At 66.6% G+C, this 55,187-nt stretch carries 56 protein-coding genes and 1 pseudogene (1 of these 57 only partly in view); 26 read left to right on the forward strand and 31 right to left on the reverse strand.

Going from position 1 to position 55,187, the window contains the following annotated elements; all coding sequences use genetic code 11:
- On the forward strand, positions 1 to 781 hold a 781-nt coding region (locus EK403_RS23140; protein ID WP_245479659.1), incomplete at its 5' end, for a chromosomal replication initiator protein DnaA.
- A 117-nt stretch (positions 782 to 898) separates the two neighbouring features.
- Here EK403_RS23140 and EK403_RS11790 read toward each other — a convergent pair.
- Positions 899 to 1,690 carry a mechanosensitive ion channel family protein gene (locus EK403_RS11790; RefSeq protein ID WP_128777688.1) on the reverse strand — a complete coding sequence of 264 codons (792 nt, stop codon included), beginning with the start codon at positions 1,688 to 1,690 and terminating at the stop codon, positions 899 to 901.
- A 323-nt stretch (positions 1,691 to 2,013) separates the two neighbouring features.
- Between EK403_RS11790 and dnaN the strand changes: the two genes are divergently transcribed.
- The 3 genes from dnaN to gyrB all read left to right on the forward strand — a co-directional run bounded on the left by dnaN (position 2,014) and on the right by gyrB (position 7,148).
- The gene (gene dnaN / locus EK403_RS11795) at positions 2,014 to 3,132 is read left to right on the forward strand and encodes a DNA polymerase III subunit beta (RefSeq protein ID WP_128777689.1); all 1,119 of its coding nucleotides are present in this window, start codon (positions 2,014 to 2,016) and stop codon (positions 3,130 to 3,132) included.
- A gap of 196 nt (positions 3,133 to 3,328) precedes the next feature.
- Entirely contained in the window at positions 3,329 to 4,468 is a 1,140-nt protein-coding gene (gene recF / locus EK403_RS11800; RefSeq protein WP_128777690.1) for a DNA replication/repair protein RecF, read from the forward strand.
- 247 nt (positions 4,469 to 4,715) lie between these two features.
- Positions 4,716 to 7,148, forward strand: a complete 2,433-nt coding sequence (gene gyrB / locus EK403_RS11805; RefSeq protein WP_128777691.1) for a DNA topoisomerase (ATP-hydrolyzing) subunit B — start codon at positions 4,716 to 4,718, stop codon at positions 7,146 to 7,148.
- Positions 7,149 to 7,246: 98 nt separating this feature from the next.
- Here gyrB and EK403_RS11810 read toward each other — a convergent pair whose 3' ends face one another.
- The 7 genes and pseudogenes from EK403_RS11810 to pqqC all read right to left on the reverse strand — a co-directional run.
- Entirely contained in the window at positions 7,247 to 8,089 is an 843-nt protein-coding gene (locus EK403_RS11810) for a universal stress protein (RefSeq protein ID WP_128777692.1), read from the reverse strand.
- A gap of 91 nt (positions 8,090 to 8,180) precedes the next feature.
- On the reverse strand, positions 8,181 to 8,543 hold the full coding sequence (locus tag EK403_RS11815; protein ID WP_128777693.1) for a c-type cytochrome: 363 nt from the start codon (positions 8,541 to 8,543) through the stop codon (positions 8,181 to 8,183).
- Positions 8,524 to 8,844 (reverse strand): ATPase inhibitor subunit zeta, encoded by a 321-nt coding sequence (locus EK403_RS11820; RefSeq protein ID WP_164919582.1) that lies wholly within the window; start codon positions 8,842 to 8,844, stop codon positions 8,524 to 8,526. Before EK403_RS11820 ends, EK403_RS11815 begins: the two co-directional genes overlap by 20 nt.
- A gap of 1 nt (position 8,845) precedes the next feature.
- The gene (locus EK403_RS11825; RefSeq protein ID WP_128777695.1) at positions 8,846 to 9,409 is read right to left on the reverse strand and encodes a universal stress protein; all 564 of its coding nucleotides are present in this window, start codon (positions 9,407 to 9,409) and stop codon (positions 8,846 to 8,848) included.
- Positions 9,410 to 9,593: 184 nt separating this feature from the next.
- Entirely contained in the window at positions 9,594 to 10,061 is a 468-nt protein-coding gene (locus tag EK403_RS11830; RefSeq protein ID WP_128777696.1) for a hypothetical protein, read from the reverse strand.
- Between the two features lie 198 nt (positions 10,062 to 10,259).
- Complete coding sequence (gene hemA / locus EK403_RS11835) at positions 10,260 to 11,471, reverse strand: 5-aminolevulinate synthase (protein ID WP_128777697.1); 1,212 nt, start codon at positions 11,469 to 11,471, stop codon at positions 10,260 to 10,262.
- Positions 11,472 to 11,627: 156 nt separating this feature from the next.
- Positions 11,628 to 12,335: pseudogene (gene pqqC, locus EK403_RS11840) on the reverse strand (pyrroloquinoline-quinone synthase PqqC); the annotation flags it as partial.
- Positions 12,336 to 12,704: 369 nt separating this feature from the next.
- On the opposite strand from pqqC, the gene ccoG reads away from it, so the two are divergent.
- From ccoG to ccoS, 4 genes are read left to right on the forward strand one after another with little or no spacing between them, the layout of a single operon-like run.
- Entirely contained in the window at positions 12,705 to 14,171 is a 1,467-nt protein-coding gene (gene ccoG / locus EK403_RS11845) for a cytochrome c oxidase accessory protein CcoG (RefSeq protein ID WP_128777699.1), read from the forward strand.
- A 1-nt stretch (position 14,172) separates the two neighbouring features.
- On the forward strand, positions 14,173 to 14,691 hold the full coding sequence (locus EK403_RS11850; RefSeq protein ID WP_128777700.1) for a FixH family protein: 519 nt from the start codon (positions 14,173 to 14,175) through the stop codon (positions 14,689 to 14,691).
- Positions 14,688 to 16,976: a heavy metal translocating P-type ATPase gene (locus tag EK403_RS11855; RefSeq protein ID WP_128777701.1), complete on the forward strand. Its 2,289-nt coding sequence runs from the start codon at positions 14,688 to 14,690 to the stop codon at positions 16,974 to 16,976. The genes EK403_RS11850 and EK403_RS11855 overlap by 4 nt, the downstream gene beginning before the upstream one ends.
- A complete protein-coding gene (ccoS, locus tag EK403_RS11860) occupies positions 16,973 to 17,110 on the forward strand; it encodes a cbb3-type cytochrome oxidase assembly protein CcoS (RefSeq protein ID WP_128777702.1) in 138 nt (45 codons plus the stop codon). The genes EK403_RS11855 and ccoS overlap by 4 nt, the downstream gene beginning before the upstream one ends.
- A gap of 105 nt (positions 17,111 to 17,215) precedes the next feature.
- Here the strand turns inward: ccoS and EK403_RS11865 are convergent, their stop codons facing one another.
- The 7 genes from EK403_RS11865 to EK403_RS11895 form a co-directional block, all read right to left on the reverse strand.
- The gene (locus tag EK403_RS11865) at positions 17,216 to 17,500 is read right to left on the reverse strand and encodes a copper-binding protein (protein WP_128777703.1); all 285 of its coding nucleotides are present in this window, start codon (positions 17,498 to 17,500) and stop codon (positions 17,216 to 17,218) included.
- 23 nt (positions 17,501 to 17,523) lie between these two features.
- The gene (locus tag EK403_RS11870) at positions 17,524 to 17,997 is read right to left on the reverse strand and encodes a cupredoxin domain-containing protein (protein WP_128777704.1); all 474 of its coding nucleotides are present in this window, start codon (positions 17,995 to 17,997) and stop codon (positions 17,524 to 17,526) included.
- 23 nt (positions 17,998 to 18,020) lie between these two features.
- Positions 18,021 to 19,421 carry a multicopper oxidase family protein gene (locus EK403_RS11875; RefSeq protein WP_128777705.1) on the reverse strand — a complete coding sequence of 467 codons (1,401 nt, stop codon included), beginning with the start codon at positions 19,419 to 19,421 and terminating at the stop codon, positions 18,021 to 18,023.
- Between the two features lie 14 nt (positions 19,422 to 19,435).
- A complete protein-coding gene (locus EK403_RS11880) occupies positions 19,436 to 20,875 on the reverse strand; it encodes a TolC family protein (protein WP_128777706.1) in 1,440 nt (479 codons plus the stop codon).
- Complete coding sequence (locus EK403_RS11885; RefSeq protein ID WP_128777707.1) at positions 20,875 to 21,099, reverse strand: hypothetical protein; 225 nt, start codon at positions 21,097 to 21,099, stop codon at positions 20,875 to 20,877. Before EK403_RS11885 ends, EK403_RS11880 begins: the two co-directional genes overlap by 1 nt.
- Before the next feature lie 123 nt (positions 21,100 to 21,222).
- A complete protein-coding gene (locus tag EK403_RS11890; RefSeq protein ID WP_128777708.1) occupies positions 21,223 to 21,648 on the reverse strand; it encodes a hypothetical protein in 426 nt (141 codons plus the stop codon).
- A complete protein-coding gene (locus EK403_RS11895) occupies positions 21,645 to 21,920 on the reverse strand; it encodes a metal-sensitive transcriptional regulator (RefSeq protein ID WP_128777709.1) in 276 nt (91 codons plus the stop codon). The genes EK403_RS11890 and EK403_RS11895 overlap by 4 nt, the downstream gene beginning before the upstream one ends.
- 336 nt (positions 21,921 to 22,256) lie before the next feature.
- Here EK403_RS11895 and EK403_RS11900 point away from each other — a divergent pair, with 336 nt between their 5' ends.
- On the forward strand, positions 22,257 to 23,180 hold the full coding sequence (locus EK403_RS11900) for a sulfotransferase domain-containing protein (RefSeq protein WP_128777710.1): 924 nt from the start codon (positions 22,257 to 22,259) through the stop codon (positions 23,178 to 23,180).
- 124 nt (positions 23,181 to 23,304) lie between these two features.
- On the opposite strand, the gene EK403_RS22370 is transcribed toward EK403_RS11900, so the two are convergent.
- Positions 23,305 to 23,457, reverse strand: coding sequence for a hypothetical protein (locus tag EK403_RS22370; RefSeq protein ID WP_164919583.1), 153 nt, complete (start codon positions 23,455 to 23,457; stop codon positions 23,305 to 23,307).
- Between the two features lie 43 nt (positions 23,458 to 23,500).
- Positions 23,501 to 24,850, reverse strand: coding sequence for an oxygen-independent coproporphyrinogen III oxidase (gene hemN, locus EK403_RS11905; RefSeq protein WP_128777711.1), 1,350 nt, complete (start codon positions 24,848 to 24,850; stop codon positions 23,501 to 23,503).
- A 134-nt stretch (positions 24,851 to 24,984) separates the two neighbouring features.
- On the opposite strand from hemN, the gene ccoN reads away from it, so the two are divergent.
- From ccoN to EK403_RS11935, 6 genes are all read left to right on the forward strand, one after another.
- Complete coding sequence (ccoN, locus tag EK403_RS11910; RefSeq protein WP_128777712.1) at positions 24,985 to 26,634, forward strand: cytochrome-c oxidase, cbb3-type subunit I; 1,650 nt, start codon at positions 24,985 to 24,987, stop codon at positions 26,632 to 26,634.
- A 12-nt stretch (positions 26,635 to 26,646) separates the two neighbouring features.
- A complete protein-coding gene (ccoO, locus tag EK403_RS11915) occupies positions 26,647 to 27,387 on the forward strand; it encodes a cytochrome-c oxidase, cbb3-type subunit II (protein WP_128777713.1) in 741 nt (246 codons plus the stop codon).
- An 11-nt stretch (positions 27,388 to 27,398) separates the two neighbouring features.
- On the forward strand, positions 27,399 to 27,548 hold the full coding sequence (locus tag EK403_RS11920; protein ID WP_128777714.1) for a cbb3-type cytochrome c oxidase subunit 3: 150 nt from the start codon (positions 27,399 to 27,401) through the stop codon (positions 27,546 to 27,548).
- 3 nt (positions 27,549 to 27,551) lie between these two features.
- Positions 27,552 to 28,427: a cytochrome-c oxidase, cbb3-type subunit III gene (gene ccoP, locus EK403_RS11925; RefSeq protein WP_128777715.1), complete on the forward strand. Its 876-nt coding sequence runs from the start codon at positions 27,552 to 27,554 to the stop codon at positions 28,425 to 28,427.
- 8 nt (positions 28,428 to 28,435) lie between these two features.
- Positions 28,436 to 29,149 (forward strand): sulfite exporter TauE/SafE family protein, encoded by a 714-nt coding sequence (locus tag EK403_RS11930; RefSeq protein ID WP_128777716.1) that lies wholly within the window; start codon positions 28,436 to 28,438, stop codon positions 29,147 to 29,149.
- A 131-nt stretch (positions 29,150 to 29,280) separates the two neighbouring features.
- Complete coding sequence (locus EK403_RS11935; RefSeq protein ID WP_128777717.1) at positions 29,281 to 30,051, forward strand: Crp/Fnr family transcriptional regulator; 771 nt, start codon at positions 29,281 to 29,283, stop codon at positions 30,049 to 30,051.
- A 347-nt stretch (positions 30,052 to 30,398) separates the two neighbouring features.
- On the opposite strand, the gene EK403_RS11940 is transcribed toward EK403_RS11935, so the two are convergent.
- Positions 30,399 to 31,067 carry an OmpW/AlkL family protein gene (locus tag EK403_RS11940; protein ID WP_428979597.1) on the reverse strand — a complete coding sequence of 223 codons (669 nt, stop codon included), beginning with the start codon at positions 31,065 to 31,067 and terminating at the stop codon, positions 30,399 to 30,401.
- Positions 31,068 to 31,379: 312 nt separating this feature from the next.
- Between EK403_RS11940 and EK403_RS11945 the strand changes: the two genes are divergently transcribed.
- Both EK403_RS11945 and EK403_RS11950 read left to right on the forward strand, forming a co-directional pair.
- Positions 31,380 to 32,219 (forward strand): universal stress protein, encoded by an 840-nt coding sequence (locus tag EK403_RS11945; RefSeq protein ID WP_128777718.1) that lies wholly within the window; start codon positions 31,380 to 31,382, stop codon positions 32,217 to 32,219.
- 1 nt (position 32,220) lies between these two features.
- Positions 32,221 to 34,923, forward strand: a complete 2,703-nt coding sequence (locus tag EK403_RS11950) for a bifunctional acetate--CoA ligase family protein/GNAT family N-acetyltransferase (RefSeq protein WP_128777719.1) — start codon at positions 32,221 to 32,223, stop codon at positions 34,921 to 34,923.
- Between the two features lie 20 nt (positions 34,924 to 34,943).
- Here the strand turns inward: EK403_RS11950 and EK403_RS11955 are convergent, their stop codons facing one another.
- The 4 genes from EK403_RS11955 to EK403_RS11970 form a co-directional block, all read right to left on the reverse strand.
- Positions 34,944 to 35,552, reverse strand: a complete 609-nt coding sequence (locus EK403_RS11955; protein WP_128777720.1) for a DUF1003 domain-containing protein — start codon at positions 35,550 to 35,552, stop codon at positions 34,944 to 34,946.
- 70 nt (positions 35,553 to 35,622) lie between these two features.
- The gene (cydX, locus tag EK403_RS11960; RefSeq protein ID WP_128777721.1) at positions 35,623 to 35,715 is read right to left on the reverse strand and encodes a cytochrome bd-I oxidase subunit CydX; all 93 of its coding nucleotides are present in this window, start codon (positions 35,713 to 35,715) and stop codon (positions 35,623 to 35,625) included.
- Positions 35,716 to 35,726: 11 nt separating this feature from the next.
- Entirely contained in the window at positions 35,727 to 36,866 is a 1,140-nt protein-coding gene (gene cydB, locus EK403_RS11965; RefSeq protein ID WP_128777722.1) for a cytochrome d ubiquinol oxidase subunit II, read from the reverse strand.
- A gap of 18 nt (positions 36,867 to 36,884) precedes the next feature.
- Positions 36,885 to 38,477, reverse strand: a complete 1,593-nt coding sequence (locus EK403_RS11970; RefSeq protein WP_128777723.1) for a cytochrome ubiquinol oxidase subunit I — start codon at positions 38,475 to 38,477, stop codon at positions 36,885 to 36,887.
- A gap of 485 nt (positions 38,478 to 38,962) precedes the next feature.
- On the opposite strand from EK403_RS11970, the gene EK403_RS11975 reads away from it, so the two are divergent.
- Genes EK403_RS11975 through EK403_RS11985 form a run of 3 tightly spaced genes read left to right on the forward strand, consistent with a single transcriptional unit; the run spans position 38,963 to position 41,564 of the window.
- Positions 38,963 to 40,498: a PAS domain-containing sensor histidine kinase gene (locus EK403_RS11975; RefSeq protein WP_128777749.1), complete on the forward strand. Its 1,536-nt coding sequence runs from the start codon at positions 38,963 to 38,965 to the stop codon at positions 40,496 to 40,498.
- Entirely contained in the window at positions 40,488 to 41,114 is a 627-nt protein-coding gene (gene fixJ, locus EK403_RS11980) for a response regulator FixJ (protein ID WP_428979598.1), read from the forward strand. The genes EK403_RS11975 and fixJ overlap by 11 nt, the downstream gene beginning before the upstream one ends.
- Positions 41,115 to 41,564 (forward strand): response regulator transcription factor, encoded by a 450-nt coding sequence (locus EK403_RS11985; protein WP_245479660.1) that lies wholly within the window; start codon positions 41,115 to 41,117, stop codon positions 41,562 to 41,564.
- Positions 41,565 to 41,593: 29 nt separating this feature from the next.
- Here EK403_RS11985 and EK403_RS11990 read toward each other — a convergent pair whose 3' ends face one another.
- Positions 41,594 to 42,163 carry a hypothetical protein gene (locus EK403_RS11990; RefSeq protein WP_128777725.1) on the reverse strand — a complete coding sequence of 190 codons (570 nt, stop codon included), beginning with the start codon at positions 42,161 to 42,163 and terminating at the stop codon, positions 41,594 to 41,596.
- 181 nt (positions 42,164 to 42,344) lie between these two features.
- Positions 42,345 to 42,863 (reverse strand): universal stress protein, encoded by a 519-nt coding sequence (locus tag EK403_RS11995; RefSeq protein ID WP_128777726.1) that lies wholly within the window; start codon positions 42,861 to 42,863, stop codon positions 42,345 to 42,347.
- Between the two features lie 253 nt (positions 42,864 to 43,116).
- Here EK403_RS11995 and EK403_RS12000 point away from each other — a divergent pair, with 253 nt between their 5' ends.
- From EK403_RS12000 to EK403_RS12010, 3 genes are all read left to right on the forward strand, one after another.
- Entirely contained in the window at positions 43,117 to 45,723 is a 2,607-nt protein-coding gene (locus EK403_RS12000; RefSeq protein WP_128777727.1) for a cation-translocating P-type ATPase, read from the forward strand.
- A gap of 250 nt (positions 45,724 to 45,973) precedes the next feature.
- Positions 45,974 to 46,819, forward strand: a complete 846-nt coding sequence (locus EK403_RS12005) for a universal stress protein (RefSeq protein WP_128777728.1) — start codon at positions 45,974 to 45,976, stop codon at positions 46,817 to 46,819.
- A 119-nt stretch (positions 46,820 to 46,938) separates the two neighbouring features.
- Entirely contained in the window at positions 46,939 to 47,727 is a 789-nt protein-coding gene (locus tag EK403_RS12010; protein WP_128777729.1) for a Crp/Fnr family transcriptional regulator, read from the forward strand.
- 61 nt (positions 47,728 to 47,788) lie between these two features.
- Here the strand turns inward: EK403_RS12010 and EK403_RS12015 are convergent, their stop codons facing one another.
- From EK403_RS12015 to EK403_RS12025, 3 genes are read right to left on the reverse strand one after another with little or no spacing between them, the layout of a single operon-like run.
- Complete coding sequence (locus tag EK403_RS12015; RefSeq protein ID WP_128777730.1) at positions 47,789 to 48,772, reverse strand: zinc-dependent alcohol dehydrogenase family protein; 984 nt, start codon at positions 48,770 to 48,772, stop codon at positions 47,789 to 47,791.
- Positions 48,769 to 49,140, reverse strand: a complete 372-nt coding sequence (locus tag EK403_RS12020; RefSeq protein ID WP_128777731.1) for a phosphate signaling complex PhoU family protein — start codon at positions 49,138 to 49,140, stop codon at positions 48,769 to 48,771. The genes EK403_RS12015 and EK403_RS12020 overlap by 4 nt, the downstream gene beginning before the upstream one ends.
- Before the next feature lie 23 nt (positions 49,141 to 49,163).
- Complete coding sequence (locus tag EK403_RS12025; RefSeq protein WP_128777732.1) at positions 49,164 to 49,496, reverse strand: phasin family protein; 333 nt, start codon at positions 49,494 to 49,496, stop codon at positions 49,164 to 49,166.
- A 207-nt stretch (positions 49,497 to 49,703) separates the two neighbouring features.
- Between EK403_RS12025 and EK403_RS12030 the strand changes: the two genes are divergently transcribed.
- Both EK403_RS12030 and EK403_RS12035 read left to right on the forward strand, forming a co-directional pair.
- Positions 49,704 to 50,123, forward strand: a complete 420-nt coding sequence (locus tag EK403_RS12030) for a YeeE/YedE family protein (protein WP_128777733.1) — start codon at positions 49,704 to 49,706, stop codon at positions 50,121 to 50,123.
- On the forward strand, positions 50,120 to 50,569 hold the full coding sequence (locus EK403_RS12035; protein ID WP_128777734.1) for a YeeE/YedE family protein: 450 nt from the start codon (positions 50,120 to 50,122) through the stop codon (positions 50,567 to 50,569). Before EK403_RS12030 ends, EK403_RS12035 begins: the two co-directional genes overlap by 4 nt.
- 65 nt (positions 50,570 to 50,634) lie before the next feature.
- Here EK403_RS12035 and EK403_RS12040 read toward each other — a convergent pair whose 3' ends face one another.
- From EK403_RS12040 to EK403_RS12050, 3 genes are all read right to left on the reverse strand, one after another.
- The gene (locus EK403_RS12040) at positions 50,635 to 51,390 is read right to left on the reverse strand and encodes an endonuclease/exonuclease/phosphatase family protein (RefSeq protein ID WP_128777735.1); all 756 of its coding nucleotides are present in this window, start codon (positions 51,388 to 51,390) and stop codon (positions 50,635 to 50,637) included.
- 16 nt (positions 51,391 to 51,406) lie between these two features.
- Complete coding sequence (locus tag EK403_RS12045) at positions 51,407 to 52,807, reverse strand: phospholipase D-like domain-containing protein (protein ID WP_280986667.1); 1,401 nt, start codon at positions 52,805 to 52,807, stop codon at positions 51,407 to 51,409.
- Positions 52,808 to 53,426: 619 nt separating this feature from the next.
- Positions 53,427 to 53,918 (reverse strand): Hsp20/alpha crystallin family protein, encoded by a 492-nt coding sequence (locus EK403_RS12050; protein WP_245479662.1) that lies wholly within the window; start codon positions 53,916 to 53,918, stop codon positions 53,427 to 53,429.
- A gap of 86 nt (positions 53,919 to 54,004) precedes the next feature.
- On the opposite strand from EK403_RS12050, the gene EK403_RS12055 reads away from it, so the two are divergent.
- Complete coding sequence (locus EK403_RS12055) at positions 54,005 to 54,502, forward strand: NUDIX hydrolase (protein WP_245479663.1); 498 nt, start codon at positions 54,005 to 54,007, stop codon at positions 54,500 to 54,502.
- A gap of 67 nt (positions 54,503 to 54,569) precedes the next feature.
- Here EK403_RS12055 and EK403_RS12060 read toward each other — a convergent pair whose 3' ends face one another.
- Positions 54,570 to 55,187: the 3' portion of a BON domain-containing protein gene (locus tag EK403_RS12060; RefSeq protein ID WP_128777737.1), read on the reverse strand. It continues 30 nt past the right edge of the window; only the last 618 of its 648 coding nucleotides appear in the window; its start codon lies off the right edge, out of view; its stop codon occupies positions 54,570 to 54,572.

A 55,187-nucleotide genomic window follows, 5' to 3' on the forward strand; every position in this document is an offset into this window, starting at 1 on the left:
GCTGAAGGCCCAGACGGCCCTGACCTTCAAGGAGAAGCTGCGCGCCATCGACCTGCTGGTGATCGACGACCTGCAGTTCCTGCAGGGCAAGACCGTGCAGCAGGAGTTCGGCCACACGCTGAACGCGCTGCTCGACGGCGGGCAGCAGGTGATCGTGGCCGCCGACCGCCCGCCCTCGGAGCTCGAGGGCGTCGACGAGCGCCTCCGTTCGCGGCTCGCCGGCGGTCTGACGCTCGAGCTCGGCGCGCTCGACGAGGAGCTGCGCGCCAAGATCCTCGCCGTCCGGGTCGCGGCGGCCAAGGCGCTCCATTCCAAATTCGAGGTGCCCGAGGAGGTGATCGCCTATGTGGCGCGCACCGTCACCGCGAACGGCCGCGACCTCGACGGCGCCGTCAACCGCCTGCTCGCCCACAACACGCTGACCGGCGCGCCGATCTCCGTCGAGATGGCCGAGACGGCGCTGCGCGACCTCATCCGGCAGGTCGAGCCGAAGCGCGTGAAGGTCGAGGACATCCAGCGCATCGTCGCCAAGCACTATCAGGTGAGCCGCGCCGACGTGCTGTCCTCGCGCCGCACCCAGAACGTGGTCCGCCCGCGCCAGGTCGCGATGTATCTGTCCAAGACCCTGACGCTGCGCTCGCTGCCGGAGATCGGACGGCGCTTTGGCGGCCGCGACCACACCACAGTGTTGCACGCCGTGCGCAAGATCGATGAGCTGATCAAGACCGATCAGACGCTGAACGACGAGATCGAGCTGCTGAAGCGCATGCTGCTCGAGTGAGCGGCGCGCGGCCGTCATGCCCGGACTTGATCCGGGCATCCATCTTTTCGCTAAGGGATGGATTGCCGGGTCAGGCCCGGCAATGACGATTTACCCTCATCAGTAGACGCCCCCTCCTCACTCCGCCGCTTGGGGCGGCTGCACCTCGCGGGCGCGCGTGCGTTCGGCGACGAAGCGGCTGATCTCGTATTTCAGCGCGTCCGTGTCGTTGGCCGGGACCCAGGCCTTCACGTTGAGCTCGATCTCGTCGCCATAGCTCGTCTTGCGGATGACGGGCGCCGGGTCGTTCAGCGCGCGGGGATTGTCGTTGAGGTAGAGCGCGAGGTCGCGCGCCGTGGCGTCGGCGTCGCCATTGGCGGCCGTGACGGTCGTCTCGATGCGCCGGTTCGGATAGGCGGAGTAGTTCACCACCGCCGTGCCCCAGCACGAGGCGTTCGGGATCAGCACCTGGACGTTGTCCGTGGTGGAGAGCTCGGTGAAGAACAGCGAGAGTTCCTTCACGACGCCCGACTTGCCCGCGACCTCGATGCGGTCTCCGACCCGGAACGGGCGGAACAGCAGCATCATGACGCCGGCCGCCATGTTGGAGAGAGTGCCCTGCAGCGCGAGGCCGATGGCCAGCGAGGCGGCGCCGAGCACGGCCAGCAGGCTGGTCGCCTGGATGCCGACGAGCTGCAGCATCGCGATCAGCACGATCGCGAGCATGCCGTAGCGCGTCAGGCTCGACAGGAAGGTCGCGACGGTGTTGTCGACCCGCTTCGAACTGTGCAGGGCGCGGTGGACGCCACGCTCCGCGAGCCCCGCCAGCCAGAAGCCGACGATCGCGATCAGCGTCGCGCCAAGGATGTTGAAGCCGTAGACCACGACCAGATTGGTGAGGAAGGTGAAGTCGATCGGAATGTGCGGCATCGGCGCGCGCTCCTTTCGCAATGCGGCGGCGCGCCTGAACGAGGCGTGAGGACGGGCCGCGAGCGTCTGGGTTTGCAGTGCATCTAGAGGCCGGTCCCCGTCATGTCAGGACCCGGCGCGACAATCCGCCCCGACTTCGTCGCGACGAGGCGGTTGAAAAGCCCGTGCGCCGCCGTCCGGGCGGGCTCCACGGCTTGAATCGCCCGGAACGCTGGGGCAATGTCCGCAGTCCCTGAGCGCGGACTTGCGTCGCGCTTGCCGGCCGTACGCCCGTCCGCGGGCGCCGCGCCGCCGGCGTCCTCACCCGACGGAGCGGGACGAACATGCGAGCGACCCTCGAGCGAGCGGCCCTGCTGAAGGCCCTCGCTCACGTCCACCGCGTCGTGGAGCGGCGCAACACGATCCCGATCCTCGCCAATGTGCTGATCAGGGCCGGCGACGGCGCGCTCAAGCTGCAGGCCACCGACCTCGACCTCGAGATCGTCGATTCCGTCGCGGCCGAAGTCGCGCAGGCCGGGGCCACCACGGCGCCCGCCCACACGCTCTACGACATCGTCCGCAAGCTGCCGGACGGCGCCCAGGTCGCGCTCGAGATGACCGGCGACCGCGGCCAGCTGACGATCCGCGCCGGCCGTTCGCGCTTCACCCTGCAGACGCTGCCCGACTCGGATTTCCCCGACCTTGCGGCGGGCGAACTGCCGGTGCGCTTCGAGATCGGCGCGGCCGACCTCCGCCGCCTGATCGACAAAACCCAGTTCGCGATCTCGAACGAGGAGACGCGCTATTACCTGAACGGCATCTATCTCCACGTCGCCGAGACGGGCGGGGTCTCGGTCCTGCGGGCCGTCGCGACCGACGGCCATCGTCTGGCGCGCGTCGAGATGCCGGCGCCGGCCGGCGCGAAGGGCATGCCGGGCGTGATCGTGCCGCGCAAGACCGTCGCGGAAATCCAGCGGCTGCTCGAGGATCCGGACGGCGACGTCCGGGTCGAGCTGTCCCCGACCAAGATCCGGGTCTCCTCCGGCGAGGCGATCCTCACCTCGAAACTGATCGACGGCGCGTTCCCGGACTATGGCCGCGTCATCCCGACGGGCAACGACAAGCGCCTCACCGTCGACCGCGCCGAGTTCGCGAGCGCCGTCGACCGCGTCTCGACGATCTCGTCGGAGCGTGGCCGCGCCGTGAAGCTGTCGCTCTCCGACCGCAAGCTCGTGCTGACCGTTACCAATCCGGACTCGGGCAACGCGACGGAAGAGATCGAGGTCGACTACGAGTCCGATCCGCTCGATATTGGCTTCAACTCCCGCTATCTGCTCGACATCGCGGGCCAGCTCGAGGGCGACACGGCGCTGATCCGGCTCGCCGATCCGGGCTCGCCGACGCTGGTTCAGGACCGCGACGACGCCCCCGCGCTCTATGTGCTGATGCCGATGCGGGTGTGAGGGGCGCCATATCTCTCGACGCCCTTTGTCCCGAGGCCTTGCGCCTGGGGCCTCCTCCACCATGCTTCGCATGGTCCCCCTCCTCCGCGAGCGGAGGAGGATCCGATGCGCCCGCCGCTGCGATCCTCCCCTGCGCAGCGGGGGAGGGGGACCGCGAAGCGGTGGAGGGGGCCGACGCGCTCCATCGTTTCCGCTCATGACCGTCCCCCGCCGCGCGGCCGTGACCCGGCTGCGCCTCACGAATTTCCGCTCCTACGCCGCGCTCGACCTCGTCTGCGGCGACGGCTCGGTCGCGCTGGTCGGGCCGAACGGCGCGGGCAAGACCAACATCCTCGAGGCGATCTCGCTGCTCGCGCCCGGCCGTGGCCTGAGGCGCGCGCCGCATGGCGAACTCGCCCGCATCCCCGGCGACGGCTCTTGGGCGGTCGCGGCCGAGGCGCTCGGCGCGCAGGGGGCGGTGAGGCTCGGGACCGGGATCGAGGCCCTGGCCGAGGGCGGGCGCCGCTGCCGGATCGACGGCGCCCCGGTCGGTTCCGCCGGCGCCTTTTCGGAGCATCTGAGGCTCGTCTGGCTGACGCCCGACCTCGACGGCCTGTTCCGCGGTCCGGCCGGCGACCGCCGGCGCTTCCTCGACCGGCTGGTGACCGCCGCCGACCCCGAGCACGCGCCGCGCGCCTCCGGCCTCGAAAAGGCGCTCCGCGCCCGCAACCGCCTGCTGGAGGAGGAGCGGCCGGATGCGCGCTGGCTCGACGCCGTCGAGCGCGAGGTCGCGGAACTCGCGGTCGCGGTCGCGGCCGCGCGGGCCGAGACGGTCGGGCGCCTCTCGGCGCTGATCGCCGAGACCGCCGATCCGGGATCGCCGTTTCCGAGCGCGGGGCTCAGCCTCGAAGGGTCTCTGGAGACTGAGCTCGGCTCCGCGTCGGCCTCCGCGGTCGAGGATCTCTATCGCGAGCGTCTCGCCCGCCAGCGGCCGCGCGACCGGGCGGCGGGGCGGACGCTGGAGGGTCCCCATCTCAGCGATCTTCTGGTCCGCCACGCCGCCAAGGACATGCCGGCCGAGAAATGCTCGACCGGCGAACAGAAGGCGCTGTTGATCGGCCTGGTGCTCGGCCATGTTCGGCTCATTGCTCGGCTCGACGGCTTCGCGCCCGTGGTGCTGCTCGACGAGGTGGCGGCGCATCTCGACCCCATGCGCCGCGAAGCCTTGTTCTCGGCGCTCGACGGGCTGTCGGCGCAGGCCTGGCTGACGGGCGCGGACCCCGCGGCCTTCGCGGAAATCGGCGACCGGGCGCGGCTTTTCGCGATTTCGGACGGCGCCGCGCGCGAACTCGTTTGAGTGGCCCCGGCACGGCTGTGGGCGCGCCGTGGAAATTTCCGGGAAAGCGCCTATATCTCAGCGGCTTGGATCGCCCCGTGCGAGGTGGTTCCGCTGTGGATGGTCTGACCCGCGAAATTCGCTTTTTGCGGCCATCCGGAGTACCAAGGAGCGGTAGGAAAACCGCCTGATTCCTGCGGGCTTCGCGCGCGTTTCAGCGCCGCCGCAGAGCGCCTCGCCGCTGAGGCGCCGAACCTGAGAGATCTTGATGTCCGACATTCCCCAGAACGGCGGCGCCGACGACTATGGCGCGGACTCGATCCGCGTCCTCAAGGGCCTCGACGCCGTCCGCAAGCGGCCGGGCATGTATATCGGCGACACCGACGACGGCTCGGGTCTGCACCACATGGTCTACGAGGTCATCGACAACGGCATCGACGAGGCGCTGGCCGGCTGGGCCGACGAGGTCACGGTCACGCTGAACCCCGACGGCTCCTGCACCGTGACCGACAACGGCCGCGGCATCCCGACGGGCATCCACACCGAAGAAGGCATATCGGCCGCCGAGGTCATCATGACCCAGCTGCACGCCGGCGGGAAATTCGACCAGAACTCGTACAAGGTCTCGGGCGGCCTGCACGGCGTCGGCGTCTCGGTCGTGAACGCGCTCTCGGTCAAGCTCATCCTGCGCATTTGGCAGAACGACCAGACGCACGAGATGTCGTTCACCCACGGCGTCGCGGACGCGCCGCTCAAGGTCACGGGTCCGTCCAACGGCAAGCGCGGCACCGAGGTGACGTTCACGCCGAGCCTCGAGACCTTCCAGGGCGTCACCGAATTCGACTACGCCACGCTCGAGCACCGGCTGCGCGAGCTCGCCTTCCTGAATTCGGGCGTGCGCATCGTCCTGACCGACGCCCGCCACGCCGACGTCAAGCGCGAGGAGCTGTTTTACGAGGGCGGCGTCGAGGCCTTCGTGCGCTATCTCGACCGCGCCAAGCATCCGCTGATCGAGGCCCCGATCGTGCTCCGTTCGGAGAAGGACGGCATCGGGGTCGAGGTCGCGATGTGGTGGAACGACAGCTACCACGAGAACGTGCTGGTCTTCACCAACAACATCCCGCAGCGCGACGGCGGCACGCATCTCGCGGGCTTCCGCGCGGCGCTGACCCGGCAGGTCAACGGCTACGCCGAGAGCTCCGGCATCGCCAAGAAGGAGAAGGTGAGCCTCACCGGCGACGACGCCCGCGAGGGGCTGACCTGCGTGCTCTCGGTCAAGGTGCCGGACCCGAAGTTCTCGTCCCAGACCAAGGACAAGCTGGTCTCGTCCGAGGTCCGGCCCGCGGTCGAGAACCTCGTCAACGAGGCGCTGAACCGCTGGTTCGAGGAGCACCCGGCCGACGCCAGGACGGTGGTGCAGAAGGTCGTCGAGGCGGCCGCGGCCCGCGAGGCGGCCCGCAAGGCCCGCGAACTGACCCGCCGCAAGGGCGCGCTCGACATCGCCTCGCTGCCGGGCAAGCTCGCCGACTGCCAGGAGCGCGACCCGGCCAAGTCCGAGCTCTTCATCGTCGAGGGCGACTCGGCCGGCGGCTCCGCCAAGCAGGGCCGCGCCCGCGAATTCCAGGCCGTGCTGCCGCTGCGCGGCAAGATCCTCAACGTGGAGCGCGCCCGCTTCGACCGCATGCTCGGCAGCCAGGAGATCGGCACGCTGATCACGGCGCTCGGCACCGGCATCGGCCGCGACGAGTTCAACGTCGAGAAGCTGCGCTACCACAAGATCATCATCATGACGGACGCCGACGTCGACGGCAGCCACATCCGCACGCTGCTGCTGACGTTCTTCTACCGTCAGATGCCGGAGCTGCTTGAGCGCGGCCATGTCTTCATCGCTCAGCCGCCGCTCTACAAGGTCGCGCGCGGCAAGTCCGAGCAATACCTTAAGGACGAGCGGGCGCTCGAGGACTACCTGATCGACCAGGGGCTCGACGGCGTGACGCTCCGGCTCGCCACCGGCGAGGCGCGCTCGGGGCTCGACCTCCGCCAGGTCGTCGAGCAGGCGAGGGCGGTGCGCTCGATCCTCGGGCAGCTGCATTCGCGCTACCGGCGGCCGGTGATCGAGCAGGCCGCGATCGCCGGCGCGCTGACCGTCGACGTGCTGCAGGACGCGGAGAAGGCGCAGGCCGCCGCGGACTATATCGCGCGCCGGCTCGACGCGCTCGCCGAGGAGACCGAGCGCGGCTGGGAGGGAACTGCGAGCGAGGCCGGCTTCACCTTCGCCCGCACCGTGCGCGGCGTGCGCGAGGCCGCGACCATCGACGCCGCCTTCCTGGCGAGCGCCGACGCCCGGAAGATCGACGACCGCGCCGCTGGCCTGCAGGAGATCTTCGGCCGCGCGCCGCATCTGCTGCGCAAGGACGAGGCGACCCCGGTCCACGGGCCGAGCGAGCTCGTCGACGGCGTCCTGGCGGCCGGCCGCAAGGGCGTCAGCCAGCTGCAGCGCTACAAGGGCCTGGGCGAAATGAACCCCGACCAGCTCTGGGAGACGACCCTCGACGTCAACGCCCGCACGCTCTTGCGCGTGCAGGTGAAAGAGGTCGACGAGGCCGACGACATCTTCACCAAACTGATGGGCGACGTCGTCGAGCCCCGCCGCGAGTTCATCCAGGACAACGCCTTAGCGGTCGCCAATCTCGACGTGTGAGCGGCAAGCTGACGCCTGGCGCAGCGAGAGACCGAAGGACTTCGCGGAGCTGTATTCAGATGGCGGAGCGTCAGCGACGGGGCGCTGGCGTCGCGACCTCAATGCGACATCAGGAGGCACGCGTTGCTGGTCTCCAGCAGGTCGCGCGTCGCGCCGCCGAGCAGCCATTCCCGCATTCGGCTATGACCGTATGCGCCGGAGACGATGAGATCGGCGCCGAGATCGCCGGTCAGATCGAGGAGTTCGTCAGCAATCGACTGAATGTCCCCCGCGCGTATCGAAGGGCGGCAAGCGACGCCGTGGCGCGTGAGCCAGGCGCACACGTCCTCCGCGCTTTCGTCGCGCAAGGCCTTCGAGACCGTCATGACGTGAACTTCGTTTGCTCGCGTCAGAATCGGCAGGGCGTCATGAACGGCGCGACGGGCCTCCCGGGTGTCCTTCCACGCGACCACGACCTTATGGGCGGTCATGTGGTCCTTCTCGGGCGGCACGATCAGGATCGGCCGTCCGCATTCCATGGCGATCGTTCCAGGCGAGACGCCGAGATTGGGATCGCGCTCGTCATACGTCGCGCCCCGGCCGACCACGATGATGTCGGCGGCGCGCGCCTGCTCGATCAGAAACCGTTCGGGATGGGCGAAAGCGGCGCGCCACTCGACGTCATTGCGCGAACCGGCGACGGCTTCGAAAGCGCGTTTGGCGGCCGCGAGGTCGCGCGAGGTTCGGTGGCGCTCCTCTTCGGTCACCTCCTCGGCGACGTTCGGAAGTCCTTCGGCATAGACCGGCGCGAGCGGCTGCTCGGCCGCGACGCCGATGAGCCGGGCGCCAAACTCGTCGGCCAGCGTCGCTGCGAGCCGGCCCCGCGCTTCCGCCCACGGGCCGAGATCGAAATGGGCCATCACGCTGGCGAACCGGGAGAGACCAGCCTCATGCGCGCTCATCTCGAACTCCCATGATCAACAAACCTTCGAAAGGCTGGGCGCTGTCGAGCCCGCCGGCATTGATGCGCGTCAAACTCTATGGCTCTCGAGATCAGGGCCCTGCGCTCTCGAGCGATTTGAGGTAGGCGATCAGATCCGTGATCTCGGCGCTGTCGAGCCGGAACTGAGGCATGGACGGATGTCCCGTCTGGATGCCTTCGGCGAAAGCCTCGGCGAGCGTCTCGACGGGGTAACGTTCATGCAGCGTGCGGAACGGCGGCGCGATCTTGAGAGGACTTGCGCCGCGCGGGCCGATCGCGTGACACATCGCGCAATGCGTCTTCGCGAATGTCTGACCTCGCTGAGCTCTCGGCTCCAACGCCGACGCCGGGGGCGCGAAGGCGAGTGAAAGGGCGGAGGCGGCGACCAGCGCCGCCCAGGAAAGACGCTGAGGATTAGCCACGGAGATGAGCATCCGCGAGCGCGCCCAGCCGCTCCAGTTTGCGTTGCAGGCGCTCTTCGGTGGCGCGGACGCCGAAGACGCCGTGCTTCGCGAGGTCCGTCCGAACCGCCGCGAGCAGGGTTTCGTCGCTCCCTCCTTCGACGTTCGAAAGCATCAGCGTACGGCCGTAATCGTCGGCCGCAGCTCCGCTGAGGCCGATCAAATGACCGACCCAGCGCCCGAACATCCTGTCGCGCCGCGCATGCGCCTGAAAAGCGACGTCGCGTTCATGCACGAAGCCGGACTCGGCGGCGCGCTCTCTCTGTTCCAGCATGTCAGGAGTTTCCCGCGTTGTCATGGACGCCCTCGGCTGCTGAAAGGCTGCGCTGAGCAGTAGTCTCCACAGACTTGCGCAGCACGAGAACTGGAATGTCCGAGTGGGTCAGCACCTTGTGGGTGACAGATCCCAGCACGATCGCCGACAGACCGCGGCGGCCATGACTGGCCATCGCGATGAGGTCGCAATTGTGTTCATGCGCGACCTTTATGATCTCCTCATAGGGCTGGTCGCTCCACTTTCGGACAGAGGAATGCGGAACGCCGGCGTCATCCGCCCACGCGCCCGCCTGCTGGAGGAGCTTGTCGGCGTGCGCCTCAGCGTGCCGCTCATACTCCTCGCGCGTCGACTCGATCATCTCAACCGAGGTCGTCAGGACACGGAATGGCTCATTGACTGTGAGAAGCACGACGGATGCGCCGATTGAGGCCGCAAGCTCGAGAGCCTCGAAAACAGCGCCCTGGCTGAGCGCGCTGCCGTCGGTGGGCACGAGTATGCGACGATAGGGCGGCCTCGATCTCTCGAGTTCGACGCTCATCACGGCGATGGTGGATGACGACATTTCTCGCTCCTGTGATCAAGAGGCTCTCAAATGCAGATTGCAGCGGCGCTCGCTGACCGCCCTTGATCCCGATCAAACGCGGCGTCTTTCGACGTGCGGTCCGATTTGCTCCGCAGATGAGGAGTTCTCTTCGACGATCCGGAGTGGACGCGCCGGGCTGGCTCCCAGCCAGCGCGCTCGCAGGTCAGCTTTGACCGACGGCTTCGAGCGCTGTTTGAGAGGCGCCGGCTTCAGGCGCGTCCTCGACCGAGGCGATGCGAAATGCGAAGCTGTCCTTCTCATCGGAAAGCGTCACATATTCTCCGGGCGTGAACTGATGCAGGTCGAAGCGGTAGCCGGCCTCATCGTCATCGCGCCGGCTTGCGTCGAAATCGAGCAGCCAGGTCGAGCCGCCGGCGCCTCCCGCGCGGTGGATGAGCATCCCCACGCGCACCGGTGACCCCGCCCAGAACCTGACGGCGCGGCAGCGCGCTCGCTGCTTTCTCCACAGAACCGGATCAAGCTTGCCGGCCGAAGTCAGCGGCGCGACGAAGGAATAGCCATGGTCTTGGCTTCCCTCGGGAAACGTGGGGCATCGCGCGACGTGAAGCGTGATTTGCTTCAGTCGTGACGGGTGTCGCTTGCGTTCGACGGTGATGGGTTTTGGCGGCATCTCGGTTCTCGTGGTCTGGAGCCGCCACCGTGGTTTGGGCGACCACTGTCCGCCTTGATCTTGATCAAGGGCCAGGCGGTCGCGGGGCGGGGTTTGGCTGGCGCCACGCGGCGGGCGGGTCTCCCAGCGTCGCCGCTTGCGGCGCCGTGGAGCATCCGGCGTCGCGCCTGTCCTGTTTGCTGCAGCGCGGGGAAGCGGTCACGCCGCGACGGACAGTCTCGCGTCCGCCCACACCGCGGCGAGCGCCGCGATCAGATGCTCGATGTCGGCGTCGGTATGGAGGGGCGAGGGGGTGATCCTCAGCCGCTCGGTCCCGCGCGGCACGGTCGGGTAGTTGATCGCCTGGACATAAACGCCGTGCTCATTGAGCAACCGGTCGGAGAGCTGCTTGCACTTGACCGGGTCGCCCACCATCACGGGCACGATATGGCTCGGGTTCGGCAGGTGCGGAATGCCGAGCAGATCGAGCCGGCGCCGCACCCGCGCCACCCGATCGCGCTGGCCCAAGCGCTCGGCCTGGCTTTCCTTGAGATGCCGGATTGACGCCGTCGCGCCGGCGGCGACCGCGGGCGGCAGCGACGTCGTGAAGATGAAGCCCGACGCGAAGGAGCGAACGAAGTCGGCCGTCGCCGCCGAGCCCGCGACGTAGCCGCCGACCACCCCGAACGCCTTGCCGAGCGTGCCTTCTATGATCGTGAGGCGGTGCGTAAGCCCGCGCTCCTCGGCGACGCCGCCGCCGCGCGGGCCGTACATGCCGACCGCGTGGACCTCGTCGAGATACGTCATGGCGCCGTATTTGTCGGCGACGTCGCAGATCTCGGCGATCGGCGCGATGTCGCCGTCCATCGAGTAGACGCTCTCGAAGGCGATCAGCTTCGGCCGCGAGGGATCGAGCGAGGCGAGGATGCGGTCGAGGTCTTCTGGATCACTGTGCCTGAAGATGCGCTTTTCTGCGCCGCTGGCACGGATGCCGTCGATCATCGACGCATGGTTCAGCGCGTCCGAGAGGATCACAAGGCCTGGAATCTGTCGGCCCAGCGTTCCAAGCGTCGCCCAGTTGGACACAAAACCGGAGGTGAACAGCAGCGCCGCCTCCTTGCCATGCAGGTCGGCGAGTTCGGCTTCGAGCAATACGTGGTCGTGGTTGGTGCCGGAGATGTTGCGGGTGCCCCCAGCCCCTGCGCCCGCCCGGTCCAGCGCCTCATGCATCGCGGTGAGCACGTCGGGGTGTTGACCCATGCCGAGATAGTCGTTGGAGCACCAGACCGTGACCTCGCGAGGCCCACGGTCGGTGTGGTGGAGCGCGCGGGGGAAGCGGCCGGCCCTGCGTTCGAGATCCGCGAAGACCCGATATCGGCCTTCGCGTTTCAGGCCCTCGATGCGCGCGCGGAAATAGGTGTCGTGGGGCAAGGCCGGCTGCTCCGAGCGGAAGACCAACGGCGCTTTGCCGTCGCCGCCATTTTCCGCCCGGATAGCCTGGCGCGGGTCCGCCGCGTTTGACTTGCGTCAATCAGCCTAGGCCGCCGCGACGAGGTGCGGCGCACGAGCGTCTCCCGCGCGAAAGGCGCCGGGAGCAGGCTCCGCATAGACATATGCGTGTTCGAGGGCGTCCAGCATCGCCCACAGCATCGCGCACTTGAACTCGAGCGCGGCGATCACCGCCTGCTGACGCTCCGGCGTCGTGGCGTGCGCCTTCACATAGGCGAGCGCGAAATCGCTGTCGCGTTTGGCCTGGACCGGCCGCGCGGTGAAATAAGCGAGCGTCTCCGGCCGGATGAAGTCGTAGTTCGCCAACATCCCTGCGGTGCGCGTCGCGATGATCGACGGAGAGAACAATTCCGTCAGGGACGAGGCGATCGCCTCCAGCAGCGTGGCGTCGCGCACGAAGGAGAGGTAGCCGATGACGGCGAACCGTGTCGCCGGCAGCGCGAAACGACCGGACATGACGGCTGCTCGGCTGAGGCCGAGGTCGTCGGTGAGCTTCAGCCAACGCGCGATGCCGCCGTCGCCTTCGCGCTCGCCGTCATGGTCGACGATGCGCTGACGCCACGGGCGTCGCAGCGCCGGATCGTCCATCCGCGACAGGATGATCGCGTCCTTCTGCGGAATGCAGGCCTGGTAGAGGTAGCGGTTCAGCGCCCAGGCCTCGACCTCGGTGCGCGAGCACCGGCCGCTCTGGAGACGCAGCTGGAACGGATGGAGATGGTGGTAGCGCTGGGCGCCGACGTCTCTCAGGCGGGCCTCGAGTTCATTCTCCGTCAGCAACTGATCCATGTCTTAAACCTCTCTTGGGACGCCGCGGGGCGCCTGATCTCTGGAGGCGCATGACAGGCGCTCCGCCGGGACGCGTCGTTGAGCGGGATCAAGGACAGCAGGCCTGCGCTTGAGCAGGCTGGATATGGAGCTCTGCCTCGGCGGCTAGCGGACGGTCGGATCGCTCTCCGGACTGTCCTTGCCGGACTGTCTTGGAGCGGCGCCCCGCTTCCAACGTTCGAGCGCCACGACGCTTGCCGCTCCTGACCGTGCGGCCGCGCGTCGGGTCCCGCTGTCGCCGGACGATTGATCCAACTCAAGGCGCAGACGGTCCCCCGGCTTCTAACAAACACAGAGCCCTTGGGGCGTTCGATCCGATCGAGGCTGACCATGACAACCGGCCTGCAGGCGCAAGCGGAAGACGTCAGCCTCTATGTCTCCGCCAGGAAGATATATCCGCAGGCCGTTTCCGGGCGATTCCGCTCGATCAAGTGGGCGTTGCTCATTCTGACGCTCGGAATCTATTACGCCCTTCCGTTCGTACGCTGGGACAGGGGTCCGGACGCGCCCGGGCAGGCCGTCCTGATCGATCTGGCCCATCAGCGCGCCTATTTCTTCTTCATCGAGATCTGGCCTCAGGAGGTTTACTACCTCACGGGGCTGCTCGTCCTTGCAGCGATGACGTTGTTTCTGATGAACGCCGTCGCTGGGCGACTATGGTGCGGCTATCTTTGCCCCCAGACGGTCTGGTGCGATCTGTTCCTCGCAGTCGAGAGGCGGATCGAGGGCGATCGCCGCGCCCGAATGGCGCTCGACGCCGCGCCCTGGACTGCAGAGAAGATCGCCAAGAAGGCGGCGAAACATGCGGCCTGGCTCTTCATCGCCTGGTGGACCGGCGGCGCCTGGGTGCTCTACTTCGCCGACGCGCCGACCCTCGTCCGGGATCTCGCGGTCGGCGCCGCGCCGATCTCCGCCTATGTCTGGATCGGCATCCTGACGTTCACGACCTACACGCTGGCCGGCCACATGCGGGAGCAGGTCTGCCTCTACATGTGCCCGTGGCCGCGCATACAGGCGGCGCTTACGGACAGACACGCGCTGAACGTGGCCTATCGCCGGGATCGCGGCGAGCCGCGCATGTCGCTCAAGCATGCGACGGCGGCACGAAATCTGGGGTCGCCAGCGGGCGATTGCGTCGATTGCGTTCAGTGCGTCACCGCCTGTCCGACCGGCGTCGACATCCGTGAAGGCTCACAGCTGGGCTGCATCCAGTGCGGCCTGTGCATCGACGCCTGCGACACCGTTATGGGCAAGATCGGACGGCCGCAGGGCCTCATAGGCTACGACACCGAGGTGAATATCGGGCGGCGGGCCAAGGGGCTCGCGCCCACCTTTAAAATCGTTCGATCGCGCACGGTTTTCTATGCGGTCGTGATCGCGCTGGTGAGCGGGGTCATGTCTTACGCGCTCGCCACGCGCGCATTCACCGGTCTGGATGTGATCCACGACCGCAATCCGCTCTTCGTGCGCCTGTCCGACGGTGGCGTCCGTAACGGCTACGTCGTGCGGATCCTCAACAAGGAGACGGTCACGCGCACGTTCTCGTTGAGCGTCGCCGGGCTGGCGCGCGCGACCATCGAGGCCGTCGGCGCCGAGATCGGCGCCGACGGCCTCCCCGCCATCCAGGTCGGTCCGGACACCACGCGAGAACTTCGCGTCGTCGTCACGGCGCCCGCGCCGGGTCCGGACGTCGCAGCGACTCCGATCCAGTTCCGCGTGACCGAAAGCGCGAGCGGCGACGTCGCCGGCGCCGGCGATTTCTTCCGGTCGCCAGTGGGCAAGTATCAGGGGGGATAACATGACGACGATTGACGCGGTTCGGGCCCGCGGCCGGGCCTTCACCGGCCGCGCCTTCCTGTGCTGGCTCCTCGGGACCTTCGCGGTGGTCCTCGGCGTCAATTTCGCGATGGCCTATCTCGCCGTGAAGAGCTTCAACGGCGTCGAAGTGAAAAGCTCCTACGCCGCCGGTAAGGCCATGCCGACCGTCCTGCGCGAGGCGGCCGACCAACGTGCGCGCGGCTGGACCGTCGACCTTCACGTCGATCGAAGTCTCGACCTGACGGCGCGGGCCGAAGCTTGGGCGGTCTTCCAGGATCGAGACGGCTCTCCTCAATCCGGCCTCGCCGTCGAGGCCCGATTGGAGCATCCCAGCGACGAATTCCTCGATCGGTCGACGACGCTGATCGAGGGCGCGGCCGGTCGTTACGCCGGGGCGTTCGTCGCGCTGACGCCCGGCGGGTGGACGGTCGAGCTGGTCGCCCGCCGCGGCGGCGACATTGTGTTCACAAGCCGCAACGCCCTGATCATCGCGCCATGACAGCCTCGGCCGCGGCCATCAACGCAATCGAGGACGTCAGCTTCGGCCCCGCCGCATCGAAGCGGGATTGGGCTGCGTGGACCACCGTCGGGGCCGATGGCCGCCGGCGGCTGGAGCTTGCAGTCGACAATGTCGACTGCGCCGCGTGCATGGGCGACATCGAGCGCGCGGCGGCGCGCATTCGCGGCGTCGCGAGCCCGCGCCTCAATTTGACGACCCGGCGGCTTACGGTCGCGCTGGAGCGCGATGACGCGGATCTCGAAGGCCTCCTGACCGCGCTCGACGCCGTCGGCCATCCGGCGAGGCCATTTGATCCGGCGCTCGCCCGCGGCGCGGCGTCGACCGAAATGCGCCGGCTGCTCACGTCGCTCGCGACAGCGGGATTCGGCGCGATGAACGTCATGATGCTGTCGGTCGCGATCTGGTCCGGCAATGTGACCGACATCACCCCCGAGACCCGCGACTTCTTCCACGCGGTGTCCGCGCTGATCGCGCTTCCCTGCATCGCGGTGGCGGGCCGGCCGTTCTTCTCCAGCGCCTGGCGGGCTGTCCGCCGCGGCGGCGTGACGATGGACCTGCCGATCTCGGTCGGCGTCACGCTCGCGACCGCGTATTCCTTCGTCAACACGCTGACCCGCCAGCAAGAAGCCTATTTCGACAGCGCCCTCATGCTGCTGTTCTTTCTGCTCTGCGGACGCGTCCTCGACGAGCTGATGCGTCGTCGCACCGCGCTCGAGGCGGAGACGCTCGCCGCCCTGCGCACCGACACCGCGGTGAAGATCGAGCCGACGGGCGAATTGGTGGAGACGCCGGCCTCGAAGATCGCTCCAGGCGATCTTGTGCTGGTGCGGCCCGGCGAGCGCGCGCCGGTCGACGGCGTCATCGCCCGCGGCGCGAGCGAGTTCGATCTGTCGATTATGACCGGCGAAACCACTCCGGTCGCCGCCGTCGTCGGGACCGAGATTTGCGCGGGAGCCTGCAATGGATCGGGCGCCGTCGAGTTGCGCGCGTCGAGGCCCGCCAGCGGCAGCTTTCTCGACGAGGTCGAGCGATTGCTGCGCGCGGCGGGCGACGCCAGATCGCGGACCCGACGTCTGGCGGACCGCGTCGCCCGCTTCTACACGCCCGTCGTCCATCTCGGAGCGCTGTCGACGCTGATCGGCTGGCTCGCGGCGGGAGCCGATTGGCGGACGGCGCTGGTCAACGCCATCGCCGTCCTCATCATCACATGCCCATGCGCGCTGGCGCTCGCCATCCCGGCGGTTCAGGTCGTCGCCGCCGGCCGACTGTTCCGAGACGGCGTCCTCCTGAACGCAGGCGACGCAATCGAGCGGTTCGCCACCGTAGACACGGTCCTGTTCGACAAGACCGGAACCCTGACCGAGCCCGAGCGACGGATCACCGATCTGGCTGACATCGACCCGGCTCTCGCCGGGCGGGCCGCGCGACTCGCGTCGCGAAGTCGCCATCCGTTGGCGCGCGCGCTCGCCATGGCGGCCGGCGCGACGGAGAACGCATCTGCGACGGAGGTCGTCGAGCGTCCGGGCCAAGGCGTCGAGGGACGCGTCGACGGCCGCCGCGCCAGGCTCGGCAGTCCGACGTTCTGCGGCGTAGCGGCGACCAAACTCGCGGCCGCCGAGGAGCGCCGCCCCCGGGCGACCTTCATCGCCTACCGGGAGGACGACAGCGAGCCGACGCTGATCGCGGTCGAACAACGTATCCGACCGGACGCCCGTGATGCGGTCGCCGCGCTCCGAAAGGCGGGCTTAGCGATCGAAATCATTTCGGGCGATCGGCCTGACGCGGTGGCGAGCGTCGCCGCCGAGCTTGGCGTCGGCCGGTGGCGCGCGCGCCAGACGCCCGCGGACAAGATTGCGCGTCTCGAACAGCTGAAAGCGTCCGGAAGGCGCACGCTGATGGTGGGCGACGGCATGAATGACGCCCCTGCGCTCGCCGCCGCGCATGCCTCGCTCGCGCCGGCTTCCGGCGTCGACGTCGCCCAGGTCGCCGCAGACGCCGTCCTTCTCGACGGACGGCTGAAGGCGGTTCCGGATCTGCTCGCCATTTCTCGATGCGCTCGCTCGGCGATGATCGAAAATCTCGCCTTCGCGATCGTCTACAACGTCGCCGCCGTGCCGATCGCGGTGACCGGCCATGCGAGCCCGCTCGTCGCTGCGCTGGCGATGTCTGGTTCTTCGCTGGTCGTGACCGTGAACGCTTTGCGGCTGCGCAGCGCGCGCGCTGTGTCCGGCGGGGAACGCAGGCTCGTCGAGGCCCGCGCATGACAGTCCTGATCTATCTGGTTCCCGCCGCCGTGAGCCTCGGAATGTTGGGGCTCGCCGCGTTCCTGTGGTCGCTGAGGAGCGGCCAGTTCGATGATCTCGAGGGCGCCCGCTGGCGCATCCTGGACGAGGACTGACCCAAGCGCTCCGCACCCCGCTCCTGGCGCCTTCGCCATGATGGCACGGCGCGTCAAACGCTCCGCTGCGCGGGAGACGGCTGGCGGCGTGGCCGCCGCGGCCACTCACTTCTTCTGAATCTTGGTGACCGTGATCTGGCCGTTCACGCGGTCGGCGTCGAACATCACCTTGTCGCCCACCTTGATCGAGTTGAGCATGGCGGGGTGCGCGACCTTGAACACCATGGTCATCGGCTCGTCCATGTCGAGGTTCTTGATCGGACCGTGCTCGAGCGTGATCTTGCCCGCAGCCTCGTCGATCTTCTTGACCTTGCCCTCGGCCGCGGAGGCGGCGGTTGCTGTGAGCAGGAGGACGGCGAGTGTGGCGCCGACGGCGGCGGTCTTCTTCATAGCGGTCTCCTTGGGTTCGCGGGTCACTTGACGGCGACGACGCCGTCCATTCCGGCCTCGCGGTGGCCGGGGATCAGGCAGGCGAAGTTGAACTCCCCGGCCTTGGTGAACTTCCAGACGATCTCGTCCGTCTTGCCGGGCGCGAGGCGACGGCCATTGGGGTCGTCGTGCTCCATGTCGGGGTTCTTGCGCATCGCGATCGCGTGGCGGTCATTGTCGGCCCGCGTCGCGAGCATGAACTCGTGGTCGAACTGGCCCTCGTTCTTCAGGACGAAGCGGACCTGCTCGCCGCGCCGGGCGATGACCGTTTCAGGCTCGAACAGCATTCGGCCGTCGTCGGTCTCCTTCATGATGATCTCGACCGTGCGAGCGGATTTTTTGGGATCGCCGGGCTCGCCGAAGGCGCGAGCCTCGCCTTGACCGTGGCCGGGGTCGGCGAAGACGGCGGATGGCGCGAGAGCCGCGGCGAACGCGGCCGTCGTCAGCAACTTCCTCATGGATCGTGCTTCCTGTTCGGGGGTCAGTGGTTTGCGTGTCCGCCGCTGGCCTTGGGCTTGACGACGTTCATCTCGACGGAGCCGGGCCTTGCCGGCCCGGCTTCGGCTTTGGCCGCGGCGGGGGCCTCACCCTTCCACTCGAAGGCGACGGTTCCGTGCGGGTGCTCGAACCAGCCGGGGTCGCGGTAGTCGCCGCGCGCGAGGCTTTCGCGGACCTTCACGACCGAGAACATCCCGCCCATCTCGATCGGGCCGAACTGGCCGAAGCCCGTCATCATCGGCAGCGTGTTGTCGGGCAGCGGCATCTCCATCGCGCCCATGTCCGCCATGCCCGCCTGGCCCATGGGCATGTAGCCGGGCGCGAGCGCCTTGATGCGCTTCGCCACGTCCTTCTTGTTCACGCCGATGAAGTTGGAAATGCCGTGACCCATGGCGTTCATGGTGTGGTGCGACTTGTGGCAGTGGATCGCCCAGTCGCCGGGGACGTCGGCGACGAAGTCGAAGGCGCGCATCTGCCCGACCGCGCAGTCGATCGTCACCTCAGGCCATGCCGCCGCCTCCGGGACCCAGCCGCCGTCCGTGCACGACACCTTGAAATCGTAGCCGTGCATGTGGATCGGGTGGTTCGTCATGGTGAGGTTGCCGAACCGCACCCGCACCTTGTCGCCCTTTCCCGCCACCAGATGGTCGATCCCGGGGAACACCCGCGTGTTCCAGGTCCACAGGTTGAAGTCGGTCATCTCGGCGACGCGGGGCACGTAGGCGCCGGGCTCGATGTCGTAGGCCGACATCAGGAAGACGAAGTCGCGGTCGACGCGCCGGAACGCCGGATCCTTTGGGTGCACGACGAAGAAGCCCATCATGCCCATCGCCATCTGGACCATCTCGTCGGCGTGCGGGTGGTACATGAAGGTGCCGCTCTTCTTCAGCTCGAACTCATAGACGAAGGTCTGGCCAGGCTTGACGTGCGGCTGGGTCAGCCCGCCGACGCCGTCCATGCCGCAGGGCACGAGCTGCCCGTGCCAGTGCACCGTGGTGTGCTCCGGCAGGCGGTTGGTGACGAAGATCCGGACCTTGTCGCCCTCGACGGCCTCGATGGTCGGTCCCGGCGACTGGCCGTTGTAGCCCCACAGATGCGCGACCATGCCCGGCGCGAGCTCGCGCACGACAGGTTCGGCGATCAGGTGGAACTCCTTCCAGTCGCCATTCATGCGCCAGGGGGCGGTCCAGCCGTTCAGGGTGACGACGGGGTTGTAATCGGGGCCCGTCGAGGGGACGAGCGGCGGCTGCATGGTCGCGTCCTTCATGGTCGCGGCCTCGGGGATCGAGGCCGCCTCGACGCGACCGGAGACCGCCGTCGCGGCGACGAGCGACGTCGCCCCGGCGGTGGTGGCGGACAGGAACGATCTGCGCGAAACGAGCATCGTTGTCTCCAATTTCACTGGGGCGACGCGGCCGAGGCCGAGGTGGCGGAAGCCAGCTTCGGCGCGGACGCGGCGGGTCCGTCCGCGGCCCCGCCGCCGATCAGGGCGGCCTGGAAGTCAACGTCGGCGATGAAGAAGTCGCGCTTGGCCCGGATCGCCGCGACGTTGGCGGCGACGGTCTCACGGGCGTTGGTCAGCAGCTCGAACGGGTCGACCAGCATGCCATTGTACTGGAGCTGAGTCTCCTCGGTGATGATCTTTCGCAAAGGCAGGACACGGCTCTGATAAGCCCGCGCGATCTCGTGGCGCCCGCGATAGGTCGCATAGGCCTCGCGGGCTTCGGACCGGGCGTTGACCGCCTTCTCGAGGAGGCGGTTCACCGCGCCCATGTAAGTCTCGCGCGCCTTCGTTGAGGAGGCCTTGCCGAAGTCGAAGATCGGGATCTGGACCGCGACCTCGAAGCCCTTCGGGTTCGCCTTCTCTCCCTCCGCCGACCTGGAGTGGTTGGCGAGGCCGGTGATTTCGAGCATCGAGATCGCCCGGGTCTGTTCGGTCAGCCCGTACCGCTGCGCCAGCGCGTCGAGTTCGAGCCGATCCCCGATGATGTCGACCCGCCGACGGAGCGCGGTCGCCTCCACGTCCCCCCGGCTCTCGAGCCGAGGGAAGGACGGAAGCCGGCCGGGGAGTTTGTAGTCGAGGTCCCGCCCCCAAAGTCCGAGCTGCCGGGTGAGCGCCTCGCGCTCCTTCGCCGCATCGAGCCGCGCTTCCGCGAGCTCGGTCGCGACCTCGGCGTAGAGCGCGCTCGACCGGGCCTGGTTGAGCTTCGTCGCCGCCCCGGTCTCCCCGAGCTTCTTGGTGAGCTCCGCCGCGGCGCCCGCCGACGCCCGCGCGGTCTCGAGGAAGGCGGCCGTCTCCCGGCCGGCGACTGCCCGGTAGAACGCCCGCCGGGCCTCGGCGGCCGTGCGGAAGGTGGCGGCGACGGCCTTGTGCTGAGCGGCGCGGAACTCCGTCTCCGCGATCTTCGAGCGTCTCGGCAGGGTCAGCAGCTGGAGCAGGTCGGCGATGAGGCGCCGCTCGACATCGAGGTCGCCGGAGGCCGCCACCCGCTCGATCGAGACGGTGGGCGACGGTGGAAGGCTCGCCGCGACGTATTCCGCCTCGGACACGCCCAGCGCGTTGTACTCGACCTGCAGGCCGCGGTTGTTCAGGAGCGCGATCTGGACGGCGGCGTCCGCAGTCAGCGGCCTCGCAAGCAGGCGGTCGACCCGCGACCTCACGGCGGCCGCGTCGGCCGGGGTCACGATCTTCGCTGTGGTCGCGCCGAGCTCGAGGGAGACCCGTGACGTCACGGGCGACATGCCGCCGTCCCGGGTGAAGCTTGCGCAGGCGCCGAGCGAGCCGGTCAGGGCGACCACGGCGACCGACCTCAGCAGGCGGGAGCGGAGGGCGGCCATCACATGCCCTCCATCTGCTTGGACGTCACGCCCCTATTCTGATCCACCCAGGGCTTGGGCCCGACCGGACGATGGTCCGCCGTCCCCGCGACGACGGAGCTGTAGCGCGCGATCGGTATGCGGGTGGCCGGATCGGAGGGATCGCTTCCGGCGATGGGCGGCGGGGGGAGCGTCGAGCAGCCAACAAGCAGCGACGCTGCGGCGGCCGAGAAGAGCGGCTTCATGAGGAACCCCGAGATCTGAACGGGCGGACGAAGGCGCGCAGGGGCGCCGGACGCGCGGTCGGTGAGACGTCTCGAGAGTTGGTCCGCGTCGCCGGACGAGCGGGCGCGGGCGTCAGTGAGACCTCAGCCGACGGCGGCGAGCGGTCTCGGAGGATGTTTGATGTGGACGGTCGGGCCCGCGAGGGTGGCCGGCTCGGACAGCGAGGGCGCGGCGGTCGCTCCGACCGGCCGAGAACCGAGCATCGCCAGATCATGCGCCATCGCTGCGTGGCAGGCGTGGCCGCAGCAGGCGGTGGTCCCGTTCGGGCAGCCATCGTCGGAACAATCCCCCGACGCCGCAGACGTCGCGGCGTCTCCAGGGGAAGCTTTGGCGTGCTCGATCCTGGAGTCCGTCGCTATGGAGCCGATCGAAGTCGGCTCCTGCGACTGAGCGCCCGCCTGCGGCGTCTCGTGACCCGCATGGGCCGCGCTGGGCGTCGACCATGCGGCCGCGACGAAGACGGCGAAAGCCATCGCGGCGACCAGCCGGATGAGACGGGCGACCGTCATCCGCGCACCCGCCCGAGGACCTCGACCAACTCCGCCACCTTCTGGCGCTGCTCGTCCTTGTCTCCCGACTGGATGGCGTTCTCGACGCAATGGCCGACGTGGTCCTTCAGGATCTCTTCCTCGACCCGCTTCAGGGCGGCCCGGACGGCGGAGATCTGTGTGACGACGTCGATGCAGTAGCGGTCCTCCTCGAGCATGCGCGCGATGCCCCGGACCTGACCCTCGATCCGGCTCAACCGCTTCCCGCACGAGGCCTTGGTGTGGCGCTGCATGCTTGATTAATTACCCTATAGGGGTATAAAGGGCAAGCGCCCACATATACCCACATGGGGTATACGGACGGATAGCGGGAGCCTGGGCCGTAGACGCAGGACCGCGACGCGAAGGCAGGCATCCTGCTGCGGAGCGCCGGCGGTCATCGCCATGGCGATCGCGGCATCGTCGAGAGAGGTCCGTTGTAGGCACGCAGCGTCAGGGTAGAGTCCTGGGCGGGCAGGCGAAGGGGCGTCCTGTTCGGGTGGCGCGCCAGCGCGCCGTCACCGGCGACCGGCCGGGCAGGCCGCCGGTGCGGACTGACAGCCGGGTGATAACGGGAAAGGAGACGGATCGTGCCAGGAATCTCGCCGCACTGGCCGGAGAAGACCCGGGAGCTGCACAACCACCACTTCGACTCGACGGTCTGGAATGACTTCCGGTTCCGCGACGACGACGTCGTGATCGCCACCTACGCCAAGTCCGGCACCACCTGGGTGCAGCAGATCGTGGCGCAGCTCATCTTCCAGGGCGTAGAGGACCTGCCGGTGGCCGAGATGTCGCCGTGGCTCGACCTCCGCGTCCCGCCCAAGGCGGAGAAGCTGCCCGCGGTGGAGGCACAAGCCCACCGCCGCTTCCTGAAGACCCACCTGCCGGTGGACGCGCTCGTCTACTCGCCTAAGGCCAAATACCTCTACATCGGCCGCGACGGGCGGGACGTGGTCTGGAGCATGCACAACCACCACGTCAACGCCAACGAGCTCTGGTACCGGGCGCTCAACGACACGCCGGGCCGGGTCGGCCCGCCGATCGGCCCGCCGCCAGCCGACGTCCGCCGGTACTTCCTCGAGTGGCTCCAAGGCGACGGCCACCCGTTCTGGCCTTTCTGGGAGAATATCCGGAGCTGGTGGGCGATGCGGGAGCTGCCGAACCTGCTGCTCTTGCACTTCAACGAGCTCAAGGCGGATCTGCCGGGTCAGGTCCGATGCATCGCGGCGTTCCTCGACATCCCGGTGGAGCCGGGCAGGTGGGACGCGATCCTCGAGCACTGCGGGTTCGCCTACATGAAGCGCCACGCGAGCAAGAGCGTGCCGCTCGGCGGCGCGTTCTGGGACGGCGGGGCGCAGACCTTCGTCCACCAGGGCACCAACGGCCGCTGGCGGGACATCCTCACCGCTGAGGATTGCCGTCGGTACGAGGAGACGGCCCGGCACGAGCTGGGTGAGGCCTGCGCCCACTGGCTCGCCACCGGCGAGCGGTCCGACCAGGACCGAAGGTAAGCTCGGCGCGCCGCGCTCCCGCCCGCCGCGCCCCGACCAGACCAGACCAGACCAGACCAGACGGAAGCGCTGGCATTCTCGGCCGGCCCGCGCGGTTCTCTCCAGAGGGGACCTTCTGTCTAGGTCAGACCACTAGGAGCATCGCGCAGGTGAAGACCGTTCCCTCCGGCGTGTCGTAGCGGTCGTGCTTGCGGCCCTCGAGATACTTCGACGGATCGGCCTTGAACTTCGATTTGCGCCCGAGACCCTGCCCCGAGTCAGCCGAGGTCTCGGCCAACTGGGTTCGTCGCCTAGACCCTACAGGCCGCATTGCGGACGCCCTATGCCGCCAAGGAATGGCGCGCCGTTTCGGTGAGATGCGCGTCGAATGCGCTCGCGACGATCCTGGCGATCGCCGGAGCGTCTCGCATGATCAACAGCCGGTCGCCGAGAAACCGAATGAAGCCCGAACGCCTGAGCGGCTCGAGCGTCTCGACGTCCGTCGCGAACACGGACGGCGATGAATTGTGCCGGGCGGTGACTTCCGCGAGATCGACGCCGAAATAGCACATGATCTCCTCGATGACGTCGGCGCGCATACGGTCGTCCGCCGTCAGCGCCACGCCGCGGGTCGTCGGCAGCCGGCCCTGCTCGATCGCTTTCGACCAGGCGCCGACGTCAGGCGCGTTTTGGACGTAGCCTTGAGGCAGGCGACTGATCGACGACGCGCCGAGACCGATGAGAATGGGGGCGTCGTCCGTCGTATAACCCTGGAAGTTGCGTCGGAGCCCGCGCTGCTGAAGCGCGGCCGCCATGTCGTCGCCGGGCCGGACGAAGTGATCGATGCCGACGGCGACGAAGCCGGCACCCTCGAGGGTCTCGCGCGCGATGGTGGCCAGTTCGAGACGCAGGGCGGCGTCTGGCAGAGCGGAAGCGTCGATCAGCTTCTGGTTCGCCTTCTGCCACGGGACATGGGCGTAGCCGAACAGGGCGATCCGATCCGGCTCGAGAGCGATGGCCTGCTCGACAGTGGCGCGCATCGACCGCAGCGTCTGGCGCGGCAGGCCGTAGATCAGATCAAGGTTGAGCCGGTCGACGCCCACGCGCCGCAGCTGGGCGACCGCGTTGACCACCGTGCCGACCGTCTGACGGCGGCCGATCGCCTTCTGCACTGTCTCATCGAAATCCTGCACGCCGAGACTGGCCCGGTTCACCCCAACCATCGCGAGACGTTCGGCGAGCCGGCCCCCGACGAGTCGGGGGTCGAGCTCGATGGCGTGTTCGGCCGTCGCCAGGACGTCGAACCGGGCGTGGATCGCCGCGGCCAATCCGAAGAAGGCGTCTTCCGGAAGCATGCTCGGGGTCCCACCGCCCCAATGCACATGCGAGACGGCCCTGGTCCCCAGATGCGACGCCACCAGATCGAGCTCGAGGCGCAGCCTTCGGGCGTATTCGACGAGCGGCTCCTCGCGACGGGACGCGCGCGTCGCGCAGCCGCAATAATGGCAGATCGACCGGCAGAACGGCACGTGAAGATAGAGCGAAGCCGCGCCTGGCGCGTCCTTCAACTCCGATAGCCAGCGGGCATAAGAACCCACGTCCACGGCGGCCGAGAAATGCGGCGCCGTCGGATACGATGTGTATCTGGGAACCTGTCGGTTCAGAATGTCGGGCAGCGCGATCTCGAACATGGCTCATCGTCGTCGGCGCAGCCGCGCCGTTCGTTGACCTGGATCAAGGTTCGCCGGGCCGATTTCCCCGAAAGCCAACCATCGACGACGCCGGACCGGCGGCGATCGATCGGAGCACGGGTTCGGGGACGTCCATGAACGCAGACCGCATCGCGCCAAGCTTCACGGCGGAGGAAACGGGCTTCGCCATCTTCTTCGCGCTCGCGGCGATGGCCTGCTTTTTCCTGGGCCTCCAGGCGGTCGACGCGCCCTTTGGCGCGCACATGATGGTGGGGGGCGCGTCTGCGATCGGCGGGTTCGCCTTGCTGTACCGGTCGAGCATGGCGCGCGCGGCGCCGGCGCCCGAGGAGATCGACGGCAAGCCCAATTACAATTTCGGGCCGGTCAAGTTCGGCGTGATCGCAGCGATGTTCTGGGGCGTCGCCGGCTTCGCGGTCGGCTGCTGGATCGCGCTGGAGCTGTCGTTCCCGGCGCTCAATTTCGACCTCGAGTTCCTGAACTTCGGACGTCTGCGTCCTTTGCACACCTCGGCGGTCATCTTCGCCTTCGGGGGCAACGTCCTGCTGGCGTCGTCCTTCTACGTAGCGCAGCGGACCTGCCGGGCGCGGATGCCGGGCGTCGTCGCGCCCTGGTTCGTGATGCTCGGCTACAACCTTTTCATCGTGGTCGCGGGCACCGGCTACCTGATGGGCGTCACCCAGAGCAAGGAATACGCCGAGCCCGAATGGTACGCCGACCTCTGGCTGACGATCGTCTGGGTCGTTTATCTCGTGCTGTTTCTCGGGACGCTCCGGAAGCGCAAAGAGCCCCACATCTACGTCGCGAACTGGTTCTACCTGGCGTTCATCGTCACCATCGCGATGCTGCACGTCATCAACAACCTGGCTGTGCCGGCGACCGTCTTCGGATCGAAGTCGTACGTCGCATGGTCAGGCGTCCAGGACGCCATGGTGCAGTGGTGGTACGGCCATAACGCCGTCGGTTTCTTCCTGACCGCCGGCTTCCTCGCCATCATGTACTACTTCATCCCGAAGCGCGCGGATCGTCCGGTGTACTCGTACCGGCTGTCGATCGTGCACTTCTGGTCGCTGATCTTTCTTTACATCTGGGCCGGCCCGCATCACCTGCACTACACGGCGCTGCCGGAGTGGGCGTCGACCCTCGGCATGACGTTCTCGATCATGCTGTGGATGCCGTCATGGGGCGGCATGATCAACGGCCTGATGACGCTTTCCGGCGCCTGGGACAAGCTCAGGACCGACCCGGTGCTGCGGATGATGGTGGTGTCGGTGGCCTTCTATGGCATGGCGACCTTCGAGGGGCCGCTGATGTCGATCAAGGAGGTCAATTCGCTCTCACACTACACCGACTGGACCATCGGCCACGTGCACTCCGGGGCGCTCGGCTGGGTCGCTTACATTTCCTTCGGCGCGCTCTACTGTCTGACGCCCTGGCTCTGGAAGCGGCCGCTGTATTCCCTGAAGCTGGTCGACTGGCATTTCTGGATTTCGACCATCGGTATCGTCTTCTACATTTCGGCGATGTGGGTCGCGGGCATCATGCAGGGCCTGATGTGGCGGGCCTACACGTCTTTCGGCTTCCTCGAATACTCATTCGTCGAGACCGTGGACGCGATGCATCCCTACTACGTCATCCGCGCGCTGGGCGGGATCCTGTTTCTGATCGGCGCGCTGCTGATGGCCTTCAATCTCTATCGCACGATCCGCCCGAGCGAGGCCGAGGAGCGCGTGGCCGCGCCGCTCGCGCTCGCGCCGGCCGAGTGAGGACCCGAGCCCATGTCCGCCGCCGTCTGGGACAAGCACAAGATCTTCGAGAAGCACTCGCTGCTGCTTCTCGTCGGCATTCTGATCATGGTCGCGATCGGCGGCCTCGTGGAGATCGCCCCGCTCTTCTACATCAAGAGCACGATCGAGACTGTCGACGGCGCGCGGCCCTACACCCCGCTCGAACTCGCGGGACGCGACATCTACGTCCGCGAGGGCTGCTATCTCTGCCACAGCCAGATGATCCGTCCGATCCGCGACGAGGTGGAGCGCTACGGGCATTTCTCGCTCGCCGCCGAATCCCAGTACGACCATCCGTTCCAGTGGGGATCGAAGCGCACCGGACCTGATTTGGCGCGCGTCGGCGGCAAGTATTCCGACGAGTGGCACAAGGCCCATATGATCGATCCGAGATCGGTGGTGCCGACCTCGATCATGCCGGGCTATCCGTTCCTGGCCGAGCGGCCGCTCGACCACGGCCGCATCACCGGCCAATTGTCGGCGAACCGCACGGTCGGCACGCCCTACAGCGACGACCAGATCTTCTGGGCGCGGCGTGACGTCTACGCTCAGGCCGAACCCGATTCCGCGGACGCTGCGGCGTTTCAGAAGCGCTATCCGACCGCTCTCATTCGCGACTTCGACGGCGACCAGAAGCGCCTGACCGAGATGGACGCGCTGATCGCCTATCTGCAGATGCTCGGCACGACGGTCGACTTCAAGCAGTACGACGACAAAGCAAACCTGCGTTGAGGCCCGAGCCGATGACTTACGAAACGCTGGCGCATCTCGCCCAAACCGCCGGTCTGCTCTTCTTCTTCTCGCTGTTCGCAGCTGTGCTCGGCTACGCGCTGCGGCCGCGAAACCGCGCGCGCTTCGACGCGGCCGCCCGCACGCCGCTCCGGGAGGATTGAGTCATGAGCGCGGCTGACAGGCGCGACGCGACGTCCGGCGTCGACACCACAGGCCATGAGTGGGACGGCATCCGTGAGCTCAACAACCCGCTGCCGAAATGGTGGCTCTACATCTTCTACGCCTCGATCGCGTGGGCCGTGGTCTATTGGATCGTGATGCCGGCCTGGCCGCTCGCCTCGACCTACACCAAGGGCCTGCTCGGCTACTCGCAGCGCGAGGCGGTGTTGGCCGACCGGGATGAAGCGCTCGCCGAGCGCGCCGCGCATGGCGCGCCGCTGCTCAAGGTGACGCCGGAGCAGATCTCCAAGGATTCTGGGCTGCTCGAATTCGCCCTGGCGAACGGGAAGGCCGCCTTCGGCGACAACTGCGCGGGTTGCCACGGCGCAGGCGGCGGCGGGGCCAGGGGCTTTCCGAACCTGCAGGACGATGACTGGCTGCACGGCGGCTCGATAGACGAAATCCTGCGCACCATCCGCGTCGGCGTCCGCTCGACGTCGCCGGAGACGCTGGGCGGCGTCTCAATGCCGGCCTTCGGCCGCGACGGCTCCCTCAAGCGGGACGAGATCGAGAACGTCGCGGCATTCGTCAGGACTTTATCCAGTCTCGCGCCGGCCCCAACCGCCGACGTCGCGGCTGGCGGTCGGATCTTCGCGACGCGATGCGCCTCCTGTCACGGCGCGAAGGGCGAAGGGAATCGCGAGATGGGCGCGCCTCGCCTCAATGACGCGATCTGGCTTTACGGAAGCGATCAGAAGGCGATCGTCGAGACGCTCGCCACAGGGCGGGCGGGCGTGATGCCGGCCTGGGAGAGCAAGCTCGACGAGGCGACCTTGCGGTCGCTCGCGGTCTACGTCCGGTCGCTCGGCGGGGCGCAGTAGGAGCCGAAATGGTCGGGGACGCCGGCGCTCTGACCTTTGCCGGCGGCTTTCTGATGGGGCTTGCCAGCAGCCTCCATTGCGCTTCGATGTGCGGCGGCGTCGCCTCCGCTATGATGTTCTCGTTTGCGGCCTCTGACACTGCCGGAGCCCGACAGCTGGCGCTGGGGCTCACGCAAGCTGGCCGGGCGGCAGGCTATGTCCTCGCCGGCGGAGCCACGGCGACAATCGGCGCGCCGGTGATCTCGGCCCTGGACCATGCCGGCGGCCTGATCGCTCTTCGCTGGGCCTCCGCCGCGATGCTTGCCTGGATCGGATTGGCGACGCTCGGGCTCGTTCCGCCATTGCGGGTCCTGCACGGCTTCGCCGCGCGTCTCAGGCTCCCGACTTCCTATGTCGCCGGCGCGCCGGGCATCGTCATCTGGGCGCCGTTCCTGAGCGGCCTCGGCTGGAGTTTCACGCCATGCCCCATGGTGCTGGCGGCATTGGTCTACGCAGGCCTCAGCGGAACCAGCCTCTCGGGCATGCAGGTGATGGCGGGATTCGCGCTCGGCACAATGCCGGCCGTCGTCGCGTGCGCGCTGGGAATGGACCGGCTGCGGAGCGCCGCTCGGCGCCCCGCGGCGCGGATATCCGTAGGTCTTGGCCTCGTCGGGCTTGGGCTCGCCAGCGCGGCGGCGCCGCTGTCTGGCGGCATTCTCGGCCTGTGCCTCACGTCGTTCTGAGCGATTTTCCGAACGCGCATCCGCATTCCTTCTCGGTGCGCCGCAATGTCTTTGATCTGGATCAAACCGCCAACCCGTCATTGATCTACGAGAAACCAAGACCGTCTATCGGTCGGCCTTCGGGAAGAGCCATGGCGGACCTCAACGACGTCGACGCGACGGGCAGTCCTTGCAGCGGTGAAGCACGAGTTCTCGGCCAGACCCGCTGCCGCGCCGCCCAGGCGGCTTCCTGCGATAGTTGTGGCGTCAAGGACGTCAGTGTGTGCTCGGCGCTCGAGGCTGTCGAACTCGAGGCTTTCAACGCACTTTCCGAAAAGGTGATCTTCCGTTCCAAGGAGACATTGTTTCTCCAAGGCGACGACGCTCGCGCGGTCTACAACGTCACTTGCGGAACGCTGCGGCTCTACAAGCTATTGCCGGACGGACGCCGCCAGATCGTCGGCTTCCTCTTGCCTGGGGACTTCGTCGGATTGTCTCTCAGCGAGCGCTACGGGTTCTCCGCTGACGCGATCGATCAGGTTTCGGCCTGTCGCTTCGACCGAGGCGACTTCATCGACTTCGTCGATCGCAATCCCCATCTCTTGCGCCGTCTTCACCAAGCCGCGACGCATGAACTGACCCTCGCCCAGGATCATATGGTTCTTCTCGGGCGCCGCGCGGCCGAGGAGAAGGTCGCCGCGTTCCTCTTGGCGATGCGCGGAAGATTGCGCCGCCTTGGCGGCAGCGCCGTCACCATCCCGTTGGCGATGACGCGGCAGGATCTAGCCGATCACCTTGGCCTTACGCTCGAGACCGTCAGTCGGGTGGTGTCGAAGCTTGCCCGGGAAAAGACCATTCTCGTCGTTCCCGACGGACTGAGGATCATGGACGCCGGACGCCTGGAGCAGATCGGCGCCAGCTGATCGAACGGACGCCCCCTCGATGTCGAGAGGCTCGGGCCTGCAGTTCGCGCAGGCTTCGTCCGCCTTGCCGGCGGCCGCTTGCTGCTCTTCGATCGAAATGAGGTGCCTCAGCGCGGAGTCCGCCACGACGCCGATCCTGTCGTTGACGATGACGACTCCGCCCTGGCAATAGCGCTTCATGCTGTCCGCTGCAGCCTGAGCCTCCTTCGCCGTGTTCACGACGACGGCGAAGTGCCTGGCGTGCTCGCCCCAACCGACCCGATAGGCCATGATCTGTTCCTTTGACGATGCAGACGGTCCGGCTTCACAAAGCCAACATGTCCGTCTCAAGACCGCCTTGAGACAGATCAGAACTTGTAGGCGACGCCGGCGCCGACGATCCAGGGGCTGATCTTGGCGCGACCGGAAACGTCGGCTCCGCCGGCCACGAGATCGATCTTCGGCTTCATGCGCACATATTTCAGATCGACGTTCACGCCCCAGTGCTCGTTGAGCATGTAGTCGAACCCGACCTGGGCGGCCGGGCCGAACGAGTTCTTCAGCTTCAGGCGTGTCACCGCGCCTCCCGCGGCGTCCTCGCGGAAGTAGATCGAATAGTTCAGCCCGACGCCCGCATAGGGTCGGAAGGCGCCGAAATTCGTGAAATGGTACTGCGCCATCACGGTCGCGGGCAGCACCCACACGTCTCCGACAGCCACGCCCGCGAGAGCTCCGCGCCCGCTGATCTTGTGTTTTGAGAAGCAGCAGATCGTTTCGATCGCGATGTTCGGCGTGAAGAAATAGCTGACGTCGATTTCGGGAACGACGCGGTCCGAGACATGCGCGCTGCCCGGAACGTTGAACTTCGCCGACGAATTCGGAAGGATTCCGATTGCGCGAACGCGGAGCATCCAAGGATTGAAATCGGCGGGCGCCGCGGCGACTGCCGGCGTCTCGGAGGGAATGTCAGCCGCGGCGGCGGGCGTCGCTGTCACTGCCGCGAGGACCGAAAGGGTCCCGGCTATCAAAACTTTCATCGAAGGCTCCCCGAAAAATCACATCGCTTGGAAAGCGGCAAAGTAACTCTCGGGGCGCCGGCGAGCCGGCGCGTTGATACAGGTCAAGCCCAGCGCGGCAGGTGAGTGAGCCGGTCGGCGTTCAGCGGAGACGCTCTTCGGCGGCGTTCGGCGGGTCCGGTCTCCGCCAGACCTTCTGACGCGCTTTCAGCAGGCCTCATGGCGGGGCGGTCAGCGGGACGCAAAAATGACGCTGAATTTTGATCGGAATCAAAGCGTTTCATGGGACGTCCGCGAATCCTGCGCACTGCATCTTTTGAGGAGGAGCGCCGCATGAGCACGACCCAGACTGGCGGTGGTTTCGCCAGCATTCTCACGCACTTTGATCTCACTCCCCAGTCGGAAGCGCGTGGCAGGCTTGCGGTGCAGCTAGCCGAACAGCACGGTGCGCATTTCATCGGCGCCGCGGCGGAGCAGCAATTGCTTGAGGTCTACAACGACATGACGGTCAACGTTTCGGCGACCGTGTCGGACGAGGAGCGGGCCCGCGTAGAAGGAGACCTGAAAGCAGTCCGCCGCATTTTCGACGCCGTCGTCGGCGCCCGCAACGATGTCGAATGGCGGTCCTGCGTCACCGATCCAGAACGATTTCTGATCGAGCAGGCGCGCGCCGCGGATCTCGTGGTGATCGGTCGACGCTCGACCTACGACGCCCGGGACGGAACGCTCGGCGTCCGCCCCGGAAATATCGTTCTGGAGTGCGGCCGGCCGATCCTCGTCGTTCCGCCTGAGAAGGATTATCTCGCGGCTCACAAGGTCTTGGTCGCGTGGAAGGACACGCGCGAGGCCCGGCGCGCGCTGCGTGACGCCCTGCCGATCCTGAGACAGGCGAACGAGGTCGTCGTCATGACGGCCGCTCCCGCCTACCGCGACGCCGGCGCGGAAGACGTCTCCATCTGGCTGGACCGGCATGGCGTGCGGTCCCGGGTTTCGGTCCACACCGGAGAGGTCGCGAACGTCGCCGCCCAATTGATCGACGTCGCCGACGATATCGGCGCGGATCTCATCGTCTCCGGCGCCTATGGCCACAGCCGGACCCGCGAATGGTTCTTCGGCGGCGCGACGCGCGACCTCCTGGAGAACTCGAAGCACTGCCTGTTCATGTCCCATTGAGATGAGCAGCTTCGGTCTGGACCGGCTGTTCCAGCCGACCTCCGTCGCGGTGGTGGGGGCCAGCGACCGGGCCGGCTCGTTGGGCCGGTCCGTCATGGCGAATCTGGTCGGCGGCGGCTTCGCGGGGCGGATCGCTCCCGTCAACCCTAGGCGAGCGACCGTCGGCGGTCTGAAGGCGTGCTCGTCCCTTCGTGACCTTGCGGGACCGATCGACCTCGCCGTCGTCTGCACGCCGCCGACCGCGGTCCCGTCCGTGATCGAGGACGCCGCAGCGATCCACGCCGGCGCCGCGCTGATCCTGACCGCCGGCGTTTCCCGCGGCTCTGGATCGCAGTCCGAGGTCATCCTGGACATCGCTCGCCACCATGGATTGCGGCTGATCGGACCGAACTCCTTCGGCTTGCTCGCGCCGCACGCCGCATTGAATGCGAGCTTCGCCGCAGGACCGGCCGCGAAAGGCGACCTGGCGCTCATCAGTCAGTCCGGCGCCGTGGCCGCGGCCTTAGTGGGCTGGGGGTCTCGGCGAGCGCTTGGATTTTCGGCCGTCGTCTCGCTTGGCGACGCCCTCGACGTCGATGTCGCCGACTGCCTCGATCACTTCGCGGGCGACCGGCGGTCGCGCGCCATCCTGCTCTATGTCGAGGCCATCACGGACGCCAAAAAATTCATGTCAGCGGCCCGCGCGGCGGCCAGGGTCAAGCCTGTGGTGGTGGTTAAGGGCGGCCGGCACGCCGCGGGCGCAAGGGCGGCCGCCACCCATACGGGCGCGCTGGCGGGCGCCGACGAGGTCTATGAAGCGGCGTTCCGGCGGGCCGGACTGCTTCGGGTGCTCGATCTCGACCAGCTCTTCGCCGCTGCTGAAGTACTCGGACGACGCCAATGGGATCGCGGCGATCGACTTGCGATCCTGACCAACGGCGGCGGCGTCGGCGTGCTGGCCGTGGACCGCCATCTCGACATGGGAGGAAAGCTCGCGGCGCTCTCGACCGAGACGCTTGCCTCGCTCGATAAGGCGCTCCCTGCCACCTGGTCGCGCGCCAACCCCGTCGACATTATCGGCGACGCCGACGCCCAGCGTTTTTCAAGCGCGATCGAGATCCTGCTCGCGGCTCATGAAGTCGACGCCATCGTGGCCCTCGAGGCGCCTACCGCGCTGGCCGCCGCCGAGACGACCGCAAAATCGGTCGTCGCCGCAGTCGAGGCGTCAAAGTCTCGCGCCATGCCAGTCAAACCCGTGCTGGCCTCGTGGCTCGGGGCAGGGCCGGACATCCAGAAGATCTTCGCCGAAGCAAAGATCCCTCATTTCGAAACCGAGAGCGACGCAATCGCGGCGTTCGATTACCTGACACGGCACCGCAGAGCGCAGGCCGCGCTTCACGCGACGCCGACCGCGGCGCCCTTCGATCAACGACCTTACGTCGAAGCAATCCAGCGCATGATCCGCTCGGCGTTGGCCGAGGGCCGCGCCTGGCTGGATCCGGTCGAAGCGGCCAGCCTGTTGAAGGCGTTTCGCATCCCGATGGTCGAGTCGGTGGAGGCCTCCACGGCCGGCGAAGCGGCGGTCGCGGCGCGTCAGCTGTTGCTCAACGCTGAGGCCGTCGCCTTGAAGATCCGATCCCGCCTGATCGTTCACAAATCCGACGTTGGCGGGGTATGCCTCGATCTGAAAACTCCGGCCCAGGTCGAGCTGGCCGCAACCGATATGCTGGCGCGCGTCCGTCTGGCTTGTCCCGAGGTCAATGACGCAGGCTTCCTGCTGCAGCCCATGGTTCGCCGCGGCGAAGCGCGCGAGCTCATCGCGGGCCTTTCCGACGACCCGACATTCGGCCCGGTCATTCTGTTCGGCCGCGGCGGCGTGGGGGTCGAGGTTTATCGCGACACCGCGCTGGGACTGCCTCCGCTCGACCAGCCGCTCGCCGCCGACCTGATCGACCAAACCGAAGTGGGTCGGACGCTCGCCGCCTATCGCGACGTGCCGGCCGCCGACCGCAAAGCCGTGGAATCCGTGCTTGTCGCGCTTGGCGAGATCGCTTCGGCCCTGCCCGAGGTGCGCTCCATCGATCTGAACCCGCTGCTGGCCGACGCCGGCGGCGTTCTTGCCGTCGACGCTCGCATCGCGATCGCTGGCTCGGACGCGTCGCGGATGGTCATCCGGCCCTATCCTTTGCATTGGACCCGAACGCTCAAGACGCTCGCCGGCGATTCCTACGTCGCGCGCCCGTTGAGGGCCGAGGACGAGGTCCTGATCGGGCGGCTTCTTGCAGCCGTCGAGCCCGACGACCTGCGAATGAGGTTCTTCGCGCCGGTGCGCCACCTCGAGCACGGATTTCTGACGCGGCTCGTCCATCTCGACTATGCCCGGGCGATCGCCTTTGTCGCGCTCGCCGCCGACGGGGAGGCGGCGGGCGTCGTGCGTCTGCACTGCGACGCCGATCACAAGGCCGGCGAGTTCGCCATTCTCGTCCGGAGCGACCTGAAGGGGCGCGGCGTCGGTTGGGCGCTGATGCAGCTGATGCTGGAATGGGCGCGATCCGAGAACATCGCGACGGTGTGGGGCGACGTCCTGAAGGCCAACGTCGAGATGTCCGCGATGTGCCGGGAGCTTGGGTTTGTCGCGATCGCCGGAGGAGACGACGAGGCGACGACCTTCTCGGTCGACATTCGTGCGCTGGATATGGCGAGCGCCGCCGAAGCGGCGGCCTGAGGTCTGACGCGCTCGCGGCTTCAGGCCGCCGACGCCTCCGAAGTCCGTGCCGAAGACCCGTCCGCGCCGCTCGCAATTCTTGTCAGAAGTTCGATCTGCTCCTGCTGCTTTTTGAGCAGCGCGACAAGGTGCTCATCGCGCATGCGGTCGAGCTTGTCGTGCAATCCCATGATCTCGATCTCGGCCTTCAGATTCACCTCATAATCGAGGGCTGCGTTCTGACGATCCTTCGCGGCCTGACGGTTCTGGCTCATCATGATCACCGGAGCCTGGATCGCCGCCAGCATCGAAAGCAGCAGGTTTAGAAAGATGAACGGGTAGGGGTCGAAAGGCCGCGCGAGAGCGAGGACGTTAAGCCCGGTCCAACAAAGGAGGCTCGCTCCGAAGCCGATGATGAAGCCCCACGACCCGCCGACCGCCGCGACGCGGTCGGCCAACTTCTGACCGAATGTAAGCTCATCGGCGCCGTGGTCCGGGTGTCTCGTGATGACGCGTCGTGCGGCCGCGTGACGAAGCACGCGTGTCTCGGCCTCGCGCAACGTGCGCGGATGACCGCCGAACCACCGGTGAGCCGCGGCCGTGACGAAACTGGCATGTTCGTCATCGGGCGGACAGTCGGAGGCCTTCATCTTCAGGCCGACATGCTGGAAGAAGTGAAGCGGCGTCGTGCGCGCCTCCTCGTCGGGCGGCGTTGCGGCCTCACTTCGTTTCACGGAGCTCAAGCCACATCGCGTTGAGGACAGCGAAGGCGCTGGCGAGGCCGAGGCCCAGAATCCAGGCGAAGTACCACATGACGCGTCCTCTCAGTAGGAGCTCGTGTCGCTTCGGATCGCGGCGAGCGTCACTCGGCCGCGCAGCACCCTGTAGGCCCAGGCCGTGTAGGCGACGATGATCGGCAGAAAGATCACGACCGCGACCAGCATGATCCCGAGCGTCAGTTCGCTCGAGGACGCGTCCCACACGGTCAGGCTCTGGTCGGGGGCGAGCGATGACGGCAGCAGGAACGGGAACAGGCTGACCCCCGCGGTCGCCACGACGCCCGCGACAGAGATCGCGCTCGCCACAAAGGCGGCCCCGTCTCGCCGATAGATCGTCAGCGTCCCGGCTATCGCGGCGCCTGCGAGCGCCGCCGCCGGCGCCGCCAACATCCAGAGATGGCGCGCATAGTTCGCGGAAACGCCGCCGAGCCTGACTTCGACCGCCTTCAGCAGCGGGTTGGAAGGGCCCGACGTATCGATCGCGCCGACGATCCGATAGGTGTTGACGCCGAGCTCCATGCAGACGCCGCCGACGATCATCGCGACGATCAGGATGAAAGCCGCCTGTCGGGCCGCGAAGGCCGCTCGGGACGCGACCGGCTCGTCGGACTTGAGGGCCAGATAGCAGCCTCCATGCATGATGAGCATGATCACGCTGACGAAACCGCAGAACAACGCAAACGGATTCAGGAGGCCGAGGAAACTGCCCTCGTAAGTCATCCGGAGTTCGTCGTCGAAGCGGAACGGCGCGCCCTGGAGAGCGTTGCCGACCGCCACGCCGAAGATCAGCGCCGGCACGAAGCCGCCGGCGAACAGCGCCCAGTCCCAGAACGATCGCCACCGCTTATCGTGGATTTTCGAGCGGAACTTGAAGCCGACAGGTCGCAGGATAAGCGCGCACAGCACCACGAACATCGCGAGGTAGAAGCCTGAGAACGCCGCGGCGTAGAGCGCGGGCCAAGCCGCGAAGATCGCGCCCGCGCCGAGAACCAGCCAGACCTGATTGCCTTCCCAGACCGGCCCGACCGTGTTGATCACGATCCGCCGCTCACCGTCGCTGCGGGCGACGAAAGGCAGCAGCGTCGCCACGCCGAGATCGAAGCCGTCCATGACGGCGAAACCGATCAGCAGCGCTCCGAGCAGCGCCCACCAGATGAGACGGAGCAATTCATAGTCGAACGGCATGGGATGCGTCCTAAGGGCCTATTCGGCGGCGATCGGAGAGGCGCTCAGCGGTCGCCCGTGGCCCGACTCCGGACGGGCGGGTCCAAGCAGCCGGTCGGGGCCCATGCGGATCGTCTTGACCATGAGCACGAGGTCGACGACCGCGAGCGCGGAGTAGAACGCCACGAAGCCGATCAGCGTCGCCCAGACATTGCCGGCCGACACGCTCGAGACCGCGAGAAACGTCGGCATGACGCCCTCGATGACCCAGGGCTGACGTCCGACTTCGGCGACGATCCAGCCGAGCTCGGCGGCGACCCACGGCGTCGGCAGGGCGAGGAGGGCGACCCAGAGGAATGTCCGCGACGCGTCGATACGACCCCGGCTCGCCAGCACGAAAGCGGTCGCAAACAGCGCGATGAAGAACACGCCAAGTCCGACCATGATCCGGAAGCTCCAGAACAACGGAGAGATCGGCGGGACCGTGCTCCAGGCCGCGCGGGTGATCTCGGCGTCGGTCGCATTCAGGACGTCGGGCCGGATCTTCTTGAGCAGCAGCGCGTAGCCGAGTTCGGCCGAGGTCGCCTCGAGCTTCGCGCGAGCCATCGCGTCGGTGCGGTCGGCCTTGATCTTCTCGAGCGCTTCATAGGCCATCAGGCCGAAGCGGATTCGCAGCTCCACATCCTTGACGAGGTCCTCGATGCCCGCGACCTCCTTGCTGATCGAGCGGGTCGCGATCAGGCCGAGCATCCACGGGATCCTGACCTCGTAGCGGGTCTCGCGCGCTTCTGCGTCGGGAATGCCGAACAGCGTGAAAGAGGCCGGCGCGGGTTCGGTCTTCCACATCGCCTCGATGGCGGCGAGCTTCATCCTCTGGTTTTCGCCGGTCGTGTAGCCGCTCTCGTCGCCAAGCACGACGACTGAAAGCGCCGCCGCGAGACCGAAGCTCGCCGCCACCGTGGCGGATCGCTTGGCGAGTTCCATGTGCCGAAGGCGCAGCATGTAGAAAGCGCTGACCGCCAGCACGAACACCGCCCCGGTCACGTAGCCCGCGCTCACCGTGTGGACGAACTTCGCCTGGGCGACGGGATTGAAGATCAGCGCGGAAAAGTCCGAGACCTCCATCCGCATCGTGTCGGGGTTGAAGGTCGCTCCGACGGGGTTCTGCATCCAGCCGTTGGCGATCAGGATCCACAGCGCGGAGAGATTCGTCGCGAGCGCGAGCAGCCAAGTGACCGCGAGATGGCCCACCTTCGACAGTCGCTCCCAGCCGAAGAAGAACAGACCGATGAACGTCGCCTCGAGAAAGAAGGCCATGAGGCCCTCGATCGCAAGCGGCGCGCCGAAAACGTCTCCGACGTAGTGACTATAATAGGCCCAGTTCGTGCCGAACTGAAACTCCATGGTGACGCCGGTCGCGACGCCCATGGCGAAGTTGATGCCGAACAGCGCGCCCCAGAACTTGACCATGCGCCGCCAGATCTCGCGGCCGGTCATGACATAGACCGTCTCCATGATCGCGAGCAGGACGGCGAGGCCGAGCGTCAGCGGTACGAAGAGGAAGTGGTACATCGCCGTCAGCCCGAATTGCAGGCGTGAGAGGCTGACGACGTCAAGATCGGCGAAAGTCATCGGGAGGGACCTGTCGGAGCGGAGACATCTTTTGAAAGCAGCTTTGCTTCCGTCCCGACGGAGCCGACGCGCTGCTTCATCGGCGCGAAGACGAAAACGCCTGCGCCGATGACGATGAGCGCCTTGAGAAGGACAACGATGAGCGCCGGACGGGCGACCGGATGGGACCACATGAGCCTTTATCGCCGTCGGCCCGCGTCTCCTGCCGTGATCTAGGTCAAATCTTCAGACGTGCCGGCGAGCCTGGAACGGACGACGGCGGCGGAGCAGGCGAGGACCGCGCGGCTCCGTCCCCAGAACGATCGCGACGGCGATGAGAGCGGCGAGCACCGCAAGTCCAGCTTCGAACATGGCCTTCACCTGAGTTTTCTGCTCGCGTCCCCTCACAAACATCGCAACGCGGCGACAAGCCTTGATATGAGACAAAGTTAGCGAGTTCTGAGGTCCCTTCCAAGCGGATCGCCGCTTGGGCGGCAGTGGTGATCATGACCGATCGATCGGATCCGAGCCCGTTGGCGAGTCGCAAGACTGCGGCTGAGTTGCTCATCGACTCGCTGTCGGACGTCGCCCTGATGGTTCTTGATCGAGAGGGCGTCATCAAAAGCTGGAGCGTCGGCGCGGCCAACCTGCATGGATGGACTGCCGACGAGATGATCGGTCGGCATTTTTCGGTGATGTTTCGACCGGAGGACGTTGCGGCCGGCCGGCCCCAGCAGCAGATCGAGACGGTCCGCTCCTTGGGGCGGTACGAAGAGACAGGCGTCAGACGTCGCAGCGACGGCAAGGAATATGTCGCGGCTGTGGTGATGACGCCTGTCATCGGCGACGACGGAAGCGTCCAGGCCTACGCCAAGGTCATGAGAGACGTGTCTGAACGTGTCGCCGGCGAGCAGGCGCTACGGGCGAGCGAAGCTCACCTCCGTTCGATTCTGGACGCTGTCCCGGACGCGATGATCGTCATCGACGAGCGCGCCACGATTCAGTCGTTCAGCCTCACGGCCGAGAGGCAATTTGGCTACGCGCCGAAGGATGTGATCGGTCAGAATGTCAGCATGCTGATGCCAGAGCCCTATCGCAGCCAACACGACGGCTACATCTCCCGCTACCGGACCACGGGCGAGCGTCGCATCATCGGCATCGGCCGGGTCGTGGTGGGGCAGAGACAGGATGGCTCGACCTTTCCCATGGAACTTTCGGTGGGCGAAATGCGGTCGGGCGGCGCCCGCTATTTCACGGGATTCATCCGCGATCTCACGGAGCGTCGGGAAGCCGAGACGCGCATGCAGGAACTCCAGGCCGAACTCGTCCATATGTCGCGCTTCACAGCGCTCGGAGAGATGGCGTCGACGCTGGCGCACGAGATCAATCAGCCACTTACAGCCATCGCCAATTATCTGAAGGGGTGTCGCCGGCTGCTGGAGCGCATGAGCGGAGACGAGGTCTCCCTGATGAAGGACGCGGTCGAGCAGGCGGCGGACCAGGCGTTGAGAGCGGGCGATGTAATCCGACGACTTCGCGAGTTTGTCGCACGCGGCGAGACTGAGCGGCGCGTCGAGAACCTGCCGAAGCTCGTGGAGGAAGCAAGCGCTCTCGCGCTCGTGGGCGCGCGTGAACGCGGCGTGCGCGTGACTTTCGATTTCGATCCGGGCGCTTCATTCGTGCTCGCCGATCGGATCCAAATCCAGCAGGTTTTGCTCAACCTCATGCGCAACGCGCTGGAAGCGATGCAGGATGTCGGCCGCCGACAACTCACCGTCGCCACCAAGAGCGGACCGGATGGCGAGCTTGTCGAGATCGGCGTCGCGGACAGCGGTTCGGGCGTCGCGGAGGAGGTCGCGGCAAAGTTGTTCCAGCCCTTTGTCACGACCAAGTCAGCTGGAATGGGCGTCGGCCTTTCAATCTGTCGCACGATCGTGGAATCCCACGGCGGCCGGATTTGGGTCGAGGCCTCGCAGGATGGCGGGGCGCGTTTCGCCTTCACGTTGCGCCAGGTGCGACCGGGGGAGGTCAGTGATGACTAGCGAAGTAGTGCATGTCGTTGATGACGATATCGCCGTGCGGCAATCCCTCGCTTTTCTGCTGTCCACCGACGGCCTGCCGGTTCGCGTGCATGACAGCGCCGAGAGCTTTCTGATGAACATGACCGAGTTCAGCGGCGGCTGCATTGTCACGGATGTGCGCATGCCGGGAATCGACGGGCTCGACTTCCTCGCGAGGCTTAGGGATCGGGGCGTCGATATGCCGGTGATCGTCATGACCGGCCATGCGGACGTTCCGCTTGCGGTTGAAGCCATGAAAAGAGGCGCCGTCGACTTCCTGGAGAAGCCGTTTGAAGACGAGGCGTTGCTGTCTGCGATCCGCACCGCGCTGGATCGCCGAAAAGGCGGCATGGAGCCCAAGGCCCAATCGGTCGATATCCGCGAGCGCGTCGAGGCGCTCTCTGAAAGGGAGCGCCAGGTCCTGGAGGGTCTGCTCGCCGGCAAGGCCAACAAGGTGATTGCGTTCGATCTGGAGATCAGCCCGCGCACCGTTGAGATCTACCGCGCAAACGTGATGACGAAGATGCAGGCGACCAGCTTGTCTCACTTGGTCCGACTTACGCTCCAGTCAGGCTCGGCCCTTAAGTACAAACCCTGAATGTCTCTAGGCGCGGATCGCCGCCATAACGGGTCGGGGCGCAATGAAGCGCTCTGCGCGCGCATGGTCCGGAATCCTTTTATGTCAACAGCTTCAGGAGCGGTCCTCGTCGTCGACGACGACCATGCAGTGCGTCGTTCGCTGCAATTCATGCTGGAGCTTGAGGGGTTGCGGGTTCGGGCCTTCGCGAGCGGCGCCGCGCTTCTCGCCGAGAAGGACCTGCCGCAATGCGGCTGCCTTGTCGTCGATCAGCTCATGCCCGGCATGACAGGAATTGAACTCATCCAGGCGCTCAGGACGAGAGGGTGGCTTCTTCCCATCGTCATGATCGCGGGAAATGTGACGAAGGATCTGAAGCGGGAGGCCAGACGCTGCGGCGCGGCCGCCGTCGTTGAAAAGCCGCTGCATGGGGCGGATCTCGCGGGAACGATCCGCGAGCTCTTGAAGTAAAACGAGTCAGTAAGTCGATGGAAGCTCGCCTAAGCGCGAGAGGGCGATCGGTTATCCCCACTCTGCTCAGAAACTGCTGTAACGGACGGCCCCCCGCTGGGCGAGGCCGTTGTTATCCGGCGCACCATGATTCCATCCGACACGGCGCGATAGCCTTCAAGTCCCTCGACCGCGTTGACGACAGACTGTGGAAGATGCACGGCCACCGCGTCGCATCGCAGTTCGCGGCCGAGCTCCTCGCCATGCCGGGCGATCGCGGTCAGCAAGTCGGGCCCGGCTCCGACGACATCTGCGATGACCAGGTCGCGTACGTTCAGAACTCTGGCGAGACCCTCGCTGGCCGCGACCAGCGAGGGCTGGACGTCGACCTCATAGCGATACAAAGCATGCGGATAGCCGCGTGGATCCTCGATCAGCACCAGTCCCGAGCGACCGTCCTTTGATGAGGTGGCGCGCCTAAGGTAACGCGTCCATGCGGCGAAGCTCAGAGATGGGTGCGCAAGGCTGACCAGAGCGAAGGCGCGACGCGCGATCTCTTGACCGCGGTCACCATCGTCCGAGGTCAGGCAACGCGCTACGAAAAGGTCGCGGGACCGCATCGGAACATCCAAGGGTAAGAACAGTCAAAACTACGGCGTGCCAAGCACTGGCCGACGTTGTCTCCCCTGAACTGTCAGGTGGAAGACTACGGAAGGCGGCCACCGCTGACATTTAGATCGAGACGAAACGCTGCGACGTCCAACTGCTCAAGATGCTTCGAGCCGCGAGACTAGGGCGACGTCATTTTGCTCGGCAGACCAGGACCGGGATGCTCGAATGCGTCAGAACCTTGACGGTCTGGCTGCCCATTACGAGCGCGGATATTCCGCGTCGGCCATGGCTCGCCATCACGATCAACTGGCAGTCATTGTCCTCGGCGGCCCGGATGATTGCTCTGAACGGCTCGGCGTCCTCCAAATGCAATTGCTTTGTGGGCACCTCCGCTGCAGTCGCTACTGCGGCGGCCGGCGACATGACAGACTGAACATGTTTTTTCATCTGGCGGGAATGTTCTTCGAAGCTGCGGTAGACTGTCACCGCATAGGAAGACGTCGGCTCATACGGCTCGGTCACCGTGACGAAATAGATTGTCGCGCCTGTTGCGTGCGCCAGTCCGACCGCATGGGATATCGCCTCGCCGGAAAGCGGGCTCCCATCTATCGGTACAAGAATTCGGCTATAGAGTTTATTCCCGAGGCTGCCCGTGGCCTGAGCGCCTTTCAGCGAGATCTGGCCTTCTATACTCGTGCTCGTCGACATGCCTTCCACTCCTATCAATCTAGGGCAAGGCTGACGACACTTGCTCGGCGACGTCCTTGATCCAGCTCAATTTCCGCGCAAGCGCGCGCGGTTAGCAGTGAAAATCAAGCGGCTGACCAAGAACCGTTGGCCGATGTCATAGCCCGAGATCGCGCTGTATGACATGCGCTCCACCCCCCGAATGTGATCAAGATCAAGACTGTTGGGTCTCGGATAGCGGAAGATCGTCGCCTCATTCGCAGCGAGACGACCGATGTTGGCGAAGCCTTCCAACGCGCAGCGGCTTGAGCCGCTTCGGGCTTGCCCCGTCGCGGAAACGACGGTCGTGGCGGCGTCGCCGCTAGGGCGGAGGGGACTGACGTCGCAAGACGCGGCTCGCATCCGCCAGGAGCTGGGGCCCAATGAGGCTCCCAAGGGCGGCCGGTCGGCTGCATCCATCGCGATCGGCGTTCTGCGGGAACCGATGTTCCTGCTGCTTGCCGCCACTGCCCTCCTCTACCTCGTGGTCGGCGAGTTCATCGAAGGCTGCGTCATGGTCGCGGCGGCTGGGCTCTCGATGGGACTTGTGATCGTGCAGGAGATCCGCTCCGAGCGCGCTCTTGAACATTTGCGGGCCCTTGCGGAGCCGACCGCCCGCGCCGTGCGCGACGGCGCGGTGGTGCGGTTGGCGGCTCGGGAACTCGTTCCGGGCGACATAATCGTGGTGGCGGAAGGCGACCGGGCGCCGGCCGACGCCATTCTGCTTGAGGGCGGACCGCTGCGAACGGACGAGTCCGCGCTTACGGGTGAATCGGCCCCGGTCGACAAGACGCCGGTTCCCACGGCAGATCGGACCATCGCGACGATGGATGCCGGCCCCGGCGCGGAACGTTCATTTGGACTATTCGCCGGATCGCTGGTGGTCGCCGGACAGGGCGTCGCTGAAGTCAGGCGGATCGGCTCCAAGACGCACATTGGCCAGATCGGCGCATCTCTGGCCTCGATAGAGCCCACGCCGTCGCCGCTTCAGGCGCAGACCGCGCATTTCATCAAGATCGTGGGGGCGAGCGCCATCGTGTTCTGCCTCGTCGTGGCGCTCGCCTATGGATGGCTTCGCGGTGAATGGCTGGGGGGCGTTCTTGCGGGGTTGACGCTCGGGATCGCCCTTGTACCGGAGGAATTTCCGATGGTGCTCGCGATTTTTCTCGCCATCGGAGCGTGGCGGCTGTCGCGTCACAATGTGCTGTCCAGACGGTCGGCCGCTATCGAGGCCCTGGGGTCGACCTCCGTGCTGTGCGTCGACAAGACCGGGACCCTCACCCAGAACCGTATGCGCCTTGCCGAATTCTGGCGTCCCGGACTTCCCGATTCGGTCGCTATAGGCGACGCGCTGCGGTCGCCTGATCGAGAGGTCATCGAAGCCGCGGCGTTCGCGTGCCTGTCGCCCGCCATCGATCCGATGGATCGCGCCATCCTTCAAGTTTGCCATCCGCCCGGCTCGTACGATCTCGTCAGAACCTATCCGCTCCGCACGGATCGCCTCGTCTTCGCGCAAAGCTGGCGCGGAGAAGACCGGCATGCGTTCGTCGCCGCCAAGGGCGCTCCCGAAGCCGTCGTCGCTTTGTGTGGATCGCGATTTGGCGAGGCGGCTGCGACGCAGAGCGTGGTCGCCGCGATGGCGCGGCGCGGTCTCCGGGTTCTTGCAGTCGCGACGGCCGACGTCGGGCGAGATCGTCCGGCGCCGGAGGAGCTGGAGCATCTTGCATTCTCGATCCGGGGTTTGATCGGTTTCGAGGATCCGCTCCGCTCCGACGTCCCTGCCGCGGTGGCCCTTTGCCAGAAAGCCGGCGTCCGAGTCGTGATGATGACCGGCGACTCGCCGCTGACCGCCGAGGCGATCGCGCGCCAAGCTGGCATCCCGGTCGATCAGGGCGTCATGACCGGAAGCGATCTCGCCCGACTTGGAGCGCATCAACTCGAAGCCAAGGCTGCGTCGATATCGACATACGCCCGTCTCTCACCCAGCCAGAAGCTTGAACTCGTCAATGCGCTGAAGGCCAATGGCGAGGTCGTTGCGATGACCGGCGACGGCGTCAATGACGCTCCGGCGCTGCGCGCCGCGCATATTGGCGTCGCCATGGGCGAACGCGGGACCGATGTGGCGCGCGAAGCCGCCGACATCGTGCTTCTCGACGACAGCTTCGCCTCGATCGTCAAAGGCGTGCGTCTCGGCCGACGCATCGCCCAGAACCTGCGGCGCGCCATGATCTATGTGACGGCGATCCACGTGCCGATCGCCGGCCTGTCTCTCCTGCCGATCCTCTTTGGCTTTCCGCCGGCATTCTTTCCGATGCATGTCGTCCTGCTGGAACTGATCGTCGATCCGCTCTGTTCGATTGCGTTCGAGGCCGAACCCGAAGCCAAGGGACTGATGGAACAACCTCCGCGCCCCCCCAGCCGGGCTCTTTTCGGGCCCCGCGAAGTGGCCTTCGGCCTGTTGCAGGGGGCCGTTGTCCTGGTCGCGACCCTCGTCGGCTTCATGGCCGCCTTGTCGTTCGGGCTACCCGAAGATCAAGCGCGCGGGCTGCTGCTCTCGATGTTGGCTCTCGCTAACATATCGCTCGCCTATGCAGGCATCTCTCAGGCCGGCGATCGGCTGTTTCAGCGTCATAGGCTCGCGCTTTTTGCGGTCACCGCAACCGCCGCGATGGTCGTCGGCGGCGCGCTTTTCATTTCGAGCGTGGGGGAGATTCTGAAGGTGGCGCCGCCGCCGCCGCTCGTGCTCGCCGGGGGATTGGCCGTCGCCATGCTGTCCGGAGGATGGTTCGCGGCGGCGAAGCGACTTGCGCCACCCCGGTGCAAGCTCGTGAGCCAGCGATAGCCTTGCGAGATCGGCAAGGCGGCTGGCGGTAGGCGTTTCGTGCATAGGGCCAAGACGCTCAGGCCACTGCCTCGGATACAGACTGTCCTCGGGAACGCGAAGGGCGCTTCCTCCCGCCCGGTCCAAAGCACTAAGATCGTCGCAACACGCGCCGATCTCGCGTGCGGACGATCGCCGAGGCTTTGATCACGGTCAATGACCGATTACCGTCAGCTGCGACGTTGCCCCGACAGAACTATTGGAGGTCGCTATGCCGCATTCCTTGTCCGGACTGAAGAACGTGCTTGTCGTCATGAATGAAGAAGGACAGGGCGAGCGTTCGGCCGCCCTCGCTTACGGCCTGTCTCTCGCCCAGGCCGCACAAGCGCATGTCACCGTGCAGGCAGGCACGGTGAAACTGGATCTGCCCAGCGCACGTGGATCGTCCGTCGTGGCCGGCATGGTGGCGGCGGAGAACCGCCGGCTGCGCGAGTTGGCGACGCGCATTGCGGACGAGTCGCGTGCGGAGGCCGCCATGGCCGGCGTGATCTGCGAAACGGACGCGACGCAACTCGACTACGCGCATCTCAAGGCGCGGGCCTTGGCGCAGGCCCGCGTCAACGACGTCACGATCGTCGACGCAGATCCTAGCGTGCTGACGATCGACGGCGGGCTGCTGCGAACCGTCCTTTTCGACAGCGGACGACCGTCTATCGTCGTGCCGAAAGGATGCGACGCGTTCGCGGCGGACCGAATTGTGGTGGCCTGGGACGGGAGCGCGTCCGCGTCACGCGCCGTGGCCTCGGCGATGCCGTTCCTGCGAGCCGCATCCGAGGTCGAAGTCGTCTGCTATATCGGCGAGAAGGATCTCTCGGACAGCGCCGCCGGAGCGGACCTCGCCGCCGCGCTCGTTAGACACGACGTCAACGTATCGGCCAAGGAACTGGCTGCAGGCGGCGATGTCGCGCGGCGCCTCTGCGAGCAGGTCGGCCTCATCCGGGCGGACATGATCGTGATGGGCGCGTTCGTGCATTCGCCAGTTCGCGAATGGCTGTTCGGCGGGGTCACACAGTCTATGCTAAAGACCACCCCAGTACCGCTTTTCATGGCGCGTTGAACTCGCGCAGACCGATGATCTTCCCCCTAGGGGAAACCCCTTAGGGGGAAGATCTGAATTTCGCTGGGCGCCGCAAAGGTTACTCTCCGGATCATGCCCTTAGAGGCCTGGAGGCGCAAATGCACATTCAGCAACCCGCCAGCGTTTCAGCGTTCTCGCCCGAAATCCTGTCCGCAGCGTATCGCGACGCCCGCGCGGCTGAGGTCGCGCATTGCGAAGACGCTCCGAGAGGCCGTTGCTCAGCGTGTCCGGTGCGCGGCTTGAGCGTCTGCGCCGCGCTTGCCCAGGACGAACTTCCAAGGCTCGAACAGCTCTCGGATCCTGTGCGCTTTCGGGCCGGCGAAACCATTCTGCTGGAAGGCGATCCGGCCGGCGCCGTCTACAACCTTAAGGCTGGGATGGTGCGTCTGTACCGCATCTTGCCCGATGGCCGCCGCCAGATCGTGGGCTTCATGATGCCCGGCGATTTCATCGGCCTGTCGCTCTCCGACCGGAATGGCTTTTCGGCCGATGCGGTCGACGATGTCGCCGCCTGTCGTTTCGACCGCGCCGCATATACGAAGTTCGTCGGCCAGACGCCTCATCTTCTGAGACAGATGCATGAAGCGGCGAGCCATGAGCTGACAATCGCGCAAGACCACATGGTTCTGCTCGGCCGGCGCAGCGCCGAGGAAAAAGTGGCTTCGTTTCTGATGTCCCAACGCGATCGGATGCGCAGGCTCGGCGCGAGCGTCGTGACGCTCGCTCTGCCAATGTCGAGGACCGACTTGGCCGACCATCTAGGCTTGACGATCGAGACCGTCAGCCGAGTGATCTCGAGGCTTGCGCGCGCTCGGGTCGTCTTGGTCGTGCCGAACGGAGTGCGCCTCCTCGACCTCGCCAAACTGGAAAGCCTGGCGGCGTCCTAAGTGGATTGCGCGATCGCCGCCCGGAAGCAGGTCGAGGGTCCGACGACCGGGGCGCGATATGTCACGGGACGAGAACGGCGGCGCCATGGACCCGGCCGCCACGAAGATCGTCGAGCGCCTCATTGGCGCGATCGAGCGCGTAGCGAGTGGTGACGGTTCGAATCCCGGATTTTGGAACGAAGGCTAGGAACTCCGTGGCGTCCTGGCGCGTCAGATTCGCGACGGACATCACTTGGCGCTCACCCCAGATCAGCCGATACGGAAACCGGGGCAGATCCGTCATATGGATGCCTCCGCAGACAACCCGGCCGCCCTTGCGCACAGCTTTCAACGCTGCCGGCACGAGCGCTCCGACGGGCGCGAAAATGATCGCCGCGTCGAGCTCGCACGGGCAGGGATCCTCTGACGCGCCGGCCCATCTGGCGCCGAGCGACAGCGCAAGATCCTGCGCGGACTGATCGCCCGGTCGGGTGAAAGCGTACACCTCCCTCTCCTGGAAATGACAGACTTGAGCGAGGATGTGGGCGGCGGCGCCGAACCCGTACAGTCCCACGCGTTTGGCGTTTCCGGCCATGCGCAGCGATCGCCAGCCGATCAGGCCGGCGCACATCAGCGGGGCGGCTGCGATCGGATCATCGAAGCCGACCAGAGGAAAGGCGAAGTCGGCGTTCACGACCACATGGGTCGCGAACCCGCCGTCACGCGTGTAGCCCGTGAAGGTGGGGTCGTCGCAAAGATTTTCCCGACCGTCCGCGCAATAGGCGCAGGCGCCGCACACCCCGCCGAGCCATGGAACGCCGACCCTGTCGCCGACGCGAAATGCGTCCACGCCAGACCCCACGACCTCGATCCTGCCGACGATCTCATGGCCTGCCGTGATCGGAAGCGGGCCGTCGGTCAAATCGCCGTCGACGACGTGGAGATCTGTTCGGCAGACCGCGCATGCCTCGACCCGCACCAGCGCCTCGCCCGGCGACGGCGCGGGCGTCGGACGCTCCTCAAGCACAAGCGGCGCTCTTCGCGACCGCAGGACCATAGCCTTCATGCTGCGCTCGCGAGCGGCTCCCGGGCTATTCCGAGGCCTTCTGAAGGTGACGTAATCCGACGGCCGGTCTTCGCGAAGAAAGCCATGTCGGCGATGGCGGCGATGCGCAGCGAGGCGACAATGGCGCGGAGATCGCAGGCGACCGGCCGCCGCCGGGCGATCAGGACGATCGCGAAGTCAGCGCAGTTCCTCTCGAGCTCGCATACTCTGCCGTGCACGGCCTTCAAGGCGTCAGGGTCCGCTTCGGGGCCGCAGAAAAGCGGGGCGTTGGCCGCGATCGCCAATTTCTCGGTCGCGTCGCCAAGTTCGGCGACGCGACCTTCGAGTTCGGCGATGTCATCGTCAAACGACTTCAAGGCATGGCCCATGAATCGCCTTCCGTCTCCTCTGGTCAGGCCGACTTCGCCTGTTCGGACACGGATTCGCGGACCTTGTGGACCAACTTTTCGGTCTCCCGGCCATAGTCCTTGAAAGCGTCCCTCATGAAGCTCGACTGCGTCTCGAAGACTTTGCCGATATCTTTGCATTCCAGCATGCCGCTCAGAAGCTCGGCCTGGGCTTCCATGCGCTGACTCCCGAAGCGCAACGCCTCGATCGCCGAAATCGCCGGCAACGTCATCAGTGACCGCCAGGCCGCCAAGGCGTTCTGGGGCGACAGCATCTCGGTCAAACTCTGCGCCGCGCCGTTGGTCGCCTTGGGCGCAGTCGTCTGGATTCCGGCCATCTCGACCTCCTGTCTTCGCCGGCACGCCGCCGACCTGGCGAAACCATACGGGGTGGGAGACCAGGGTCCTTGATTGGGATCAACTCGTCCTCGACGCGCCAACGTCCATGCAGGCGGGCGCGGCGGGGCACTTTGACCAGGATCAAGGTCGCTTATCGAAGAGTGGCCGACCGTCCGCGCCTCTCCTGCGGATCAGAAGCTCCGGACATGACCGAGACCTCGTATTTCGCCTCTCTTCTCGGCGGCATGGCGATCGGTCTTGCCGCGGCCGTCATGATGGCGCTGAACGGCCGCGTGGCCGGCGTAAGCGGCATCCTGAGCAGTCTATGGCGCCAAGCTCCGTCGATGCCCAACGTCGCGTTTCTCGGAGGCCTGTGCAGCGCGGTGCTGATATACCGTGCTGTGAGCGGTGAGGTTCCGGCGATCCACGTCCAGGCGTCTCCAGCGCTGATGATCCTCTCCGGACTCTTAGTGGGCTATGGATCGCGGCGGGCGTCAGGCTGCACGAGCGGTCATGGCGTCGTAGGACTAGCGCGGCGCTCGCCACGATCCATCGTCGCCGTCGTCGTGTTCCTGGCGAGCGGAATCGCCACGGTCGGGGTCATGCGCATGGTCGGCCTGCCATGAGCCTCGTTCGGACCATCGTCGGCGGGTTATCAGGGCTTGTGTTCGGCCTCGGCCTAACGGTTTCGGGCATGCTCGATCCCGCCCGGGTGCGCGCCTTCCTGGACGTGGCGGGCCCATGGGATCCAAGCCTTGCGTTCACGCTCTGCGGCGCGGTGCTGGTCGCTTCCGTCGGCGTCTGGCTTTCAGGTCGGATGTCTCGGCCCGTCTTCGATGATCGCTTTCATCTGCCCGAAACCCGCACCGTCGACGACCGACTTGTCACCGGCGCGGCTCTGTTCGGCGTCGGATGGGGGATGGCCGGCCTTTGCCCGGGCCCGGCGATCGCTTCGCTCGTCCTCGGAATTCCCGCCACGCTTTTCTTTTTCGTCGCCATGGTCCTCGGCATGGCGTTGCACGACCGTCTGAGCATTCGATCGGTTTGGCGCACTCGATCCGTCGACGGTTGATCATCGACCACGCCGCACGCCCGCGGAGCTCAGGTCCAAGGGTTCCACGCCCTTCCTTTGCGCTGTCAGGGGTGCTCGATCGCGTCTCCGGACTCGCGGGCGCTGCTGTGGCGCGACGCGACGCCCTGGCCATGGAGATCGGCCCTCGCGGTCAGAGGCAGGTGGTCTGACGCCTTGCGGGCAAGCGGAGTGTTGTGGACAGCAAGGTCGCGCACCAACCCGTGAGGCCACCCCAGGATCCGGTCGAGCGGAAAGATCGGACGACGGGACGGGAAGCTGGGCAGCGGATGCGCTTCGCCGAACAGCGGCTCGAAGACGTTGAGAGACGAGCGTCGCCGGCGTCGCCATTCATTGAGATCGCCGAGCAGCAGGGTCGGCATCGGCGGCAGCCATCCGAACGCCGTCACCAGCGCTCCCGCCTGAGAGAGCCTCGACCGGCGCAACAGACCGAAATGCGCGGCGATGATCCGGAACGGGCCGTCGCCGAAGTCGAGATCCACGATGATCGCGCCACGCGGCTCGACGCCCGGCAATCTGATGCGGGCGCGCCGGTACGACACAGGCTCGCGCGCGACCAGCAGCGCGTTGCCGTGCCAGCCATGGCCGTCCGGCGCGTCGGATTGGGCCAGGAGGCGAAGCCCGGTCTCCTCTTGCAGCGCCTTCAGGTCAAGCAGCCCGATGCGGGAGCCGAACCGTCGATCGACCTCTTGAAGCGCCACCACCTCGGCGCCGATTTCGCGTAGGACGCCGATGATGCGGTCTGGACGGGAGCGACCGTCCGTCCCCCGACATTTGTGAATGTTGTAGGTCGCGACCTTCAAGCGGCGGCATCCAGCGTCATAAGTAGGGCGACATCAGCCGCGCGGCCGCGTCCCGGACCTTCAAGGGCAAGGGCTTGCGGTCGAGCTCGGCGAGCGTCAGCGGAGCGCTGCACTTCGAAACGATCAGTTCCGACAGCCGGGTCGCCAGCTTGGCCTCATAGAGCTCCACCGTGAGTTCGAAATTGAGACGAAGGCTGCGCGAGTCCCAGTTCGCGCTCCCGATTAGGCACCAGACGTCGTCGATGGTCATGAGCTTGGAATGGTCGAAGGGGGGCGGGGACCGGTAGAGCCGACATCCCGCCTCCAGCAGCGGCCTGACATGCGCGTCCGAAGCCCAAGCCACCAGCCGGTGATTGTTGACCGCAGGGGTGACGAGCCGCACCTCGACCCCGCGTAGCGCCGCGACCTGAAGGGCCGTCAGAACGCGCTCGTCAGGAAGAAAGTAGGGCGTGGCGATGCGAATGGTCTTCCGGGCCGAGGACACGGCCGAGAGCAACACGAGCACAAGCCGGTCAACCGCCTGGTCGGGACCGGAGACGATCGCCCGCGCGCGCGGCCCGTCCGAGGGCGACGAGGACGGCGTCTCTGGGACGTCGGCGCCGGTGGTGAACGTCCAGTCTTCGTCGAAGCTGTCGGCGATCTGGTCGACCACAGCGCCGGTCACGCGGAAATGCAGATCGCGGACGGGAGTGCGAGTCGGACGCGCGAGCACGTTTTCGGCCGCGATGTTCAGCCCGCCGACGAAAGCGGTGCGCCGGTCGATGATTAAGGCCTTCTTGTGCAGCCTGAGATCGAGCAGCGGCATCCGCCACGGCCAGGCCGAGTGCAGGAAACGCGCGGCCGGCACGCCGCGTCGCCTAAGCGCCCGATAGGCGGCCGACTTGAAATAGCCGCCGCCCATGCCGTCGATCAGGACGCGGACCGCGACCCCGCGCCGATGCGCGTCGGCGAGCGCCTCAACGAATGGCTGCCCGGCCTCGTCGGTGCGGAATATGAAGGTCGACAGTTCGATGGTGGCCCTGGCCTCCTCGATCGCGCGAAGCATGACCGGATAGGCCTCGTCGCCCGATTGCAGGATGGATTCGACGGTCCCGTCGACGCGATCGACGCCGGTCACAGCGCCGACCGCGGACGCGAGCCGGTCTTGCGGCGAGAGCTCTCGCGCGTCCGGGCCGGACGGCGTCCGGAAGCGGCTTACGCCACGCAGGCGTCGGGCCTTGCGATGGACGCGATTGACGCCGAAGGCGAAATAGAGCGCCGCGCCGAAGATCGGCGACAGCCACGCGACTCCGATCCATCCGATAGCGGCCCGCACGTCGCGTTTCCGCAGCAGGACATGGATTGACGTAGCGGACGCGACGGCGAGGTGCAGTGCGGTAAGCCAGAGGCTCTCTTGTGCGAATTCGCCAAACGTCACGGTTTTGGTCGCAACAGGACTGCGCGGCGACGGTCACGCGGCGTTCGCGCTATCCCGCCCACGAGCGACATCCCACGATCAAGGATCGTCATAGAGAGCAATCGGGCATAGCTCGACGCGACGCAAGTCGACGCAGCGTGGTCGACGACAATTATTCGCGGCCTGTCGCAGAGCGGCGCCTTGCCGTCATCGAGACGGCTAACGGCCTCGACACTGGTCCACGCAGTTCTGGAAGAGCGGCGCCAGGCGACTCACGCAGTCGAAGACGCTTTCGCTTCGCGCGGACGCCTGCGCGTCGCACTGCGGCGCGAGCCACGCGCTGCACGCCCGTCGGCATTCCTTATCGATCGCCTCCGCTCGCGCGCGTTCCCCAGTCGCGCGGACGTTCCGGTCGGTGGTTCGCGACAGAGTGGTCAGCAGGATGATCAAGCCCGCGATCAAAGCGGCGCCCAGCAAGGCCGCGAACACGCCTTTGCCGAGCGATCCGAGCTGAAATCCTTCGTGCGCGCATGGGTTTGGGCTGCCGGCACTCCGCTGGCTTCTCCCGGCCCCGACGGGTTTGCTTCGGGCGGCGCCGGGCTCGTCGAAACTCGCTGGCGGGCCCGACCGCCGCCTCGCGTCAAGCGGCCTTGACCTCGATCTTTTTCGCCTGCTTCGCCTCGCCGATCTTGGGGAGGCGGATCGTCAGAACGCCGTTGCGGTGGTTGGCTTCGATCTGGCTCGCGTCGACGTCGTCGGGAAGCTGAAAGCTCCTGCGGAACGAGCCGTACGTGCGCTCCGAAATCTGGGTTCCGCCTTCCGTCTTCTCGGTCTCGCGTGTCTTCTCGCCCTTGATGACCAGCATGTCGCCGACGACCGAGACGTCGACCTGCGAAGGCTCGAGGCCGGGGACCTCGGCGGTGAGCTTGTATTCGTCATTGGTTTCCGCGATGTCGATCGCAGGCGCAAAGGCGCTCGGGCCGATCGCGCGTTCGAACAGGCGCTCCATCGCCGGCAGTTCGATCACGGAGGACATCCGGTCGAACAGACGGTCGAATTCGCGCATGAGATGCCGGCGGGCGGGCGCGGCCGCTGGCTCTGAAGATGAGGTCTCGACGAGTTCTTTGGACATGGCTCGCTCCAGTCGTGACGGTTGAGCGGATCGCTCGGCGACATTCTCTTCTTGGAGCCGCTGGCCGCTTTGACCTGCCGCAAAGCATGACGACGGGGGACGACGTCAATGACCTCGGGCCGTTCATGAACAGCGCGGGAATCCTCATCTACCGCGGCGCGGGCTCCGGCCTCGAGGTGCTGCTCGTTCACCCGGGCGGCCCGTTTTGGAGACATAAGGATCTCGGAGCCTGGTCGATCCCGAAAGGCGAAGTGCGGGCGGGTGAACCGCCGGAAACGGCCGCCAGGCGTGAGTTCGCCGAAGAGCTGGGACAGACCCTCGGCGGCGAACTCATGGATCTCGGGACCGTCAGACAGCGGGCCGGGAAGGTCGTCCGCTGTTATGCGGGTCGTGGCGACTTCGAAGTCGCAGCCGTAAAAAGCGATCTATTCGAGATCGAATGGCCGCCGCGCTCGGGCCGGAGGGCGGCTTTCCCCGAAATCGATCGCGCAGCCTGGTTCAATACGGCTGTCGCAAAGGAGAAACTCTTGCCCTCCCAGAGAATTTTCGTAGACCGCCTGGCGGAGCGATTGTCTCGGGGATGAGCACAAGCGCGACGCGCGGCGGAGACCCGGACCGCCACAGGCGATCCGGGCCCGCTCGTCGGCGCTGTCAGGCGGCGATGCTGATCGTGTCGTCTACGGATTTCACGCCGGCGGCCGACCAAGCGGCCTGCTCGGCGATGCGGCGCTCCTGCCAGCTGTGCACACGACCCGAAAGGCTGACTTTGTCGTTTGTGACGGTGACGTGGATCGCAGCCGCGTCGAGCGCGGCGTTCCGCTTCAGAGCGTCCTCGATCTTCTTCTTCACGTCGTCCGCCTTCGGTCGATCGGTAAGCGCGATCGTGTTGGACACGCCGACGACTCCGTCGAGTTTCCGCACCGACGACTCCGCGGCCTCGCGCTGGTACTGCCAGTCGACTGTGCCGGACAGGGTGATCCAGCCGCGCTCGACCTTCACCTTCACGGCGGCCGGCACCATCGTGTTCCAGTCGAGCACTTTGATTGCGCGCTTGGCGATCTCGTCGTCGCTCCGCTTGCCGTCATAGGGGTAGCGAACCTCGATCTCCTCGGCGATCGCCCTTACCCCCCGAACGCGCTGGGCGGCCTTCTCGGCCGCCACCTTTTCGGCATAGCTCGCCACGTGACCGGTCAGCGTGACAACGCCTTCACGAACCGCGACGCCGATGTGAGCAGCGTTCACGACAGGCTCGAATTCGAGCTCTTCCTC

This window comes from Hansschlegelia zhihuaiae, from assembly GCF_004103825.1.
GTDB lineage: Bacteria > Pseudomonadota > Alphaproteobacteria > Rhizobiales > Methylopilaceae > Methylopila > Methylopila zhihuaiae.

Bases quoted from the DNA above. Each gene is read 5' to 3' on its own strand.
- cydX (WP_128777721.1), bottom strand. From the start codon at position 35,715: ATGTGGTACTTCGCCTGGATTCTGGGCCTCGGCCTCGCCAGCGCCTTC.
- EK403_RS11945 (WP_128777718.1), top strand. From the start codon at position 31,380: ATGAGCACGACCCAGACTGGCGGTGGTTTCGCCAGCATTCTCACGCAC.
- EK403_RS11950 (WP_128777719.1), top strand. From the start codon at position 32,221: ATGAGCAGCTTCGGTCTGGACCGGCTGTTCCAGCCGACCTCCGTCGCG.
- EK403_RS11940 (WP_428979597.1), bottom strand. From the start codon at position 31,067: ATGAAAGTTTTGATAGCCGGGACCCTTTCGGTCCTCGCGGCAGTGACA.
- EK403_RS11995 (WP_128777726.1), bottom strand. From the start codon at position 42,863: ATGTCGACGAGCACGAGTATAGAAGGCCAGATCTCGCTGAAAGGCGCT.
- cydB (WP_128777722.1), bottom strand. From the start codon at position 36,866: ATGCCGTTCGACTATGAATTGCTCCGTCTCATCTGGTGGGCGCTGCTC.
- EK403_RS12000 (WP_128777727.1), top strand. From the start codon at position 43,117: ATGTTGGCGAAGCCTTCCAACGCGCAGCGGCTTGAGCCGCTTCGGGCT.
- EK403_RS11930 (WP_128777716.1), top strand. From the start codon at position 28,436: ATGGTCGGGGACGCCGGCGCTCTGACCTTTGCCGGCGGCTTTCTGATG.
- EK403_RS11985 (WP_245479660.1), top strand. From the start codon at position 41,115: ATGTCTCTAGGCGCGGATCGCCGCCATAACGGGTCGGGGCGCAATGAA.
- EK403_RS11885 (WP_128777707.1), bottom strand. From the start codon at position 21,099: ATGAAGCCGCTCTTCTCGGCCGCCGCAGCGTCGCTGCTTGTTGGCTGC.
- EK403_RS12010 (WP_128777729.1), top strand. From the start codon at position 46,939: ATGCACATTCAGCAACCCGCCAGCGTTTCAGCGTTCTCGCCCGAAATC.
- ccoS (WP_128777702.1), top strand. From the start codon at position 16,973: ATGACAGTCCTGATCTATCTGGTTCCCGCCGCCGTGAGCCTCGGAATG.
- EK403_RS11890 (WP_128777708.1), bottom strand. From the start codon at position 21,648: ATGACGGTCGCCCGTCTCATCCGGCTGGTCGCCGCGATGGCTTTCGCC.
- EK403_RS11870 (WP_128777704.1), bottom strand. From the start codon at position 17,997: ATGAGGAAGTTGCTGACGACGGCCGCGTTCGCCGCGGCTCTCGCGCCA.
- EK403_RS12055 (WP_245479663.1), top strand. From the start codon at position 54,005: ATGACGACGGGGGACGACGTCAATGACCTCGGGCCGTTCATGAACAGC.
- recF (WP_128777690.1), top strand. From the start codon at position 3,329: ATGACCGTCCCCCGCCGCGCGGCCGTGACCCGGCTGCGCCTCACGAAT.
- EK403_RS12035 (WP_128777734.1), top strand. From the start codon at position 50,120: ATGAGCCTCGTTCGGACCATCGTCGGCGGGTTATCAGGGCTTGTGTTC.
- EK403_RS12050 (WP_245479662.1), bottom strand. From the start codon at position 53,918: ATGTCCAAAGAACTCGTCGAGACCTCATCTTCAGAGCCAGCGGCCGCG.
- EK403_RS11955 (WP_128777720.1), bottom strand. From the start codon at position 35,552: ATGAAGGCCTCCGACTGTCCGCCCGATGACGAACATGCCAGTTTCGTC.
- EK403_RS11825 (WP_128777695.1), bottom strand. From the start codon at position 9,409: ATGTCGTCATCCACCATCGCCGTGATGAGCGTCGAACTCGAGAGATCG.
- EK403_RS12020 (WP_128777731.1), bottom strand. From the start codon at position 49,140: ATGGGCCATGCCTTGAAGTCGTTTGACGATGACATCGCCGAACTCGAA.
- EK403_RS11875 (WP_128777705.1), bottom strand. From the start codon at position 19,421: ATGCTCGTTTCGCGCAGATCGTTCCTGTCCGCCACCACCGCCGGGGCG.
- EK403_RS11830 (WP_128777696.1), bottom strand. From the start codon at position 10,061: ATGCCGCCAAAACCCATCACCGTCGAACGCAAGCGACACCCGTCACGA.
- dnaN (WP_128777689.1), top strand. From the start codon at position 2,014: ATGCGAGCGACCCTCGAGCGAGCGGCCCTGCTGAAGGCCCTCGCTCAC.
- EK403_RS11880 (WP_128777706.1), bottom strand. From the start codon at position 20,875: ATGGCCGCCCTCCGCTCCCGCCTGCTGAGGTCGGTCGCCGTGGTCGCC.
- EK403_RS11855 (WP_128777701.1), top strand. From the start codon at position 14,688: ATGACAGCCTCGGCCGCGGCCATCAACGCAATCGAGGACGTCAGCTTC.
- EK403_RS12005 (WP_128777728.1), top strand. From the start codon at position 45,974: ATGCCGCATTCCTTGTCCGGACTGAAGAACGTGCTTGTCGTCATGAAT.
- EK403_RS11990 (WP_128777725.1), bottom strand. From the start codon at position 42,163: ATGCGGTCCCGCGACCTTTTCGTAGCGCGTTGCCTGACCTCGGACGAT.
- EK403_RS11865 (WP_128777703.1), bottom strand. From the start codon at position 17,500: ATGAAGAAGACCGCCGCCGTCGGCGCCACACTCGCCGTCCTCCTGCTC.
- ccoG (WP_128777699.1), top strand. From the start codon at position 12,705: ATGACAACCGGCCTGCAGGCGCAAGCGGAAGACGTCAGCCTCTATGTC.
- ccoP (WP_128777715.1), top strand. From the start codon at position 27,552: ATGAGCGCGGCTGACAGGCGCGACGCGACGTCCGGCGTCGACACCACA.
- ccoO (WP_128777713.1), top strand. From the start codon at position 26,647: ATGTCCGCCGCCGTCTGGGACAAGCACAAGATCTTCGAGAAGCACTCG.
- EK403_RS11970 (WP_128777723.1), bottom strand. From the start codon at position 38,477: ATGACTTTCGCCGATCTTGACGTCGTCAGCCTCTCACGCCTGCAATTC.
- ccoN (WP_128777712.1), top strand. From the start codon at position 24,985: ATGAACGCAGACCGCATCGCGCCAAGCTTCACGGCGGAGGAAACGGGC.
- EK403_RS11920 (WP_128777714.1), top strand. From the start codon at position 27,399: ATGACTTACGAAACGCTGGCGCATCTCGCCCAAACCGCCGGTCTGCTC.
- EK403_RS11975 (WP_128777749.1), top strand. From the start codon at position 38,963: ATGACCGATCGATCGGATCCGAGCCCGTTGGCGAGTCGCAAGACTGCG.
- gyrB (WP_128777691.1), top strand. From the start codon at position 4,716: ATGTCCGACATTCCCCAGAACGGCGGCGCCGACGACTATGGCGCGGAC.
- EK403_RS11790 (WP_128777688.1), bottom strand. From the start codon at position 1,690: ATGCCGCACATTCCGATCGACTTCACCTTCCTCACCAATCTGGTCGTG.
- EK403_RS12025 (WP_128777732.1), bottom strand. From the start codon at position 49,496: ATGGCCGGAATCCAGACGACTGCGCCCAAGGCGACCAACGGCGCGGCG.
- EK403_RS11895 (WP_128777709.1), bottom strand. From the start codon at position 21,920: ATGCAGCGCCACACCAAGGCCTCGTGCGGGAAGCGGTTGAGCCGGATC.
- EK403_RS11935 (WP_128777717.1), top strand. From the start codon at position 29,281: ATGGCGGACCTCAACGACGTCGACGCGACGGGCAGTCCTTGCAGCGGT.
- EK403_RS11810 (WP_128777692.1), bottom strand. From the start codon at position 8,089: ATGAGCGCGCATGAGGCTGGTCTCTCCCGGTTCGCCAGCGTGATGGCC.
- hemN (WP_128777711.1), bottom strand. From the start codon at position 24,850: ATGTTCGAGATCGCGCTGCCCGACATTCTGAACCGACAGGTTCCCAGA.
- EK403_RS11850 (WP_128777700.1), top strand. From the start codon at position 14,173: ATGACGACGATTGACGCGGTTCGGGCCCGCGGCCGGGCCTTCACCGGC.
- EK403_RS12030 (WP_128777733.1), top strand. From the start codon at position 49,704: ATGACCGAGACCTCGTATTTCGCCTCTCTTCTCGGCGGCATGGCGATC.
- EK403_RS11815 (WP_128777693.1), bottom strand. From the start codon at position 8,543: ATGCTCATCTCCGTGGCTAATCCTCAGCGTCTTTCCTGGGCGGCGCTG.
- EK403_RS12015 (WP_128777730.1), bottom strand. From the start codon at position 48,772: ATGAAGGCTATGGTCCTGCGGTCGCGAAGAGCGCCGCTTGTGCTTGAG.
- EK403_RS11820 (WP_164919582.1), bottom strand. From the start codon at position 8,844: ATGCTGGAACAGAGAGAGCGCGCCGCCGAGTCCGGCTTCGTGCATGAA.